This is a genomic window from Nonomuraea sp. K271 (genome assembly GCF_009908215.1).
Classification (GTDB): domain Bacteria; phylum Actinomycetota; class Actinomycetes; order Streptosporangiales; family Streptosporangiaceae; genus Nonomuraea; species Nonomuraea longispora.
Genome location: NZ_JAAAHR010000020.1, coordinates 1 through 57671 on the forward strand (window position 1 = coordinate 1; position 57671 = coordinate 57671).

General features: G+C 71.1%; 50 protein-coding genes (1 of these 50 running past the window's edge). 29 read left to right on the forward strand and 21 right to left on the reverse strand.

Annotation, left to right across the window (positions count from 1 at the left end; all coding sequences use genetic code 11):
- The 11 genes from mltG (GUY59_RS09640) to GUY59_RS09690 form a co-directional block, all read left to right on the forward strand.
- A partial coding sequence (mltG, locus tag GUY59_RS09640; RefSeq protein ID WP_161714471.1) for an endolytic transglycosylase MltG occupies positions 1-1048 on the forward strand: 1048 nt, incomplete at its 5' end.
- Between the two features lie 211 nt (positions 1049-1259).
- Positions 1260-2417, forward strand: a complete 1158-nt coding sequence (gene mltG, locus GUY59_RS09645; protein ID WP_138199614.1) for an endolytic transglycosylase MltG — start codon at positions 1260-1262, stop codon at positions 2415-2417.
- An 86-nt stretch (positions 2418-2503) separates the two neighbouring features.
- Positions 2504-3340 (forward strand): shikimate dehydrogenase, encoded by an 837-nt coding sequence (locus tag GUY59_RS09650; protein WP_138199613.1) that lies wholly within the window; start codon positions 2504-2506, stop codon positions 3338-3340.
- A gap of 433 nt (positions 3341-3773) precedes the next feature.
- On the forward strand, positions 3774-4343 hold the full coding sequence (infC, locus tag GUY59_RS09655; protein WP_330849152.1) for a translation initiation factor IF-3: 570 nt from the start codon (positions 3774-3776) through the stop codon (positions 4341-4343).
- Between the two features lie 125 nt (positions 4344-4468).
- Entirely contained in the window at positions 4469-4663 is a 195-nt protein-coding gene (rpmI, locus tag GUY59_RS09660) for a 50S ribosomal protein L35 (protein ID WP_132330209.1), read from the forward strand.
- Positions 4664-4687: 24 nt separating this feature from the next.
- Positions 4688-5071 (forward strand): 50S ribosomal protein L20, encoded by a 384-nt coding sequence (gene rplT / locus GUY59_RS09665; protein ID WP_132330207.1) that lies wholly within the window; start codon positions 4688-4690, stop codon positions 5069-5071.
- A gap of 132 nt (positions 5072-5203) precedes the next feature.
- Entirely contained in the window at positions 5204-6007 is an 804-nt protein-coding gene (locus GUY59_RS09670) for a TrmH family RNA methyltransferase (protein WP_138199612.1), read from the forward strand.
- Between the two features lie 50 nt (positions 6008-6057).
- Positions 6058-7149 (forward strand): sensor histidine kinase, encoded by a 1092-nt coding sequence (locus tag GUY59_RS09675; RefSeq protein ID WP_138199611.1) that lies wholly within the window; start codon positions 6058-6060, stop codon positions 7147-7149.
- A 130-nt stretch (positions 7150-7279) separates the two neighbouring features.
- Positions 7280-8320: a phenylalanine--tRNA ligase subunit alpha gene (pheS, locus tag GUY59_RS09680; RefSeq protein WP_236666993.1), complete on the forward strand. Its 1041-nt coding sequence runs from the start codon at positions 7280-7282 to the stop codon at positions 8318-8320.
- The gene (locus tag GUY59_RS09685) at positions 8320-10875 is read left to right on the forward strand and encodes a phenylalanine--tRNA ligase subunit beta (RefSeq protein ID WP_138199610.1); all 2556 of its coding nucleotides are present in this window, start codon (positions 8320-8322) and stop codon (positions 10873-10875) included. Before pheS ends, GUY59_RS09685 begins: the two co-directional genes overlap by 1 nt.
- Before the next feature lie 367 nt (positions 10876-11242).
- On the forward strand, positions 11243-11470 hold the full coding sequence (locus tag GUY59_RS09690) for a hypothetical protein (protein ID WP_138199609.1): 228 nt from the start codon (positions 11243-11245) through the stop codon (positions 11468-11470).
- Here GUY59_RS09690 and GUY59_RS09695 read toward each other — a convergent pair.
- From GUY59_RS09695 to GUY59_RS09710, 4 genes are all read right to left on the reverse strand, one after another.
- On the reverse strand, positions 11443-12756 hold the full coding sequence (locus GUY59_RS09695) for an MFS transporter (RefSeq protein WP_138199608.1): 1314 nt from the start codon (positions 12754-12756) through the stop codon (positions 11443-11445). The two genes, GUY59_RS09690 and GUY59_RS09695, sit on opposite strands and share 28 nt — an antisense overlap.
- A 120-nt stretch (positions 12757-12876) precedes the next feature.
- Positions 12877-13230 carry a nuclear transport factor 2 family protein gene (locus GUY59_RS09700; RefSeq protein WP_138199607.1) on the reverse strand — a complete coding sequence of 118 codons (354 nt, stop codon included), beginning with the start codon at positions 13228-13230 and terminating at the stop codon, positions 12877-12879.
- Positions 13231-13245: 15 nt separating this feature from the next.
- Complete coding sequence (locus GUY59_RS09705; RefSeq protein WP_201760672.1) at positions 13246-13464, reverse strand: hypothetical protein; 219 nt, start codon at positions 13462-13464, stop codon at positions 13246-13248.
- A 180-nt stretch (positions 13465-13644) separates the two neighbouring features.
- A complete protein-coding gene (locus GUY59_RS09710) occupies positions 13645-15306 on the reverse strand; it encodes a class I adenylate-forming enzyme family protein (protein ID WP_138199606.1) in 1662 nt (553 codons plus the stop codon).
- Positions 15307-15639: 333 nt separating this feature from the next.
- Between GUY59_RS09710 and GUY59_RS09715 the strand changes: the two genes are divergently transcribed.
- Positions 15640-17307, forward strand: coding sequence for an endo-1,4-beta-xylanase (locus GUY59_RS09715; protein WP_138199605.1), 1668 nt, complete (start codon positions 15640-15642; stop codon positions 17305-17307).
- A gap of 48 nt (positions 17308-17355) precedes the next feature.
- Here the strand turns inward: GUY59_RS09715 and GUY59_RS09720 are convergent, their stop codons facing one another.
- The 5 genes from GUY59_RS09720 to GUY59_RS09740 form a co-directional block, all read right to left on the reverse strand.
- Positions 17356-17961 (reverse strand): VOC family protein, encoded by a 606-nt coding sequence (locus tag GUY59_RS09720; RefSeq protein ID WP_138199604.1) that lies wholly within the window; start codon positions 17959-17961, stop codon positions 17356-17358.
- Positions 17962-18025: 64 nt separating this feature from the next.
- On the reverse strand, positions 18026-18364 hold the full coding sequence (locus GUY59_RS09725; RefSeq protein WP_138199603.1) for a hypothetical protein: 339 nt from the start codon (positions 18362-18364) through the stop codon (positions 18026-18028).
- Positions 18365-18557: 193 nt separating this feature from the next.
- A complete protein-coding gene (locus tag GUY59_RS09730; protein WP_138199602.1) occupies positions 18558-19379 on the reverse strand; it encodes a carbohydrate ABC transporter permease in 822 nt (273 codons plus the stop codon).
- Positions 19376-20290 carry a carbohydrate ABC transporter permease gene (locus GUY59_RS09735; RefSeq protein WP_138199601.1) on the reverse strand — a complete coding sequence of 305 codons (915 nt, stop codon included), beginning with the start codon at positions 20288-20290 and terminating at the stop codon, positions 19376-19378. Before GUY59_RS09735 ends, GUY59_RS09730 begins: the two co-directional genes overlap by 4 nt.
- Positions 20287-21642: an extracellular solute-binding protein gene (locus GUY59_RS09740; protein ID WP_138199600.1), complete on the reverse strand. Its 1356-nt coding sequence runs from the start codon at positions 21640-21642 to the stop codon at positions 20287-20289. Before GUY59_RS09740 ends, GUY59_RS09735 begins: the two co-directional genes overlap by 4 nt.
- A gap of 109 nt (positions 21643-21751) precedes the next feature.
- Between GUY59_RS09740 and GUY59_RS09745 the strand changes: the two genes are divergently transcribed.
- Positions 21752-22924 (forward strand): ROK family transcriptional regulator, encoded by a 1173-nt coding sequence (locus GUY59_RS09745; protein WP_138199599.1) that lies wholly within the window; start codon positions 21752-21754, stop codon positions 22922-22924.
- Between the two features lie 37 nt (positions 22925-22961).
- Here the strand turns inward: GUY59_RS09745 and GUY59_RS09750 are convergent, their stop codons facing one another.
- Genes GUY59_RS09750 through GUY59_RS09765 form a run of 4 tightly spaced genes read right to left on the reverse strand, consistent with a single transcriptional unit; the run spans position 22962 to position 28959 of the window.
- A complete protein-coding gene (locus tag GUY59_RS09750) occupies positions 22962-25955 on the reverse strand; it encodes an alpha-mannosidase (protein WP_138199598.1) in 2994 nt (997 codons plus the stop codon).
- Between the two features lie 25 nt (positions 25956-25980).
- The gene (locus GUY59_RS09755; RefSeq protein WP_252374842.1) at positions 25981-26772 is read right to left on the reverse strand and encodes a carbohydrate ABC transporter permease; all 792 of its coding nucleotides are present in this window, start codon (positions 26770-26772) and stop codon (positions 25981-25983) included.
- Positions 26773-26812: 40 nt separating this feature from the next.
- On the reverse strand, positions 26813-27685 hold the full coding sequence (locus tag GUY59_RS09760) for a carbohydrate ABC transporter permease (protein WP_138199596.1): 873 nt from the start codon (positions 27683-27685) through the stop codon (positions 26813-26815).
- Positions 27685-28959, reverse strand: a complete 1275-nt coding sequence (locus GUY59_RS09765; protein ID WP_138199595.1) for an ABC transporter substrate-binding protein — start codon at positions 28957-28959, stop codon at positions 27685-27687. Before GUY59_RS09765 ends, GUY59_RS09760 begins: the two co-directional genes overlap by 1 nt.
- 105 nt (positions 28960-29064) lie before the next feature.
- On the opposite strand from GUY59_RS09765, the gene GUY59_RS09770 reads away from it, so the two are divergent.
- From GUY59_RS09770 to GUY59_RS09785, 4 genes are all read left to right on the forward strand, one after another.
- The gene (locus GUY59_RS09770) at positions 29065-30105 is read left to right on the forward strand and encodes a LacI family DNA-binding transcriptional regulator (RefSeq protein ID WP_138199594.1); all 1041 of its coding nucleotides are present in this window, start codon (positions 29065-29067) and stop codon (positions 30103-30105) included.
- Positions 30106-30196: 91 nt separating this feature from the next.
- Entirely contained in the window at positions 30197-31426 is a 1230-nt protein-coding gene (locus GUY59_RS09775) for a glycoside hydrolase 5 family protein (protein WP_138199593.1), read from the forward strand.
- A 106-nt stretch (positions 31427-31532) separates the two neighbouring features.
- Positions 31533-33608, forward strand: a complete 2076-nt coding sequence (locus tag GUY59_RS09780; protein ID WP_138199592.1) for an endo-beta-N-acetylglucosaminidase — start codon at positions 31533-31535, stop codon at positions 33606-33608.
- Positions 33609-33721: 113 nt separating this feature from the next.
- Positions 33722-37429 carry a S8 family peptidase gene (locus tag GUY59_RS09785; RefSeq protein ID WP_236666992.1) on the forward strand — a complete coding sequence of 1236 codons (3708 nt, stop codon included), beginning with the start codon at positions 33722-33724 and terminating at the stop codon, positions 37427-37429.
- A 67-nt stretch (positions 37430-37496) separates the two neighbouring features.
- Here the strand turns inward: GUY59_RS09785 and GUY59_RS09790 are convergent, their stop codons facing one another.
- The gene (locus GUY59_RS09790; RefSeq protein WP_161714472.1) at positions 37497-39155 is read right to left on the reverse strand and encodes an arylsulfatase; all 1659 of its coding nucleotides are present in this window, start codon (positions 39153-39155) and stop codon (positions 37497-37499) included.
- A gap of 93 nt (positions 39156-39248) precedes the next feature.
- On the reverse strand, positions 39249-40136 hold the full coding sequence (locus GUY59_RS09795) for a sulfotransferase family protein (RefSeq protein WP_138199589.1): 888 nt from the start codon (positions 40134-40136) through the stop codon (positions 39249-39251).
- 182 nt (positions 40137-40318) lie between these two features.
- Here GUY59_RS09795 and GUY59_RS09800 point away from each other — a divergent pair, with 182 nt between their 5' ends.
- Entirely contained in the window at positions 40319-40738 is a 420-nt protein-coding gene (locus GUY59_RS09800; RefSeq protein WP_138199588.1) for a hypothetical protein, read from the forward strand.
- Here the strand turns inward: GUY59_RS09800 and GUY59_RS09805 are convergent.
- From GUY59_RS09805 to GUY59_RS09825, 5 genes are read right to left on the reverse strand one after another with little or no spacing between them, the layout of a single operon-like run.
- Positions 40648-41616, reverse strand: a complete 969-nt coding sequence (locus tag GUY59_RS09805) for an oligopeptide/dipeptide ABC transporter ATP-binding protein (RefSeq protein ID WP_171055324.1) — start codon at positions 41614-41616, stop codon at positions 40648-40650. The two genes, GUY59_RS09800 and GUY59_RS09805, sit on opposite strands and share 91 nt — an antisense overlap.
- Positions 41613-42623, reverse strand: coding sequence for an ABC transporter ATP-binding protein (locus GUY59_RS09810; RefSeq protein ID WP_201760673.1), 1011 nt, complete (start codon positions 42621-42623; stop codon positions 41613-41615). Before GUY59_RS09810 ends, GUY59_RS09805 begins: the two co-directional genes overlap by 4 nt.
- On the reverse strand, positions 42620-43459 hold the full coding sequence (locus GUY59_RS09815; RefSeq protein WP_132330154.1) for an ABC transporter permease: 840 nt from the start codon (positions 43457-43459) through the stop codon (positions 42620-42622). Before GUY59_RS09815 ends, GUY59_RS09810 begins: the two co-directional genes overlap by 4 nt.
- The gene (locus GUY59_RS09820; RefSeq protein WP_138199587.1) at positions 43452-44444 is read right to left on the reverse strand and encodes an ABC transporter permease; all 993 of its coding nucleotides are present in this window, start codon (positions 44442-44444) and stop codon (positions 43452-43454) included. The genes GUY59_RS09815 and GUY59_RS09820 overlap by 8 nt, the downstream gene beginning before the upstream one ends.
- Positions 44426-45907, reverse strand: coding sequence for an ABC transporter substrate-binding protein (locus GUY59_RS09825; RefSeq protein WP_161714473.1), 1482 nt, complete (start codon positions 45905-45907; stop codon positions 44426-44428). Before GUY59_RS09825 ends, GUY59_RS09820 begins: the two co-directional genes overlap by 19 nt.
- A gap of 215 nt (positions 45908-46122) precedes the next feature.
- On the opposite strand from GUY59_RS09825, the gene GUY59_RS09830 reads away from it, so the two are divergent.
- From GUY59_RS09830 to GUY59_RS09845, 4 genes are read left to right on the forward strand one after another with little or no spacing between them, the layout of a single operon-like run.
- The gene (locus GUY59_RS09830; protein WP_138199585.1) at positions 46123-46821 is read left to right on the forward strand and encodes a GntR family transcriptional regulator; all 699 of its coding nucleotides are present in this window, start codon (positions 46123-46125) and stop codon (positions 46819-46821) included.
- Between the two features lie 10 nt (positions 46822-46831).
- Positions 46832-47869, forward strand: coding sequence for a dipeptidase (locus GUY59_RS09835; protein WP_161714474.1), 1038 nt, complete (start codon positions 46832-46834; stop codon positions 47867-47869).
- Positions 47866-48765: a serine hydrolase gene (locus tag GUY59_RS09840; RefSeq protein WP_138199583.1), complete on the forward strand. Its 900-nt coding sequence runs from the start codon at positions 47866-47868 to the stop codon at positions 48763-48765. The genes GUY59_RS09835 and GUY59_RS09840 overlap by 4 nt, the downstream gene beginning before the upstream one ends.
- Positions 48762-49526, forward strand: a complete 765-nt coding sequence (locus GUY59_RS09845) for a creatininase family protein (RefSeq protein ID WP_201760674.1) — start codon at positions 48762-48764, stop codon at positions 49524-49526. The genes GUY59_RS09840 and GUY59_RS09845 overlap by 4 nt, the downstream gene beginning before the upstream one ends.
- Here GUY59_RS09845 and GUY59_RS09850 read toward each other — a convergent pair.
- Positions 49523-50407, reverse strand: a complete 885-nt coding sequence (locus GUY59_RS09850) for a MurR/RpiR family transcriptional regulator (RefSeq protein WP_132330144.1) — start codon at positions 50405-50407, stop codon at positions 49523-49525. The genes GUY59_RS09845 and GUY59_RS09850 overlap by 4 nt on opposite strands.
- An 80-nt stretch (positions 50408-50487) precedes the next feature.
- Between GUY59_RS09850 and GUY59_RS09855 the strand changes: the two genes are divergently transcribed.
- The 7 genes in view from GUY59_RS09855 to GUY59_RS09885 are tightly spaced (at most 35 nt apart) and all read left to right on the forward strand, a layout consistent with a single transcriptional unit that may run on beyond the window.
- On the forward strand, positions 50488-52026 hold the full coding sequence (locus tag GUY59_RS09855; protein ID WP_138199582.1) for an ABC transporter substrate-binding protein: 1539 nt from the start codon (positions 50488-50490) through the stop codon (positions 52024-52026).
- A gap of 35 nt (positions 52027-52061) precedes the next feature.
- Complete coding sequence (locus GUY59_RS09860; protein ID WP_330849151.1) at positions 52062-52994, forward strand: ABC transporter permease; 933 nt, start codon at positions 52062-52064, stop codon at positions 52992-52994.
- A complete protein-coding gene (locus GUY59_RS09865; protein WP_138199580.1) occupies positions 52991-53821 on the forward strand; it encodes an ABC transporter permease in 831 nt (276 codons plus the stop codon). The genes GUY59_RS09860 and GUY59_RS09865 overlap by 4 nt, the downstream gene beginning before the upstream one ends.
- The gene (murQ, locus tag GUY59_RS09870) at positions 53818-54717 is read left to right on the forward strand and encodes an N-acetylmuramic acid 6-phosphate etherase (protein WP_138199579.1); all 900 of its coding nucleotides are present in this window, start codon (positions 53818-53820) and stop codon (positions 54715-54717) included. The genes GUY59_RS09865 and murQ overlap by 4 nt, the downstream gene beginning before the upstream one ends.
- Positions 54714-55877, forward strand: coding sequence for an anhydro-N-acetylmuramic acid kinase (locus GUY59_RS09875; protein ID WP_138199578.1), 1164 nt, complete (start codon positions 54714-54716; stop codon positions 55875-55877). Before murQ ends, GUY59_RS09875 begins: the two co-directional genes overlap by 4 nt.
- Positions 55874-56908 (forward strand): serine hydrolase domain-containing protein, encoded by a 1035-nt coding sequence (locus tag GUY59_RS09880; protein WP_138199577.1) that lies wholly within the window; start codon positions 55874-55876, stop codon positions 56906-56908. The genes GUY59_RS09875 and GUY59_RS09880 overlap by 4 nt, the downstream gene beginning before the upstream one ends.
- Positions 56905-57671: the 5' portion of an ABC transporter ATP-binding protein gene (locus GUY59_RS09885; RefSeq protein ID WP_138199576.1), read on the forward strand. 826 nt of this gene lie beyond the right edge of the window; only the first 767 of its 1593 coding nucleotides appear in the window; the start codon lies at positions 56905-56907; its stop codon lies off the right edge, out of view. The genes GUY59_RS09880 and GUY59_RS09885 overlap by 4 nt, the downstream gene beginning before the upstream one ends.

Below are 57671 nucleotides of genomic sequence, written 5' to 3' on the forward strand. Positions count from 1 at the left end.
GCTGTCCCAGCGTCGCCACGGCGCACTGCGCCGGGCAGGGCTGCTGTCGACCGGTCTGCTCGTCTCGCTGGTGGCCGTGGGGGCCGGGGCTGTCGCGGTGCTCAAGCCGTACATCAGTCCAGACGACTTCGAGGGGCCGGGCAGCGGCTCGGTGACCGTGCGCATCGCGCCCGGGTCGAGCGCGGCGGCCATCGGCTCGACGCTGGCCGACGCCGGCGTGGTGGCCAGCGCGCGGTCGTTCGTGAAGGTGTCGGAGGATCGCGCGGTGACCGGGCGGCTCCGTCCAGGCCACTACCGCATGCGCAAGGGCATGGCGGCAGGCGCGGCGCTCGACCTGCTGCTCGCGCCCTCGTCCCGGATCGTCAAGCGGGTCACGGTGCCCGAGGGCCTGCGGGCGGCCGAGGTGCTGGCGCGGGTCGCCCGGCTGACCGGGCTGCCGCTCAAGGAACTCCAGGGCGTCGACAAGGCCCTTGTGGGGCTGCCGGACTACGCGCCGGGGATCGAGGGGTTCCTGTTCCCCGCGACGTACGAGGTGGAGCCGGGCGACACGGCGGTCGACGTGCTGGCGGCGATGGTCGATCGCTTCCGCGCCGCGGCCCGTCACGTGGGCCTGGCGGCCGAGGCTGCCAGGGTGAACCTGACGCCGCTGGAGGCGGTCACGGTGGCGAGCCTGATCCAGGCCGAGGGCGGCACCGACGCCGACTACCCCAAGATCGCCAGAGTGATCTACAACCGCCTGGCGAAGGGCACGCCGCTGGAGATCGACAGCACCGTTCTGTACGCCCAGAACCGCCGGACGCTGAAGGTTACAGAGAGCGACACCAAAGTCGCTTCTCCCTACAACACCTATCGCCACAAAGGGCTGCCGCCCGGTCCTATCGCCAATCCCGGGGAGAAGGCGCTGATGGCGGCGTTGCACCCGGCAGAGGGCGATTGGCACTGGTTTGTCACCACTGATCCGGCGCATAGAATCACCAAATTCACCAACAAAGAGAGCGAGTTCGTGAGATACCGGGAAGAGTTGAACAAGAACCTCGGGACGAGCTGATGTTCGGTGGACCCCCCGCTATCACTGCGCAAAAGCCCCAAAACAGGGCATGCGTCCTCTTCCCGTCCCTTAGCATGGCTACCCAGTGTGATCTCCGCTGGTCGTCGCAGCACGTCCGGCGGGCCCCCCAGTTCCGCCCGGTGACCCCAGCCGGTTGGGCAGTTCCGCTTGACGCCTGGCCGGGCGTACCGGGAGATTGGCCAGCGAACCCATGAGCGATCTCGATCTCAACTCCTTGCTCGGCGCCGAGGACGACGAAGGTCCTGCCCGGCGCCGCGGCCGCGGTGGCAGCAGGCGTGGCAGCGGCCGCAGACGGCGCAGGCGCCGCAACCGCGGCCGGTTCATCGCACCGCTGCTGGCCTTCGTGGTGCTGGCCGGCATCATCGGCGGTGGCGGCTACTACGGCTACATGTGGCTCAACGACGCGCTCGTGCCCGACGACTACACCGGCCAGGGAACCGGCGAGGTCGTCATCGAGATCCAGAGCGGTCAGAGCGCCTCCGACGTGGCGGTGGAGCTGGAGCGCAAGGGCGTCGTGGCCAGCGTCAGGGCTTTCACCAACGCGATCGCCAACGCCGGTGCGAGCGCCTCGCTGCAACCGGGGTCGTACAAACTGCGCAAGGGCATGTCGGCAGAGAACGCCGTGGCGCTGCTCGACCCGGACAAACGGCAGCGCGAAAGGGTGACGATCAAGGAAGGTCTGCGGCTGTCCGACACCCTTACCACGCTCGCCGAGGAGACCGGACTGCCGCTCAATGAGTTCAAGGCCGCGGCCAAGGACGTCGAGGGCCTGGACCTGCCTTCCTACGCCAAGGGCAAGCTGGAGGGCTACGCCTTCCCCGCCACGTTCGAGGTGCAGCCGAAGACCACGCCCCAGCAGATCCTCGCGGCCATGGTCGACCGCTACAAGAAGACCGCCAAGTCGGTCGAGCTCGAGGACGGAGCGAAGGACCTCGGGCACACGCCGCACGAGATCGTCATCATCGCGAGCATCATCCAGGCCGAGGCGGGCCGGTACGAGGACATGCCGAAGATCGCCCGCGTCATCTACAACCGGCTCGAACGCGAGCCGCCGATGAAGCTGGCGATGGACAGCACGGTGATGTACGCGCTCAACAAGTACCGCACCGCCGCCACCTTCGCCGAGACGAAGATCAAGAGCAAGTACAACACCTACCGGTACGAAGGCCTGCCGCCGGGCCCTATCGCCAATCCCGGCGACCACGCCATCGAGGCGGCACTCAACCCGGCGAAGGGCGACTGGCTCTATTTCGTCGCCACCGACCCGAAGAGCAAGGTCACCAAGTTCGCCACCACGGAGGCCGAGCGGCAGGCGCTGCTGGCCGAATACCGCGCCAACGGCGGCTGACCCGGCACGAGGGCCGTCCGTCCCCCGGCGCGGACGGGCGGCCCGCGAGGTGGCGATAGGGTCCTTACCTGTCTGAAGGAGTGTGGATGCGGGCTGCGGTGCTGGGGTCTCCCATCGGTCATTCGCTCTCGCCCTACCTGCACCGGGCGGCCTACCAGGCGATGGGGCTCGACGGGTGGAGTTATGAGGCGTTCGAGTGCGACGAGGCGCGGCTGCCGGGGCTGTTGGCGGAGCTGATGCCGGTGCGCGGCCGCGAGCCCGGTGACGCCTGGGCGGGGCTGTCGCTGACCATGCCGCTCAAGCGGGCCGTGCTGCCGCTGCTCGACACGGTGTCCGAGGTGGCCGTCGAGGTCGGGGGCGCCAACACCGTGGTGTTCCGCGACGGCCTCCGGCACGGCGACAACACCGACGTCCACGGCATCAAGCAGGCGCTGGCCGAGGCCGGGGTGCCCGCGCCCGGCTCGGCGACCGTGCTCGGCGGAGGGGCCACGGCGGCCTCCGCGCTGGCGGCGCTGCGCGACCTCGGGCTGTTCCAGGCGACGCTGCTGGTGCGCGACCCCGCGCGGGCGGGGGAGACGGCTCAGGTCGCCGAACGGCTGGGCGTGTCCTTGGCGGTGGAGACGTTCGACAAGCTTGAGGCGGCGACGCGGGTGGACCTGGTGGTGTCCACACTGCCCGGCGGCGCCGCCGACGCCTTCGCCGACCGGCTGGCGCGGGTGCCCGCGCTGTTCGACGTGGTCTACTCGCCCTGGCCGACGCGGGCTGCGGCCGCAGTCAAGGAGGCGGGCGGCACCGTGGTCGGCGGGTTCGCGATGCTGCTGCACCAGGCGGTGCGGCAGGTGGAGCTGATGACCGGCAGGACGGACGTGCCGGTGGAGGCGATGCGCGCGGCCGGGGAGGCCGAACTCCTCAGACGGTCGTAGCCGCCACGACAGGTGGGGCGCGGCATTGCCCGGAACCGGGGCACGGAGCCGGACCGGTCAGGCACCCGGTCACGAGGCGGTCGTGGTCGTATGGCCATTCCTGGGTAGATGTTTACCGGCAGGCGATGGCCGGCCGGGATGATTCTGGGAGCCGCCGTGGTTGTGGTAATGTAGCTCTCTGATCGGTCCGGCATGCCTTGCTGGACGCGCAAGCGGAGGTCTCCCTCCCACCTGAGTCACCGAAAGGTGGCCGGGTCCAGGATCACGCCGGACTACTCCGGGGAGCTCGCAGGCCACGACGCCACAGAGCTCAGTGGCCCCGCATGCGCGACGTGCGGGGCTTTTCGCGTTCGCCGCGAGCGCGAGGGGCTCCCGGCACGACGAGCACGTAGGGATCGCAAACCTAGGAGGCCCCATCAGCACTGAGCCCCGCATCAACGAGCGTATCCGAGTTCCCGAGGTGCGCCTCGTGGGCCCGAACGGCGAGCAGGTAGGCATCGTCTCGATTCACGATGCGCTGAAGCTCGCCCAGGAAGCCGACCTCGACCTCGTCGAGGTCGCGGCAACGGCTCGACCGCCCGTGTGCAAGCTCATGGACTACGGCAAGTTCAAGTACGAGTCCGCGATGAAGGCGCGCGAGGCGCGCAAGAATCAGGCGCACACGATCATCAAGGAGATCAAGCTCCGGCCGAAGATCGACCCGCACGACTACGAGACCAAGAAGGGTCACGTGGTGCGGTTCCTCAAGGCGGGAGACAAGGTCAAAGTCACGATCATGTTCCGGGGGCGCGAGCAGTCCCGGCCGGAGCTCGGCTTCCGGCTGCTGCAGCGGCTGGCGGACGACGTCCAGGAGCTCGGCTTCGTGGAGTCCCACGCCAAGCAGGACGGCCGTAACATGATCATGGTGATCGGTCCGCACAAGAAGAAGGCCGAGGCCAAGGCCGAAAAGGCCGCGGCCAAGGCACAGCGTGGCGGCGAGGAGCCTTCCATACAGGAAGCGTGACCCGCAGTTGGGGTTAGCCTTACAACGCGACCCCAGCCAAGCCACCGGCAGACGAAGACGCCGCGACCGGGTCGGCCAGCACCGGCCCGGCCAGCGGCACGACCGAAACGAGGAGAGACGGCGACATGCCGAAGATGAAGACGCACAGCGGTGCGAAGAAGCGGTTCCGGCTCACCGGCACCGGCAAGATCAAGCGTCGCCGTGCCAATCGCGCGCACTACAACGAGTGGAAGTCGTCCACGTTGACGCGCCGTCTCAAGAACGAGGTCGTCCTTTCCGACGCCGACAACAAGAAGATCAAGAAGCTGCTCGCCAAGTAGCGCGAACCCCCGGGGAGAAGAATCATGGCACGCGTGAAGCGGGCGCTCAACGCCAAGAAGAAGCGCAAGGTCGTCCTCGAGAGGGCGAGCGGTTACCGTGGCCAGCGGTCACGTCTCTACCGCAAGGCCAAGGAGCAGATGCTCCATTCGATGACGTACGCCTACCGGGACCGCAAGGACCGCAAGGGTGCGTTCCGCCGTCTGTGGATTCAGCGGATCAACGCCGCCGCCCGCCAGAACGGCCTGACCTACAACCGCCTCATCCAGGGTCTGCGCCTGGCCAACATCGAGGTCGACCGCAAGATCCTCGCCGACCTCGCGGTCAACGACAGCCAGACCTTCGCCACGCTCGTGGAGGCCGCCAAGAAGGCGCTCCCGGCCGACGTGAACGCTCCGGCCGCGGGCTGAGGCGGTTGCTTGAACGAGGGCCCACCGATGACGGTGGGCCCTTTGCTGTAGCCGGCCACATCGCGCATCGGCGTGACTGCGGCGCGCTGCGGCAGGCGGTCCATCGGATGCGGGCAAGGGGCGTGGGGAAGCATGGCGGGGTCCGAGCTGACCAACGTACGGTCGCCGAGGGTCAAAGCGGCCAGGCGGCTCACCAAACGGGCCTTCAGGGAGCAGGACCGTAGGTTCCTGGCCGAAGGGCCGCAGGCCGTACGCGAGGCGCTCAAGCTCGACGGCGTGCCCATCGAGCTGTTCAGCACGGCCGAGGCCGAGCTGCGCCACCCCGAACTGATCACCGAGGCCACCCTCAAGGGCGTCCCCGTGCACCGGGCCAGCGGTGAGGTCATGTCCGAGCTCTCCCAGACCGTGACCCCGCAGGGCCTCGTGGCGGTCTGCGGGCTGGTGCACGTCCCCCTGGAGCAGGCGCTGGAGGGTACGCCGCGCCTGGTCGCGCTGCTCGCGCACGTGCGCGACCCGGGCAACGCCGGCACCGTCATGCGCGCGGCCGACGCCGCGGGAGCCGACACGGTGATCTTCACCGACGCCTCCGTCGACCCGTACAACGGCAAGTGCGTACGCGCCAGCGCGGGCAGTCTTTTCCATCTTCCCGTCGTCATCGGTGCACCGGTCGGCGCCGCCGTGCGTCATCTCAAGGAGCGGGGGCTGCGCGTGCTGGCGGCCGACGGCACGGGCAAGCACACGCTCGACGACGTCGACCTGTCCGGCCCCACCGCGTGGATCTTCGGCAACGAGGCCTGGGGTCTGCCGGAGGACGTCCTCGCCGAGGCGGACGACGTGGTGCGCGTGCCCATCTACGGACAGGCTGAAAGTCTCAACCTGGCCACCGCGGCGGCGGTGTGCCTTTACTCTTCCGCCAGGGCTCAGCGAGTGCCCTAGGCGGCGGGAAACCCGCTATTGTCGGCGATGTAGGCGGAGGAGGCGAGGTCGTGCACGGCGCAGACACCGACGGGCGCGTTGTGGCCGCCGCGTGCACGATAGCCATCGACGATCTTCCTGACGGCCTCATCGTGACCGACCGACATGGCTGTGTGGTGGCCGTCAACCGGGCCGCCGCGAGGCTCACCGGCATCGCCGTGGAGCGCGCGGTCGGCCGGCACATGAGCGACGTGTTCCCCTTCCGCGACCATGACGGGCGTGACTGGTGGAAGGCCCTCGACCCCGAGGGCGGTCTGCGTACGCGAAGCAGGGTCCCGGAGCGGCCGCTGCACCTGCCGGGCGGCCAGGAGCTCTACGTCACGGCCCGGTTCGTCCGCGAGCCTGAGCGCGCCGGCGAGGTCGAGCGCGTCACGATCACCCTCAGGGACGGCGGCGCCCGGGCCCGGCTGGAGCGCAGCCGCGCCGACCTGGTCTCCACGGTGGCCCATGAGCTGCGCTCGCCGCTGACCAGCGTCAAGGGTTTCACCGCGACGCTGCTGGCCAAGTGGACGCGCTTCACCGACGAGCAGAAGCGCGTGATGCTGGAGACCGTCAACAACGACGCCGACCGTGTCACGCGGCTCATCACGGAGCTGCTCGACGTCTCGCGCATCGAGTCGGGGCGGCTGGAGGTGCGCAGGCAGGTCGTCGACCTTCCTGCCAGGGCGCGCCGGCTCATCGCGGGGCGGGTGGCGGCCGGCGAGGCCGAACACCGGTTCCGCCTGGTGGTCGGCGATCACCTGCCGGAAATGTGGCTTGACCAGGACAAGATCGACCAGATTCTGGGTAATCTGGTGGAGAATGCGCTGCGCCATGGGCGCGGCACTGTGACAATTGAGATCGAGTCCGTCGGATGGGGAGTCGCCGTGTCGGTGCGCGACGAGGGCGAGGGCATCGAGCCCGAGCTGGCTCCGCGCGTCTTCAGGCAGTTCTGGCGGGGCGGTAACAGCCGCAGGCGCGGCGGCACCGGGCTTGGCCTGTTCATTGTGAAAGGCCTGGTCGAGGCGCACGGCGGCACGATCGCCGTGCAGCGGGCCCCCGAGGGCGGGGCGGAGTTCCGATTTACCGTGCCCACCGGCACGCCTGACTTCGCGACCCCCTAGCGAGCGATTCGGGCCCGGTGGGCGGGTCCCACTAGACTCATTTCCGCTCAAGCCCTGGATACGGAGCTCACTCTTGTCTGACTACGACCCCGTCGAGGTGACACCGTTGCATGCCGACGAGGTGTCCCGCATGGAGGCCGACGCCGTCGCGGCGATCAAAGCGGCCGGCGACCTCGACGCACTCAAGCAGGCCAGGCTGGCGCACGCGGGTGACCGCTCGCCCATCGCCCTGGCCAACCGGGAGATCGGCGCGCTGCCGCCGGCCGCCCGCGCGGAGGCCGGCAAGCGTGTCGGCGCCACCCGTAAGGCGATCAACGAGGCGCTGGCCGCGCGCCAGGCCGAGCTCGAGGCCGAGCGCGACGCGCGCGTGCTCGTCGAGGAGACCGTCGACGTCACCCTGCCGTGGGACCGCCGGCCTCGCGGCGCCCGCCACCCGCTCACGACGCTGCAGGAGCGCATCGCCGACGCGTTCATCGCGATGGGCTACGAGATGGCGGAAGGGCCCGAGCTCGAAGGCGAGTGGTTCAACTTCGACGCCCTCAACATCGCCAAGGACCATCCGGCGCGCTCCGACCACGACACCTTCTTCGTCGGGTCCACGGAGTCGGGCATGGTGCTGCGCACGCAGACCTCGCCGGTGCAGGTCCGCGCGCTGCTCCAGCGCGAGCTGCCGGTCTACGTGATCTCACCGGGCAAGACGTTCCGCACCGACGAGCTCGACGCCACCCACACCCCCGTCTTCCACCAGACGGAGGGGCTGGCCGTCGACGAGGGCCTGACCATGGCCCACCTCAAGGGCACGCTCGACCGGTTCGCGGAGGTGATGTTCGGCAAGGGCATCTCGACCCGCTTCCGCCCCAACTACTTCCCGTTCACCGAGCCGTCCGCGGAGATGGACCTCAAGTGTTTCGTCTGCCGCGGCGCCTCGGCGACCCCCGGCAACCCGTCCTGCCGCACCTGCAAGTCGGAGGGCTGGATCGAGTGGGGCGGCTGCGGCATGGTCAACCCGCGCGTGCTCATCGCGTGCGGCGTCGATCCGTCGCGCTATTCCGGGTTCGCGTTCGGCATGGGCATCGAGCGCACCCTGATGTTCCGCCACAACGCCGAGGACATGCGTGACATGGTCGAGGGAGACGTGCGCTTCACGCTCCCGTTCGGAATGGAGATCTGATGAAGGTCCCGCTTTCCTGGCTGCGGGAGTATGCCGATCTCCCGGCGGTCACCGCCCACGAGGTGGCCGACAAGCTCACGGCCGCCGGGCTGAAGCTCGAGTCGATCACCTCGCACGGCCACGACGTCAAGAACGTCGTGGTCGGGGAGGTGCTCACGATCGAGGAGCTGACCGGTTTCAAGAAGCCGATCAGGCACTGCACGGTCGAGACGGGCGAGGCGACGCCGCGCGAGATCGTCTGCGGCGCCACCAACTTCGCCGCCGGTGACCGGGTGCCCGTCGTGCTGCCCGGAGGGGTGCTGCCGGGCGGGTTCGAGGTCGGGGCGCGCAAGACGTACGGGCGCATGTCCGAGGGCATGATCTGCTCCGAGCGCGAGCTCGGGCTCGGCGACGACCACCACGGCATCATGGTGCTGCCGGCCGACACCCCGATCGGCGGCGACGTGGTCGAGCTGCTCGGCCTGCGCGACGAGGTGATCGAGCTGGAGATCACGCCCGACATCGGCTACGCGCTGTCGATCCGCGGCGTGGCGCGCGAGGCGGCCACGGCGTTCGGGGTGGCCTTCCGCGACCCCGCGGACGTCGAGCCGCCCGCCGAGAGCGGGCCGTCGTGGTCGGCCTCCATCGCCGACCCGACGGCGTGCGACCGGTTCGTGCTGCGCGAGGTGCGCGGCTTCGACCCCGGCGCACAGACTCCGCTCTCGATGCGCGTACGCCTGGCGCGGGCCGGCATGCGTCCCGTGTCGCTGGCCGTCGACATCACCAACTATCTGATGCTGGAGCTCGGTCAGCCGTTGCACGCGTTCGACCGGGCCAAGCTCAGCGGCGAGATCGTGGTCCGCAGGGCACAGCCCGGTGAGCGGCTGGAGACGCTCGACCACGTGGTGCGCGAGCTCGACCCCGACGACATCCTCATCACCGACCAGTCGGGGCCGATCTCGATGGCGGGCACGATGGGCGGCCTGGAGACCGAGATCTCAGACGGCTCGACCGACATCGTCGTCGAGGCGGCCCACTTCTCCGCGACCGGCATCTCCCGCGAGTCCCGCAGGCACGGGCTCGTGTCGGAGGCGTCCAAACGGTTCGAGCGCGGCGTCGACCGGGAGCTGCCGCTCGTCGCCTCGTGGCGGGCCGTGCAATTGCTGGCCGAGCTGGGCGGCGCCACCGTCCAGCCGGGCGTGACGCACGCCGAGGTCGAGGTGTCGCCTGCCCGCGTCGCGATCCCGTCGGGCTACCCCGGGGCCGTGGCCGGCGCCACCTACTCCAAGGAGACCGTGGTCGCGCGGCTGCGGCAGATCGGCTGCGTCGTCGTCGACGGTGACGACGCGGCCGTGCGCCAGGGCGGCGTCGACCCGACCGGGGTCGTGACCGGCGGTGAGCTGGCGGCCAAGCTGGCCGTCACCGGCGACGACATGATCACGGTGACGCCGCCGTCGTGGCGGCCCGACCTCACCGACCCCAACGACCTTGCCGAAGAGGTCATCCGGTTGGAGGGCTATGAGAACCTGCCGTCGATGCTGCCCTCCGCCCCGGCCGGCGCCGGGCTCACCGAGGGGCAGCGGCTGCGCCGGCGGGTGGGCAGGGCGCTGGCCGACGGCGGCTACGCCGAGGTGCTCAACTACCCGTTCATCAGCGCCGCCGACTTCGACCACCTGCAGCTGCCTGCCGACGACGCCCGCCGCAACGCCATGCGGCTGGCCAACCCGCTGTCGGAAGACGAGCCGCTGATGCGCACGACGCTGCTGCCGGGCCTGCTCAAGACCCTGGCACGCAACGTGGGACGCGGGTTCGCCGACGTGGCCCTGTTCGAGAGCGGCCCGGTCTACCGGCGGCGCGAAGGCGCCCCCGAGGTGGCGCCGGTGCTCGGGGTGGAGCGCCGGCCGACGACTGAGGAGCTCGCCTCGATCGAGGCGGCGCTGCCCGACCAGCCACTGCGCGTCGCGGTCGTGCTGACCGGCGAGTTCGAGCGGTCCGGCTGGTGGGGCGCGGGCCGGCAGGCCTGCTGGGCCGACGTGGTGCAGGCCGCCCGGCTGGTGGCGGCCGAGGCGCGGGCGGAGCTGTCCATCAGCGCCGACCAGCACGAGCCGTGGCATCCCGGCCGGTGCGCGGCCCTCTACCTCGGCGACACGCTGGTGGGGCACGCCGGCGAGCTGCACCCGCGGGTCATCGAGGCCTACGGGCTGCCGGCCCGCACGTCGGCGATGGAGCTGGAGCTGTCGCGGCTCGAAGCGGCGATGCCGGGCCCGGTCGAGGCGCCTTTCGTCTCCGCCTATCCGGTGGCCACCCAGGACGTCGCGCTGATCGTGCCCGACTTCACGCCGGTGGCCGACGTCGAGGCGGCTCTGCGTGACGGCGCGGGTGAGCTGCTGGAGTCGATCCGGCTGTTCGACGTCTACGAAGGCTCGCAGGTGGGCGAGGGCAACAAGTCGCTCGCCTACTCGATGCGCTTCCGCGCCCCCGACCGTACGCTGACGGCCGAGGAGACGACCGCGGCCAGGGACGCGGCGGTGGCGCTGGCGGCCGACCGGGTGGGCGCCCAGCTCCGCAGCGGCTGAGTCTCCTCGCGAAGGGCCGGTACGGCGAGCGCCGTACCGGGCCTTTTCCGCTGCGGGAGCTGTGACCTGGCTACGGAGGTGCGCACTTCGCTTGCGAGAAGTGAGAGGACGCGCATGGGGAATGAGGCTCGGGGGCCTGCGACGACGAGCCGTCCGTCCACCAGCTCCGTGTGCGGGGGCAGATGGGAAGGCGATCGAGGTCCTCCGCGGCGAAGCCCTGTGGAGGCGGGATGATCCCCTCGGGGAACCAGGACGATCCACCACCTCGGTGACCGTGGTCTGCCACGGAGTGTCCGCACGCTCGGCGATCGGCCTCACGCGCTGGCGGATCGGCTCGCGGGGACGGCGGGTGCTGGAAAATTGCCGTATGAGTGTGCTTCTGGTGTTCGGTGAGCGTGACGACGCGGAGGAGGTCGCCGAGACGCTGGGGGAGTGGTTCCCCGCGCTCGGGGCGCCGCGGGTGGTGCGTGAGACGCTGGCCGGAGAGGACGACGCCGAGGACGCCCAGTGGCTGGTCGTGGTCGAAGGGCTGGACGGCGGCGCCAAGGTGGACGAGCTGGTCGAACGCTACGACGGGTGGCGGGAGGCGGGCTGAGCCGCCGACGCCTCCCTGCGGGCCTTTTCCGCGAGGGCGTGCTCGTCCGTACGGGCGTCGTACCCGCGGAACTTCGGGAGGGCGGCGGTCAGGCTCAGGACGGCGGCGACGCACAGCAGGCCGCCCGCCCCGAGGGAGAAGCGGGTGCCGCCGAGGTTGGCCATCAGGCCGGCCCGGGCGTTGCCGAGCATCGGCCCGCTGGCGTAGGAGAGCAGTTCGATGCCCGCCAGGCGGCCACGGAGTTCCTGTGGGATGGTCTGGTTCCACATGGTCATCCGGAAGATGCCGCTGATCATGTCGGCGGCGCCTGCCAGAGCGATGCACACGACGATGAGCCAGACGTTCGTGGCCAGGCCGGCCAGGGCCACGGCGGCGCCCCACAGCGCGGCGGCGACGATCACGCCCAGGCCGTGGCGGTGCACGCGCGTCGCCCAGCCGCCGGTGAGCGAGGCGACCAGCGCGCCCACCGCGCCCGCCGAGTACAGCAGCCCCAGCGCGTGGGGCGCGCCCAGTTCGTCGGCCAGGAACGGGAACAGCGCCGTCGCCATCGCGAAGACCATCGCGGCGATGTCGACGAGGTACGTGCCCATCAGGTCGCTGCGCCCGACCGCGTAACGCACGCCCTCGGCCAGCGACTTCAGCGACGCGGGCGCGGCGTGCCCGGCCGGCGGACGGGGGCGGATCCGCCACAGGAGCAGCAGCGACAGCACGAAGGTGAGCGTGTCCAGGCCGTACGCGGCAGCCGAGCCGTAGGTCGTCACGAGCAGGCCGCCGAGCGCCGGGGCGACGATGGCGCCGAAGTTCCAGCGCAGGCTCGTCAGCACCGCGGCGGCGCCCTGCCGCTCGTATGTGACCACCTGCTGGAACACGGCCTCCATGCTGGGCCGTTGCAGGCAGGCGACGCCTGTGGAGAGGGCGCCCACGACGTACAGGACCCACACCTGGGGGTCGGGCAGCAGCGCGTTGGCCATGAGCGCGCCGGAGGTGACGAGCAGGACGACCTCGCTCCACAGGATGACCGTGCGGCGGTCGTACGCGTCCGCGATGGCCCCGCCCCACAGACCGCACACCACCATCGGGACGAACTCGGCCAGGCTCACCAGCCCGACGGCGAGGTAGGAGCCGGTCAGTTCCTTCATCTGGTACGGGACCGCCACCATCGTGATGAACGTCCCGAACATCGTGATGACGCCGGAGACGAAGAGCAGGCGGTAGTCGTGCGAGTCGCGCAGCGGGCTCACGTCGATGGCGACGTGACGAAGCAGGCGTTTCACTCCAGCGGGCACGACAGGCAATTGTCCGGCGCGTGTCCCGGCCAGGGCAATCTGTTTTCGGGCCCGGCCCGCATGGGGCGCGCGGAAGGCCTCCGGCACGAGGCCGGGGGCCTTCCGGGTAAGGGGCGCGGGTCAGGCGGGCGCCTTGTCGAGGAAGCCGAGCACCTTGCGGATCCGGCCGTCCTCGGCCAGTTCCACCACGTCGTAGCCGGTCGCCACCGGCTCGCCGTCGTCCGCGGAGCCGAGGTGCCAGGTGAAGCGGGCGAGGTGGCGGTGGGCATCGTACAGTTCGCCGGGCCTGAACACCAGGCCGGGGAACATGCCCTGCGCGCCTTCGATCACGGCGGCGATCCCGGCGTGCCCGGCCACGTCGGCGAGCGGGTCGGTGTACGTGGCGTCCTCGGTCCACAGCTCGGCCACGGCCCTGGCGCGGGACTGCGGGTCGGTCTCGTTCCAGGCGGCGACGTAACGTTCCACGAGGGTCATCGTTCTCTCCTTGGGTCAGGTGGTGGTGCGGGGCAGCAGGCCGACGGCGGCGCCGTACACGAGGGAGAAGGCGCCGGCCCCGCGCAGCAGAGCCGCGCGCGGGCCGAGCAGCGCGCCCACAGGTGCGGCGGCGGCCAGGTGGACCAGCCCGTTGGCGCCGGTGACGACCGCGTCGGCGGCCAGTGCGCGGCGCGGGAACGTCGTCCGGTCGCCGGCGGTGGTCACAGCGGTCATCTCGGCTCCTCCGGTGGTCGGTGCGACACCTGAACGATGTCAGCCACGGGATAGGGCCCGCGATTACGCGCGAGGTAAGCGGGCCCGCCAGTGAGCCGGGTAAGGCGGCGCCACCTGCGTGAACGCCGGTTCTGTGACGACGGGCACATGCGCCCGGCCGCCTCCGGAGAGGACGGACGGTCAGGCGCCCAGGATCTCCTGGCGCAGGCGGGTCTTGAGGATCTTGCCGCCGGGGTTGCGGGGCAGCTCGCCCTCACGGAACCAGATGTGCGCCGGGATCTTGAAGGCGGCGATCCGGCCGTGTAGGAACGCCCGCAACTTGCCGGCCGTGACGGAGGCGCCGGGCGCCAGGCGGATGACCGCGCCGACCTCCTCGCCCAGCTCGTCGTGCGGCACGCCGATCACGGCGGCGTCGTCCACCGCCGGGTGCTCGAACATCGCCGCCTCCACCTCGGCGCAGTAGACGTTCTCGCCGCCTCTGATGACCATGTCCTTGGCCCGGTCGACGATGTAGACGAAGCCCTCCTCGTCGATCCTGGCCAGGTCGCCGGTGTGCAGCCAGCCGTCGATGAACGTCTGCGCCGTCGCCTCGGGCTTGTTCCAGTAGCCCAGAATGACGTTGGGACCGCGGAGGCAGAGCTCGCCCACCTCGCCCGGCGGCAGCTCACCGCCCGCCGGGTCGACCACGCGCACGTCGACCACGGGCAGCGGCCGGCCGATGCTGTCGGGCCTGGACTGGTAGTCGGCGCCGCCGTTGCCGATGGCCAGGGCCGAGGTCTCGGTCATGCCGTAGCCGTTGGACGGAGCGCGGTCGGGCAGCGTCTGGCTGATGCGCTCCAGCAGCTTGGGCGGGGCGGGGGCGCCGCCGTAGCCGAGGCTGGCGAGGGACGACAGGTCGTATGTGCCGAGGTCGGGGTGGGACATCAGCTGCCAGGCGTTGGTCGGCACCCCGATCACCCCGGTGATCCTCTCGCGCTCGATCAGGGCCAGCGCCTGCCCGGGGTCCCACTTGTACATGAGCACCAGGCCGCCGCCGCTGAACATGGCGGTGGTCAGGGCCGAGAAGGAGCCGGTGACGTGGAAAAGCGGCACGGTCAGCAGGGTGACCCGGCGGACGCCCGCCGAAGCCGCGGGGTCCTTGCCGGCCATCGCGAGCGCGCGCATGTGCCCGTAGCCGACGGTCATCGGTGACTGGCCGATGTTGCGGTGGCTGCCCAGGGCGCCCTTGGGGCTGCCCGTGGTGCCGGAGGTGTAGAAGATCGTCGCGGGGTCCTCGGGGGACAGCTCGACGTCGGGGAGCTCGACGCCGGCGGCGACCTCGCCGAGCACCTCCGCGTACGCGCGAGCGCCCGCCGGAGCCGCGCCCCTGGTGACGATCATCGGTACGCCGGTCGAGGCCAGCCTCTCGGCGCGCTCGCCGTCCGCGATCAGCACCTTGGCTCCGGAGTCGCGTACGCCGTAGGCCAGCTCGGCCTCCGTCCACCAGGCGTTCAGCGGCACGGCGATGGCCCCGGCCGCGAGCGCCGCGGAGAACGACACCACCCATTCCGGGTAGTTGCGCATGGCCATGGCCACGCGGTCGCCCTTGCGCACGCCGTACTCGTCGATGAGGCGGTGGGCGAGGGTGGCGGCGCGGCGGAAATGCTCCTCGAATGTGATGTGCTCGTCCTCGTAGACGAGGAAGTCCTTGTCGCCGTGGAGTCTGCTGGTCTCCAGCAGGGCGCGGAAGTGTCCTGGGGCGTGTTTCCAGGTGCGGATCCCGGTGTCGCCGATCTCCTCGATCTCGAACAGCTGGCCGGGGCCGGTGAGCTGGTCCTGGGCCTGGGCGTGCGAAAGAGACATGCGCAGAACTCCCGCAGTGGACGATTATTCCGGAAACACAGTACCGACCGGTAGGTACGTAAGGCTAGACCAGGAACAACAGGCGAATCAGGGGTTTCCCGCGCGGCCTGATCGGGGACGACTGCCTGATGCCGTGGCCGCCGGATCGGGCGGTCGGCAGCTCCGGAAGGATGAAAGTTTCACAGCATTCCCGATACTTTCCAGCTCCCAACTGCCTTTTTCAGAGCCCGTCCGGGCCCGGCGTTGACCGCATGGACCCATGTCAATACCGTCTCGGGTGCGATCCTGTCCGGGTCGAAACTTTCGGAACCGAGTGCCTGCCTCCGGAGGTAGATGTCCGTGCGTTCGTCCTCGCTCATCAGAGCCCTCACCCTGGTGGGGATGCTCCTGACCTTCCTCCTCCCCGTGACCTCGGCCGAAGCGTCCGCGCCCCTGCGGGCGCACGCGCAGAGCCGGGGCAAGTTCATCGGAGCGGCGCTCGCCACCAGCCCGCTGTCCAACGAGACCGCGTACCGCAACATCGCGGCCACCGAGTTCAACCAGATCACCGCCGAGAACGTGATGAAGTGGGACACCACCGAGCCCAGCCAGGGCCAGTTCAACTTCTCCGGCGCCGACGCCATCGTCAACTTCGCCACGCAGAACAACCAGCAGGTCCACGGCCACACGCTCGTGTGGCACAGCCAGACGCCCGGCTGGGTGCAGAACCTCGGCGCCGGCGCCATGCGCGACGCGATGGAGAACCACATCGTCGAGGTCGTCGGGCGCTACGCCGGAAACCCGGCCGTGGTCTCGTGGGACGTGGTGAACGAGATCTTCGACGAGAACGGCGGCTGGCGCTCGTCGTTCTGGTACAACACGCTCGGCCAGAGCTTCGTCGCCGACGCCTTCAGGGCCGCGCGTGAGGCCGACCCCGACGCTCGGCTGTGCATCAACGACTACAACGTCGAAGGCATCAACGCCAAGAGCACCGCGATGTACAACCTCGTCCGGTCGCTGCGCGAGCAGGGTGTGCCCGTCGACTGCGTCGGTTTCCAGGGCCACCTCGCCATCCAGTACGGCTTCCCGAACGACCTGCAGCAGAACATGGAGCGCTTCGCCGCCCTCGGCGTCCAGGTGCGCATCACCGAGCTGGACATCCGCATGCAGATGCCCAGGGACTCCTCCAAGGACGCCACGCAGGCGACCTACTACCGCAACGCGGTCAATGCCTGCCTGGCCGTCACCGCCTGTGCGGGCGTGACGATCTGGGGCTTCACCGACAAGTACTCGTGGGTGCCGGACACCTTCCAGGGGGAGGGCGCGGCGCTCATCTATGACGAGAACTACCAGACCAAGCCGGCCTACAACGCCGTGCACGACGCGCTCGACGACGGCTCAAGCAGCGACGACACCACGGCGCCGAGCACGCCCGGCACACCGTCGTCGGGCAACGTCACCGCGAACTCCGCCAGGCTGACGTGGACCGCCTCGACCGACAGCGGGGGCAGCGGGCTGGCCGGCTACAACGTCTACCGCGAGCAAGGGGCCAGCGACACGCAACTCGGCACGACCGCCACCAACTCCATCACCCTGACCGGGCTGAGCCCCGAGACCGAGTACGTGGTGTACGTGCGGGCACGTGACGGCGCCGGCAACCTGTCCGGCAACTCGCCCACGGTCACGTTCACCACGGCCGAGGGCGGCAGTGGAGGGGGCGGCTGCACTGCCACGGGCACCGTACAGACCCAGTGGGCCAACGGGTACGTGGTGCAGCCGGTCACCGTCACCAACAGCGGCACGTCGGGCATCACCGGCTGGACCGTCACCTTCACCCTCCCGTCCGGGCACACGCTGGCCGGTTCGTGGAACGCCGCCGTGTCCGTCAGCGGGCAGACCGTCACGGCCAGGAACGCCGGCTACAACGGCACTCTGGCGCCGAACGCCAGTACGGGCTTCGGCTTCCAGGTCACCCGGCCGAACGGGAACACCCAGACGCCGTCCGGCTACACCTGCGCCTGACGGCCGCCGCATCCCCCGGGGGGTGACCCTCCGGGGGATGCGGCGCGCTCACGGCTCCAGGGTGACGCCTTCGCGCCGGAGGTCCTCGATGATGCCGTCGACGAGCTTCGTCGCGGCCGTGTGACGCAGGCGGCCTTCGTCGCGCAGCTCGCGGACGGCGGGCACGGGGTCGGGGTCGGCGAACAGCCGCTCGTCGGCGTGGTCGACGGGGCGGCCGGTCGGGTCGAGCGTCCACCAGGAGGCCTCGAGGGCGATCCCGTTGGGGTCGCTGAAGTAGATCGAGCGCAGGAAACCGTGGTCGATGACGTCGGTGACCTCGCAGCCGTGCGCCTTGAGCCGGTCGCGCAGCCGGTTGAGTGCTTCCTCGTCCGGCAGGTGCAGGGACAGGTGGTCGAACTGCGCGGCCCTGGCGTACGGCACGCCGGCGGGCTTGGCGAAGCTGTCGATGGGCTGGTCGGTGTATTCGAAGAAGGCGATGGTGTTGCCCGGCCCCACCTCGAAGAAGTAGTGCCGGAACGCGGGGACGGCGAGGGTGGCCACCAGGCGGGCGTCGAGCACGCCGTGCCAGAACCGCACGGTGGCGTCCATGTCCGCGGTCACCAGGGCGAGGTGGTGCACGCCACGCCAGTGCACTGTGTCGGGGGTCGTAGCCATACGCCAACCGTACGCCTTTCAACTATCCCCGGTCAGCCAGAACTTCCTTCCGGTAGCGCGCCGGTCACGGGGCGGTGGCGCAGTGTTCGCCGCTGCCCCCGGCGTAGCTGAGACACGCCACATCCCCGCTGACGAGCGGGGTCACGGGCCGGAACTCCCCTTCGACGGCCTCGCCGGCGTCCTGCGTGGACACGGAGCCAGAGGCGGGGGAGCCGTTGACGGTGAAGGACAGGCCCACGGGCGCCGGCGCATTGTTGATCTTGAACCAGAGGCGGAAGTCGCCGGGCGCCCCGCGCACCTCCTGGCAGACGGGTGTGTCCGGCAGGCACACCAGCACCGACGAGGGCGTGGGCGGTGTGGCCAGCGCGGCCGCGGGGGAGAGCGCGGCGGTGAGGGCGAACATCCCGGCCGCCGTGACTCCCAGGGCCCGGAGGGTCCCGAGGGCGCGCGGAAGACGGGGACGCGGACGCGGACTGGCCTGCGAGGGCATGAGGGCTCCGATCTCTGCCGAGTGGTGACTCTCATGTCTAACGCCCGGTCAGGCTTTCGGCAAGGGGTCGAACGCCCGGAGCCGCCCCGGCACCGTGCGGAGCCCCTCAGCCCTTCACCGAGCCGGCGAAGCTGAACGAGCCGGCCAGATACTTGTTCACCGCCACGTACAGGATCACCGCCGGGGCCGTGTAGAGGATGGAGAACGCGGCCAGCTGGCCGTAGGCGACCTGCCCGTACTGGGAGAAGAAGGTGTAGATGGTCACCGCGGCCGGCTGCTTCTCCGGGGTGTCCATCAGCACGAACGGGGCGAAGAAGTTGCCCCACTGCCCGACGAAGACGAAGATCGCCACCACCGCGACGCCCGGCGCCATCAGCGGGCCCACCACGGTCGTCAGCGACCGCACCCAGCCGGCGCCGTCCACCCACGCCGCCTCCTCCAGGCTCACCGGCACCCCGTCCATGAAGTTCTTCATCATCCAGATCGAGAACGGCAGCGAACTGGCCGTCAGGAACAACACCATCGCCGGTACGGAGCCGTACAGGTTGAAGCGGAAGAACATCGCGTAGACCGGCACCAGGACCGCCGTCATCGGCAGGCCGGTGGTGAACAGCAGCGTCAGCATGAAGTGCCGGCGGTAGCGGAGCTGGTAGCGGGAGAGCGGGTAGGCGGCCAGGCCCGCCACGAACACCGTCAGGATCGCCGTGGACCCCGAGATGATGATCGAGTTGATCAGCGGGAGGATCAGCGTCTCCCACGTCAGCACCGCCGTGAAGTTGTCGAGCGAGAAGTTCAGGGTCGGCCGGGCGGCGAGCGTCGCCTCCGGCTGGACCGAGGAGATCACCACCCACAGGAACGGGCCCAGGAAGGCCAGGCAGATGATCAGGAGCGACAGTCCTGCCGCCCCGCGGGCCGCGAGCCTGGTCACGCGTCCTCCACTTTGATCAGGCGCAGGTAGATCAGCGAGAACAGGGCGCCGACCACCAGCATGACGAGGGCGATCGCGGAGCCGTAGCCGATCTCGAAGTAACGGAACGCCTGCTCGTACATGTAGAGCGGCGTGGTCTGGCTGGCCGTGCCGGGCCCGCCGCCCGTCAGGGCGTAGATGAGGCCGAAGCTCGCCAGGGTCTGCAGGGTGATGAGCATGAGATTGGCCATGATGGATCTGCGGATCAGGGGCAGGGTGATGTGCAGCAGGCGGCGGCCGGGGCCCGCTCCGTCCACGGCGGCGGCCTCCACCAGGTCCTTCGGCACCTCGGACAGCGCGGCCGAGTACACCAGCATGGAGAACGCGGTGCCACGCCAGACGTTGGCCAGGATCACCGCCAGCATCGGGGCCGTGTAGAGCCACTCCTGGGAGATGCCGAGCACCGCGTTGAGCGTGCCCTCCTCGGCCAGGAATGAGAACCAGCAGGCCGCCGCCACCACCTCGGGCACCACCCAGGCGGCGATGACGACGCCGTTGACGACGCTGCGCGTCGTCCGGCCGCGCCCGCGCTGCAGGAGGGCGATGATCAGGCCCAGGGTGTTCTGGCCGATGACCGCCGACCCGATCACGAAGACGAACGTGAGGACGAACGAGTTGATGAAGTTGGGGTCGTCGAAGAGCCTGGTGAAGTTGGCCAGGCCCACGAACTCGGAGTTGACCGAGGCCGAGCCGGTGAGCGTCTCGTTCGTGAAGGCGACGTAGACGCTCCACAGGATGGGGCCGGCGAGGAAGAGCGCCAGCAGGACGATGGCCGGCCCCAGGGGGAGCAGCCAGCGCAGCACCCCGCGCCGCGACGAACCGCTGGGCGGCGTGTTCGTCACGGGCGGGGCGGGCGCTGTGGCGACCGTCATTTGGCCAGCACCTTGTCGGGTCCGCCCACGGCGGTGGGCAGCGCCTTGGCGTAGTCGGCGGTCGCCTCCTCAGGGGTCTTCGAGCCCGTGGTCACCGCCTCCAGCGCCTCCTGGATCTGCGCCGACACCTTCGGGTACTCCTCGAACGCCGGCCGGTAGTGGGTCACAGAGGCCAGGTCGGTGAAGAACTTCACGCTCGGGTTGTCGGCGGTGTACTTCGGGTCGGCCGCGACGTCCTTGCGGGGGGCCAGGTCACCCGAGCCCAGCGAGTACGTCAGCGAGTTCTCCTTGTTGGTGGCCACCGCGATGAAGTCCCACGCCTCCTGCTTGTTCTTGGCATACGAGCTCATCGCCATGACCCAGCCGCCCGACATGCTGACCGCGCCCGGCTCCTCGCCGTTCTGCGTCGGCATGGCCGTCCAGCCCATCTTGTCCTTCCACTCCGCCCACGGCTTGGTGCTGGTCGGCTTCCACGCCGAGGCGGTCCACGCGCCGTCGAGCGCGATGCCCAGCTTGGCGTTGGGGAACCACTCGTAGTTCACCTTGTCGGCCAGCTTGGCGTTGTGCGCGTCGGCCTGCTTGGGCCCGAGTTCCTCGCGGTAGATGGTGTTGACGAACGTCAGCGCGTCGGTGAACTGCTTGCCGCCGGCCACCCACTTCTTCTGCGCGTCGTCGTAGAGGGTGCCCTCGGGGGTGCCGTACAGGAGCATCTCGAAGCCCTGCATGGTCGACGCCTCGCCGTGGATCTTCGTCGAGTACATGGTGAAGGGCAGAACGTCAGGCAGCTTCTGCTTGATCGTGCGGGCGGCCGTCAGGACGTCGTTCCAGGTCTTCGGCTCCCACGGGACGGGCAGGCCGGCCTTGGCGAAGACATCCTTCTGGTACCACAGGCCGCGCGTGTCGGTGCTGATCGGGACGCCGTAGATCTTGCCGTCGCCGCCCCTGGCGGCCTGCTTGACCGAGTCGGGGAACTGCTCCTTCCAGTCGGGCCACTTGGCCAGGTAGTCGTCCAGGGGAGCCAGCTTGCCCGCCGCGACGTCGGCGTTCACCTGGAACGTGTCGTGCAGATAGACGTCGGGAGCCGAGTCAGGGGACCGGTTGAGCAGGGCCAGCTTGGTGTAGTAGGCCTCGTTGTTGCCCTGGACGGGCGTGAGTTTGATGGTGACGCCGGAGTGAGCGGCTTCGTACTGCTTCTTGGCGTCCGTGAGCATCTTCTCCAGATGCGGCCACGTCGGCTCGACCTTGTACAGGACCTCGAGTTCCTTGCTGCCGGAGGCGTTCTGCTCAGTGTCGGCGCCACAGCCGGCCACGGCTGTCAACAGCAGGAGGGAACCGGCCAGCGTACGTCTCATCACGGGCTCCCGGTGGTTCTGGGGATGTGCCAGGGAAGTTTCCTTGGAGTTGCCGAGAAGCTAAATCCATTTGATTTACAAAGTCAACAGTTTGTGTGATATTGGCGACATGCAGCTGGGCACGAACCTGCCCAAGGTGGGGAGCTACAACCGCGCCGTGGTGCTGGAGGCGATCCAGGCCTCCGACGGGATCAGCAGGGTCCAGATCGCGGCCCGCACCAGGTTGACCGCGCAGACCGTGTCGGTGATCGTGCGCCGGTTGCTGGAGGAAGGGCTGGTCATCGAGGACGGCTCCGCACCGTCCAACGGGGGCAAGCCGCGTACGATCCTGCGGGTCGACGCCGGCGCCGGCTACGCCATCGGCGTGCACTTCGATCCCGGTGAGATCTCCTGTGTGCTCGCCGACCTGGCCGGGCGGCCCGTCGCGCGGCTGCGCCTGCCGGTGCGTCCCGGACACAAGGCGGACACCGTGGTGCGGCAGATGGCCAGGGCCGCCCGGCGCATCCTCAGGGAGGCGGGCGTCGCCGACGGCAAGGTGCTGGGGGTGGGTCTGGCCTGCCCAGGGCCGCTGGACGGCGACGGCGTGATGGTGTCGCCCCCGCGGCTGCCCGGCTGGAACCAGGTGCCGATCAAGAGCCTGCTGGAGGAGTACACCCGCTTCCCCGTCACCGTCGACAACGACGCGACCGCCGCGGCGATCGGGGAGCGGTGGGCCGGGACCGCACGCTCCACCCCGAGCTTCGCCTATCTCTACCTGGGCACGGGCATCGGTGGCGGGATCTTCCTCGACAACCAGGTCTACCGCGGGCGCTCGCTGAACGCCGCCGAGTTCGGGCACATCACGGTCGAACCCGACGGCCCCGAGTGCTACTGCGGCAACCGGGGATGCGTGGAGGCCGTCTGCTGCCCGAGTGCCATCGAGGCGGCGCTGGGCACCGGAGCCGACCACGCCGCCATCTGCGCGGCGGCCGCCCGCGGCGAGAGCGAGGCCCTCGCCGTGATCGAACACGTGGCCGGGCGGCTGGCCGACGCCGCCGTGAGCGTCGTGAACATGCTTGACATCGACCTGCTCGTGCTCGGCGGGCCCGCGCTGCGGGAGGTGGGCGGGCTCTACCGCCAGGTGATCGCGGCGGCCGTGTCGACCAGGTCGCTGGCCAGGCGGCTGCACGCGGTCAGGGTGGAGACCTCTCCGATCGCGGCGGACGCCGCCGCGATCGGCGCGGCCTCGCTGGTCTTCCACGCCACGTACGCGCCCCGCCTGGGAGCGCTGCTCAGCGGCTGAGCGGGCCGCCGGCCCTCGCCTGGCGGCCCTGACCGGGTCACGCGCGCTTGAACCGCAAGGTCGCCAGCTCGAACGGGCGCAGCGTCAGCGGCACCGGCCCGTCGTGGCGCCGCGGCTCGGCCGTGGGACGCTCCAGCAGGTCCGTCTCCACCACCTCCGCCACGGGGAAGCCCGGCGTCAGCGTGGCCCGCACCCGGCCGCCCCTCGACTCGTGGAAACGTACGACCACGTCGCCGCTCTCGTCGTCGGCCAGCTTGACGGCGGTCACCACCACCGCGTCGTCGTCCACCGTCACCAGCGGGGCGACCTCGGCGTCGCCGGGCACGCGGCGCTCGGGCAGGTTGACGACGTAGCCCTCCCGGACCGCGTCGCCGATCGTGGCGCCCGGCACGAGCGCGTGGCGGAAACGGTGCACGCCCTGGTCGGTCTCCGGGTCGGGGAAGCGGGGGGCGCGCAGCAGCGAGACCCGCACGGTCGTGGTCGTGCCCTCCTCGCCGGCGGTGCGGGTGACGTCGTGGCCGTAGGTCGAGTCGTTGACCAGGGCGACGCCCCAGCCCGGCTCCTCCACGTGCACGAAGCGGTGGTTGCAGGCCTCGAACTTGGCCGCCTCCCAGCTCGTGTTGGTGTGCGTGGCGCGGAAGACGTGGCCGTACTGGCTCTCGGAGGCGTACCGGTCGGCGTGCACGTCCAGAGGGAACGCCAGCTTCAGGAACTTCTCCGTCTCGTGCCAGTCAACGTCCGTATCGATGTCGAGCCGGCGGCCGGACAGCGTGAGCACCTGCGTCACGCTCGACGAGCCGAAGGAACGGCGGACGCGCACCGAGCCGTCCACCAGGCTCACCTCGTCGGCCTCCGTCAGGTCGGTGACCGAGTTGCGGTAGAACTCGTCGACGTCCCAGGCGTCCCACTTGTTGGGGAAGTCGGGGTGCAGCTGCAGCAGCCCCGCCGCCCTGCCGGGCGCGACCGTCTCCCGGCCGGCGGCCACGTCGTAGATGGACACGATCAGGCCGCGGGCGTCGACCTCCACCCTGAGCAGGCCGTTGTCCAGGACGTGGCCGCCGCCGTCACGCTCGCGCACGGAGGTCTGCACGCCGGGCTCCGGCCGGGCCGCGCCTCCGGCGGGGACGCCGCCGCGGGCGTGCGGGGCGCCGTTGAAGACGAGCGTGCCGCCGGAGGCGTCACCGGCCAGCGCGCGCTGCGCGGTGTCGATGACGGCGTTCAGCTCCTCCGCCACCAGCTCGTACGTCCTGCGCGCCTCCCGGTGCACCCACGCGATCGAAGAGCCGGGCAGGATGTCGTGGAACTGGTGCAGCAGCACCGTCTTCCAGATCCGGTCGAGCTGCGCGTACGGGTAGGGCGCCCCGGCGCGCACGGCCGCGGTCGCCGCCCACAGCTCGGCCTCCCGCAGCAGGTGCTCGCTGCGCCGGTTGCCCTGCTTGGTCTTGGCCTGGCTGGTCAGGGTGGCCCGGTGCAGCTCCAGGTAGAGCTCGCCGGCCCAGACCGGCGGGTGCGGATATTCCGCCTCGGCCTTGGCGAAGAAGTCGGCGGGCGTCTCCCAGGTGACCGCGGGGGAGCCTTCGAGGTCGCGCACCCTGGCGGCCTTGGCGATCATCTCGCGGGTCGTGCCGCCGCCCCCGTCGCCCCAGCCGGTCGGCGCGAGCGAGTGCCGGGCGACGCCCTTGTCCTTGAAGTTGCGGGCCGCGTGCGCCAGCTCGCCGCCCGTCATCGAGCAGTTGTAGGTGTCGACGGGCGGGAAGTGCGTGAAGATCCTGGTGCCGTCGAGGCCCTCCCACAGGAACGTGTGGTGCGGGAACGTGTTCGTCTGGCTCCACGAGATCTTCTGCGTGAGCAACCGCTTCGACCCGGCCGCCTTGATGATCTGCGGCAGCCCGGCCGCGAAGCCGAACGTGTCGGGCAGCCACACCTCCTCGTTGTCGACGCCGAACTCGTCGATGAAGAAGCGTTTGCCGTGCACGAACTGCCGGGCCATGGCCTCGGAGCCCGGCATGTTCGTGTCGGACTCCACCCACATGCCGCCCGCCGGGACGAACCGGCCGGCAGCCACCGCCTTGGTCACCTTCGCCCAGACCTCGGGCCGGTGCTCCTTGATCCACGCCCACTGCTGCGCCTGCGACATCGCGAACACGAAGTCCGGCTCGTCCTCCAGCAGCGCTGTCATGTTGGAGGCGGTGCGGGCCACCTTCCGCACGGTCTCGCGCAGCGGCCACAACCAGGCTGAGTCGATGTGCGCGTGGCCGACGGCGCTGACGCGGTGCGCCGACGGCACGGCGGGCGCCGACAGCACGCCGGTCAGCTCGGCCCTGGCGGCGGCGGCCGTGCCGTTGACATCCTGCAGGTCCACGACGTCCAGCGCGCGGTTGACGGCCCGCAGCAGCTCCCAGCGGCGGGCGCCGTCGACCGGCAACTGGTGCATCAGCTCGCCGAGCACTTCCAGATCCATCACGAGCTGCCATACGTTCTCGTCGAAGACGGCCAGGTCCATGCGGGTCAGCCGGTAGAGGGGGTCGCTCCCGGCCGTCTCCTTGTCGCCGAGCCGGGTCGGCTGGAACGGGTGACGGCCGAGGATGACGGGGTTGGAGGCGGCCTCGACGTGCAGGCGCACCTGCTCACCGCCCTTGACGGGGGCGCCGACGCGGACCCACTGGTTGCGCGGGTTGAGCCCCTTCACCGGGGTGCCGTCGGGGAGGTAGACCAGGCCCTCGCACTGGAAACCCGGCATGTCCTCGTCGAAGCCCAGGTCGAGCAGGGCTTCGACGGTCCGGCCCGCCCATTCGCGCGGCACCGTGCCGGTGACGGTGAACCAGCTCGTGCCCCACGGCACACCCCAGGCATCACCCGCAGCGATCGGCTCAGGCGTCGCGGCCAGCCCCTCGGCGACCGGCACCGGCTCGTCCGGCGCATGCCAGACGGCCACCTCAAGCGGCACCGACTCGGGATAAAGAGCGGGGCGGATCCGCTCGTTGAGCACACGCTTCAAGCGGGCTTCGACCAGGTCACGGTCGTCGTGCATCAGGGACTCCTAACAAAAGGGATGGTCAGCCTTTGATGGCGCCTTCCTCCACGCCCTTGAAGAAGAAACGCTGGAGGACCGCGAAAACGATCATGATCGGCAGGAACGAGATCATCGTGCCCGCCGCGATCAGCCGCGGGTTGGCGCTGAACGTGCCGTTCAAATACTGCAGGCCGACCGTGAGAGTGTAGTTGGCGGGGTCGGTCAGGACGATGAGCGGCCACAGGAAGTCGTCCCAGGCCCCGATGAACGCGAAGATCGTGACCACGCTGAGCATGCCGCGCACGTTCGGCAGGCCGATGTGGCGCAGCCGCTGCCACGCCGTCGCCCCGTCGATGATCGCGGCTTCGTCCATCTCCCGGGGGATCGCCTGAAACGCTGTACGCATCAACAGCACGTTAAGCATCCCGATCGCGCCCGGCAACGCCACCCCCAGCAAGGTGTCGGCCAGGCCGAGCGAGCGGACGGTGACGTACTGGGAGACGATCGTCACCTCGCCCGGCAGCACCAGCGTCGCCAGGAACAGCCCGAGCAGCAGCTTCGCGCCCCTGAAACGGAGCTTGGCCAGGGCGAACCCGGCGATCGTGGCGCCTGCGGCGTTGCCCGCGACCACGATGGCGGCCACGACCAGGGAGTTGGCCGCGTACGACCACACGGGGATGGTCTCGGCCACCTCGGCGTAGTTGGCTAGCGTCGGCTGCTGGGGCAGGAAGCTCGGCGTCCGGGTGTAGATGTCCTCCTGGAGGCTCTTCAGCGAGGTGGACAGCTGCCACAGGAACGGCGAGACGGTCAGGGCGAGCACGAGCAGGAGCAGCACGTAACGCAGCGCCTTCTCGCGGGCGGAGACGGTGTTGATGTCAGGCCGCCTTCCTGTTGAGCCGCAGCAGCAGGAGCATCGGCCCGATGGTGACGGCCAGCAGCACCAGACTGAGCGCGGAGGCGTAGCCGAGGTGGCCGGTGAAGCCGCGGCTGTAGAGCTGGATGAGCATCACGAGCGACATGTCCCTGCCGCCGGGGCCACCGGTGCCGTTCGACAGCACGTACAGCTCGGAGAAGACGCGCAGCGCCGAGACTGACACCAGCACGGAGATCAGCAGCATCGTGTTGCGCACGCCGGGCACCGTGACGCTCCAGAAGCGCCGCACCGGGCCCGCGCCGTCGACGGCCGCGGCCTCGTGCAGTTCGCGCCGGACGTTGCCGAGCGCCGACAGATAAATGATCATGTAGTAACCCAGCCCCTTCCAGACGGTCAGGCTGATCGCGCTGAACAGCAGCAGCCACCGGTCGGTCAGGAACGGCACCGGCGCCGCGATCACGCCCAGCCACTGCGCGAAGCCGTTCACCAGGCCGCGGTCGTCCAGCAGCCAGCCCCAGATCAGCGCGACCACCACGGCCGAGGCGACCACGGGGGTGTAGAAGGCGGTGCGGAAGAACATGATGCCCGGCAGCTTCTTCTCCACCAGGATCGCGATCAGCAGCGGCAGCAGCGTGAGCAGCGGAAGGCACACCAGCATGTAGACGATGCTGTTGACCAGCGCGTCGGCGAGCTGGTCGTCGTTCAGGGCGCGGCCGAAGTTGGCCAGGCCGGTGAAGTGCCCGCCGCCGAGCGGCTTGGCGTTGGTGAACGCCAGGACCAGTGTGTTGATCGACGGCCAGACGGAGAAGGCGAACAACCAGACCGCGGCCGGCGCGACCAGCAGCCACGGTGTGAACCAGCGGTGGTGGGTCATCAGCTCTTGAGCAGCTCGTCGCACTTGGCCACGGCGGCGTCCAGCGCCTCCTTGGAGGTCGCCTCACCGTTGATCGCCAGCGCGAACTGCTGCCGTACGAACTTCTTCATCGCCTCGGTGACCTGCACCGGCTCCAGCATCTTGGCTTCGGCCAGCGACGTGAACGCGATCACCTTGGCGTCGCCCGACCTGGTGCCGTCGCTCCTGCTGAAGAACGGGTCGTTCGCCGAGGCCTTGGTGCTGGGGAAGACGTTGACCAGGTGGGCGAAGGCGGCCTGGTTCTCGGCGTTGGTCACCCAGCGGGCCAGGGCGAGCGCGGCCGGCGCGTTCTTCGTGGCCTTGGAGATGGTCAGGCCCTGCACGTAGAGCGGCGGGGTGCCCATCGCGGGCGACGGCACGACCTTGGGCGCGAGCGTCGGGTTGTCGGTGGCCAGGCTCGTGATGAAGTTGCCGCCGGCGGTCGTCCAGGCGACCGCGCCCTCGGTGAACAGCTTGGCGTTGCCGGCGTAGGTGTCGGTCAGCACGCCGCGCGGCAGCAGCCCTTCCTTGTACGCCTCGCGGTACCTGTCCAGCAGCGCGACCGCCTCCGGGGTGTTGAAGACGAAGCGCGTCCCGTCGGGCGACATCACGGGCACGCCCGCGTTGACCAGGTCGCTCAGCTCCGGCTTGCGGCTCATCAGGTGAACCTTGCCGCCCGACTTCTCCTTCAGCGTCCTGGCCTGGGAGATGAGCTCGTCCAGGCTGGCGGGCGGCTTCTCGGGGTCCAGGCCGTTCTCGGTGAGCAGTTCGGAGTTCCAGTAGTTGACGTCGGTGTTGAGGTACCACGGGTAGCCGTACGTGCCCTGGGCGCCGGGATAGCGGTAGGCCTCCAGGCCGCCGGGGACGTAGACGTCGGCCAGCTGCCGGTCGGCCTGGCCGACGTCCAGCAGCATGCCCTGCTTGACCAGCGGGAAGGCGAAGTCGGGCGGCAGGTTGACGACGTCGGGCAGCGAGCCGCCGGCCGCCTGGGTGAGCACCTTCTCCGAGTAGCTCTCGGCGGGCTGGTCCAGCCACTCCACCTCGGCGCCCGGGTACTGCCTCTCGAAGCCGTCGATGACGCCCTGCACGTAGTCGGTGAACTTCGGTTTGAGCGCCCACGTCTGGAGGCTGACCTTGCCCTTCACCTCGCCGGTGACGTTCGTGACCGGCGCGGCCGAGTCCGGTTCCGCGCCACCCAGGCCGCATCCCGCGATCGCGACGGCCAGCACGGCCAGTCCTGCCCAGTACCTTCGCATGGCGCTCTCCTTCGGTACTAAACCGCTCTAGTTGCCGGACTATTCACCGGGCTAGACTCCGCTGTCAATAGGGTGTGGCCGGACTGTGAGGAAAGGAGCGGATGCGTGGGCCGACCGACGATCGCCGACATCGCGCAGCGGGTCGGGGTGTCCAAGGGCGCGGTGTCGTTCGCGCTGAACGGGCGTCCCGGCGTCAGCGAGGCGACCAGGGCCCGCATCCTGGAGGTGGCCAGGGAGATGAACTGGCGCCCGCACAGCGCCGCCAGGGCGCTCGGCGGCGCCAGGGCCGAGGCGGTGGGACTGGTGATCGCGAGGCCCGCGAGCACGCTGGGCGTCGAGCCGTTCTTCGCCCAGCTCCTGTCCGGTCTGCAGGCGAGGTTGTCACGCCAGCAGGTGGCGATGCACCTGCTGGTGGTCGAGGACTCCCAGGCCGAGATCGAGGTCTACAGGGAGTGGACCTCCGCGCACCGCGTGGACGGGTTCATCCTCGTCGACCCCAAGGTCCGCGACCCTCGTTTCGCCGCGCTGGAGGAGCTCGGCGTGCCCGCCGTCGTGCTGGGCGGTCCCGGCCGGCACGGCGCGCTGGCCAGCGTGTGGGCCGACGACCGGGAGGCGATGGTGTCGGTCGTCGACTACCTGGCGGCGCTCGGGCACCGCCGCGTCGCCCACGTCGCGGGGCTGCCGGGGCTGCGCCACACCCAGCGGCGCATGCGCGCGCTGCGCGACTCGGTCAAGCGGCTCGGCCTGGTGGACGCGGTCTCGCTGCCGACCGACTTCAGCGACGCCGAGGGGGCGGCGGCCACCAGGACGCTGCTGTCGCGCGGCACCCGCCCGACCGCCGTCGTCTACGACAGCGACGTGATGGCGCTGGCCGGGCTGGGCGTGGCGGGGGAGATGGGCGTGGCCGTGCCGGGTGAGCTGTCCATCGTGGCCTTCGACGACTCGGTGCTCACCAGGGTCACCCACCCGAGCATCACCTCGCTGTCGCGCGACACCGTCGCGCTCGGCGGCCAGGTGGCCGACGTGCTGCTCGAGGTCATCGCCGACCCGGGCGCCAGGCGCGTGGTCAAGACCGGCACCCCGCGGCTGGTCGTCCGGCAGAGCACCGCGCCCCCCGCTCTTGGCAAGGTGACTAAAGCGGTTTAGGGTCTCGGTGATCGGCTCGACCCCGGGACGGGGATGCGCCTCCGCCGGGGGAGCACCTTCGCGGGGACGGTTCACCCCATGGAGGACCCGCGTGCCCCTGCCGCACCCCAACCCCGGCCCGCTCCGCTTCGGCGCCAACTACGTGCCCTCGTCCGGCTGGTTCTACGGCTGGCTCGACCAGCCGGCCGACGCCGCCCGCCGCGACTTCGAGGACCTCGCGGGCATCGGGCTCGACCACGTCCGGGTGTTCCCGGTCTGGCCGTGGATCCAGCCCAACCGCACGCTCATCAGGCGGCGCGGGATCGACGACCTGCTCGCCGTGATCGACGCCGCCGCGGAGTTCGGGTTGTCCGTGGCCGTGGACCTGCTGCAGGGACACCTGTCCAGCTTCGACTTCCTGCCGTCATGGGTGCTCACCTGGCACCGGCGCGGCCTGTTCACCGACCCCGACGTCCGCGCCGGGCTGGTGACGTACGTCGACACGCTCACCAGGGAGATCGCCACCCGCGACAACGTCTTCGCGGTGACCCTCGGCAACGAGGTCAACAACCTCTACCCGGCCAACCCCACCACGTTCGGCGACTCCAGGAACTGGGCCGCCGAACTGCTCGGCACGGCCCGCGCCGCCGCCCCCGGCCTGCTCACCCTGCACTCGCTGTACGACGCCACCTGGTACGACCCGGAACACCCCTTCCACCCGGCCGACAACGTCGACCTCGGCGACCTGACGACCGTGCACTCGTGGGTGTTCAACGGCGTGTCCGCCATCGACGGCCCGCTCGGCCCGGCCACCGTCACCCACGCCGACTACCTGGTGGAGCTGGCCGCGGCCACCTCGCCCGACCCGTGCAGGCCGGTCTGGCTGCAGGAGGTCGGCGTGCCCAGGCCCGACGTGCCCGAGCCCGACGCGCCCGCGTTCGTGAGCCGGCTGCTGGAGGCCGTCACCCCCAACCCCGCCCTGTGGGGCGTCACCTGGTGGTGCTCCCACGACCTCGACCGCTCGCTCGCCGACTTCCCCGAGCGCGAGTACGACCTCGGCCTGTTCACCGTGGACCACCAGCCCAAACCGGCGGCCAGGGAGCTGGCCGCCGCCGTCAAGGAACGGCGTGACAGGGCCGCGCGCCGCCGGGCGCTGGTCTGCGACGTGGACCTCAGGGCCGAGCCGGAGCGCCGCGCGGAGGTCGCGCCGGGCAGCGCGTTCCACGCCGCGTGGGTGCGGCTGCGCCAGGACGGGCCGCTGGCGATCGTCACCGCCGCCCGCGCCGCCGACCCCGCCGACCTGGCGGCCAGAGGCATCGACACGGTGCTCGACCGGCACTGAGCCCCGGCACTGGACCGGCACGGGACCGGCACCGAGTCCGGCACTGAGACCGGCACTGAGACCGGCACTGAGACCGGCACTGAGACCGGCAACGAGAGGAGATCAGATGAGACGCAGGCTGTTACCGATGCTCTGCGCGGTCACGGTCGCGGCGGCCTTGCTCACCGCGCCCGCCCGCCCGGCACTGGCGGCGACGGGCGACCAGCCCTACGCCTCCTACTGGTTCCCGAAGACGATCCTGGACTGGGACCCGGCCACCGACCCCGACGCGAGGTTCAACCGTTCCCGCGTGCCGCTGCGGCCGCGCGCCCAGGACCCGGCGTTGAAGGCCAACCCTCACGCCCGCGCGGGCGAGGGCGGCGTCGTCTCGCTCGTGTCGTTCGCCCCCACCTCGGACAACCCGTCGCAGGGCTCGCTGGACGCCGACTACTACGCCTTCGGCCACTGGCAGTACGTCGACACGCTGGTCTTCTGGGGCGGCTCTTCGGCCGAGGGGCTGATCCTCGCGCCGAACCCCACCGTCATCGACGCGGCACACCGCAACGGCGTCAAGGTGTACGGCACCGTCTTCTTCCCGCCCGAGGTCTTCGGCGGGCAGCTCCAGTGGGTGCGCGACTTCGTCGAGAAGCGCGGCCACTCCTACCCGGTCGCCGACAAGCTGGTCCAGGTGGCCGAGCACCACGGGTTCGACGGCTGGTTCATCAACCAGGAGACGGAGGGCGGTGACGCCGCGCTGGCTGCCGAGCTGCGCTCGCTCATGAAGTACGCCCGCGCCAAGGGTCCGGTCGAGTTCATGTGGTACGACGCCATGACCGAGAGCGGCACGGTCGACTGGCAGGAGGCGCTCACCCCGGCCAACGACGCCTTCCTCAACGACCCCGGGCGGGTGGCGGATTCGATGTTCCTCGACTTCGGATGGGACGCCGCGAAGCTTCGGTCGTCACGCGCGCTGGCCAGAAGCCTCGGCAGGGACGAGCACGAGCTGTACGCCGGCATCGACACCGAGGCCGACGGCTACGTCACGGACGTGCCGTGGGACGCGCTGTTCCCCGCGGGACGGCCGCACGCCGCCTCGCTCGGCATATACCGCCCGGAGTGGACGTGGCGGTCGTCGTCGGGCCCTGCCGACTTCCGGGCCAGGGACTCCCGCTTCTGGGTCGGCGCCAACGGCGACCCGTCGGACACCTCCAGCCCACCGACCGGAAAGGGGCCGGCGCAGAAGGCGCCGGCGTGGAAGGGCCTGGCCCGTTACGTCGCCGAGTCGACGCCGGTCACCGGCAAACCGTTCGTGACGGGGTTCAACCTCGGGCACGGCGACTTCTACAACGTCGGCGGCGTCCGCGTGCGCGACGGCGGCTGGAACAACCTGTCCGTGCAGGACGTGCCGCCCACCTACCAGTGGCTCGTCAGCTCGCGCGGCACCGAGCTGACCCCGTCGATCGACTTCGGCGACGCCTACGAGGGCGGCTCGTCGCTGCGGCTCACCGGCCGCCTCGACGCCGTCAACACCGTACGGCTCTACCAGACGCGCCTGCCCGTGGCGGCGGACACGAAGATGTCGGTGGTGGTCAAAACGCCCGCGGCGGGCCCCACCCACCTGCGGGCTGCCGTCTCCTTCACCGACGCGCCCACCAGGTTCACCACGTTCGACCTGGGCTCCACCCGCGGAACAGGTTGGGAGCGCAGGACGATCGACCTGTCCGCCCACGCGGGCCGGACCATCGCCCAGATCGGGCTGCGGACGACGGGCGTCAACAAGGATTACGACATCCGTGTCGGGCAGCTGGCCGTGTACGACGGGGCCGTGGACCGGCCGTCCGCGCCTTCCGGGCTCACCGTGCTCGGCGTCACGGACGTGTCGGACGACCGCAAGTCGCTCCGGCTGGCCTGGGCCGGCTCGCGCGGCAAGGTGCACCACTACGACGTCTACCGGCGCGATCCGGGCGGCGGGCGTACGTACCTGGGGGCCACGCCCAACGACGCCTACTTCGTGCCCCGGCTCGACCGGGCCGGCGCCGAGACGAGCACGACGATCGAGGTGGAGGCGGTTTCCACGGAGTACGGCCGCTCACCCGCCGCCACGGTCGCCGTCCCCTGGGCCGGTGACCCGGGGCCGTCCGGTCGGCCGTCCACGAGTGGCGGATCCACGACAAGTCGGGATCTGGCCACGCCCACCTCATAGACAGCGCCAGCTCAGGGCGGCTAGGAAGTCGGGTATTCGTGCTTACCGACTTCTGGAGGTCGTTCATGCTGCATGGGTTAGGGCGCTTGAGACATGGGCGGCGGGGGACGGTCATGGCCGCCACGGCGGCCATGACCGCCTCGCTGTTGTCGGCCCCCGGCGCGTACGCGACCGCCGCGCCGCCCGTGGAGTTCACGAGTGATGCGGCGAGCGACGAGATCACGCTGGTCACCGGTGATCAGGTGCGCGTGCGTGCCGTGGACGGCGAGCACAGAACCGTGGCGGTCACCCCCGCGCCGCGGGCGGACGGCTCGGTGCCGACGTTCCAGGTGCTGGAGACCGGCGGGCAGCTGAGCGTCATCCCCGACGACGTCGCCTCGCTCGTGCCGGAGCGGCTCGACAGCGCGCTGTTCAACGTGACGGCGCTGGCCGAGCAGGGCTACGACGACGCCATCCCGCTGATCTTCACCTACGCGGGCAACGCCCCCAAGGCGGCGGTGCCGTCGGTGAAGCAGCTCCGCACGCTGGAGAGCATCGGCGGGACCGGCGTGTCGGTGGCCGAGCCGGACGCGGCGGCGTTCGGCGCCGAACTGGCCAAGCTGGCCGGCCCGGACGCCCGCGCCGCCGGGCCGCTGGCGGGCGTGTCGAAGATCTGGCTCGACCGCAGGGTGAAGCCGGTCCTGGAGCGCAGCGTGCCGCAGATCGGCGCGCCCGAGGCCTGGGCCGGCGGGTACGACGGCTCCGGCACCACCGTCGCCGTGCTCGACACCGGAGTCGACGCCGCGCACCCCGACCTCGCGGGCAAGGTCGCCGGCCGGCGCGACTTCACCGGAGAGGACGTCACGGGCGACCCGCACGGCCACGGCACCCACGTCGCGAGCACCATCGCGGGCGCCGGCACGGACGGCGGCGCCAAGGGCGTGGCGCCCGGCGCCACCCTGCTGAACGGCCGGGTCCTGGGCGGGGACGGCTTCGGGCAACTGTCGTGGATCATCGACGGCATGGAGTGGGCGGCCGGGGAGCAGCGCGCCGCGATCGTCAACATGAGCCTGGGCAGCTCCGAGGCGGGCGGCCCGCTGACCGCCGCGCTCTCCCGGCTGAGCGAGCAGTACGGGACGTTGTTCGTGGTGGCCGCGGGCAACGACGGTTGCGACTCGTGTGTGGGCGCCCCCGGCGACGCGCCCGAGGCGCTGACCGTGGGGGCCGTGGACCGTGAGGACCGGCTGGCCGGCTTCTCCAGCAGGGGCCCGATCGTCGCCGACCAGGCCGTCAAGCCCGACGTGACCGCGCCGGGCGTGGACATCTCCGCCGCCAGGCCCGGCGGCGGCCACGTCGCGATGTCCGGCACCTCCATGGCCACCCCGCACGTCGCGGGTGCGGCGGCGCTGCTGCGGCAGGCCCGCCCCGGCGTCACCGGAGGCGAGCTGAAGTCGCTGCTCATGGCCACCGCCGACCCCGGGCGGGACATCCCGGTCGACGCGCAGGGCGCGGGCAGGATCGACGTGGCCGCGGCGCTGAAGAACCCGGTCGCCGCCTCGGCGGGCTCGGTCGGCTTCGGCAGGCTCGCCCCCGGCGAGGAGAAGAGCCTCACCGTCACGTACCACAACCTCGGGCAGGAGCCCGCGGAGCTGGACCTGTCGAGCGGCGGCGCGTTCGCCGTCGAGCCGGCCCGCCTCACCGTGCCGGCGTCCGGGACGGCCGAGGCCAAGGTCACGCTCAAGGCGGACGAGCCGGGCCTCGTACGCGAGGAGCTGACGGCCGCGGTCGCGGGCGGTCCGCCCGTGCGCACGCTGCTGACCGCCGACGTCGAGAAGAAGCGCGTCGAGCTGCGCGTACGCGGCATCGCCCGCGACGGACGGCCGGGCCGCGGCGGCTTCACCGTGCTCAACCTGGACCAGGGCACCCTGGTCGGCCGCGTGCTCCCCGGCGAGCCCGCGCAGCCGTGCACCGACCAGAAGTACGGCAAGGGCACCTGCCTGCTCGTCGAACCCGGCACGTACTCGGTGCTCGGCCACATCTTCACCATGCCGGCCGGCCAGGACAGCACGGCCAAGGGCACGCCGCTCAACGAGAGCCTGCTCGGCGACCCCGAAATGACGATCAGCGAGGACACCGAGGTCGTGCTGGACGCCCGCAAGGCCGTCGAGGTCAAGGTCGAGACGCCCGACCACAGGACGAAGCGGAACACCGGCTCGGCCGCCGCGCTCATGTGGTATCGAGCGGGGGAGCAGGGCACCGCGCTGCGCGGCGGCACCACCATCTCGCCCGGAGGCCAGATCGAGGAGCGGCTGTTCGTCCAGCCCACGAAGAAGGTCACCAAAGGCACGTTCGTCGTCTCGACCCGGTGGCGGCTGACCGCCCCCGAGATCACCCTGACCACCCTCGGGCTCGAACTCGATCCCCAGTACGTGAACCCGGTCCAGTTCAGCGACTTCGCCACCGAGTACCCGCGCCTGGACGGCACCAGGCTGCTCATGGCGGTGGACGTGGGACGCGGCTCACCCGGCGAGATCAAGGCCCGCGACCTGCGCGGCAAGCTCGCCGTCATCCGCCGCACTCCCGGGGTGCCGGTATCCACGCAGTCCAACGCGGCCGCGGCCGCCGGGGCGAAGATGGTGGCCGTCTACAGCGACCAGCCGGGCCACGACGTCACCACCGGCGGCAACGGCGTCAAGCTCGCCGTCCCGACCGTGCGGCTGACGCAGGAGCAAGGGCTGAAGCTGGTCGAGCGGCTGCGCAGGCTGCCCGTGCCCATCGTGGCCAAGGGCGTCGTGGCCAGCCCGTACGCCTACCACCTGTTCTTGCGGGAGAAGGGTGGGGTGCGGGACAAGCTGCGCTACGTCGTCAGGGCGAGGTCGCTGGCCAGGATCGAGACGGACTTCCACACCCAGCTCGCCGACGACGTGATGGTCAACGAGGCCAGGTTCGTCTTCCAGCCCTGGGACACCTCGTCGATCAGCACGAACCATCCCATGGCCAGGGCGCCGCGCACCCGGACCGAGTACGTCACCCCGGGGCCCGACCTGCGCTGGTCCACGTCGGCCGGGGTTCCCGAGCGGCACTACAACACCATGTGGCCGCACCCGGACACGCCGCGCATCAGCCTGTCGTCGCCGGACCTGCGGCCGTACGAGGCGGGCGAGCGGGTCGGCCGCTCGGTGTTCAAGCAGCCGCTGCTGCCGGGCGTCAACCCGCGCAATCCGGTGCGCCGGGAGGGCGACAAGCTGCTGGTGTCCATGCAGGGCTTCGTGGACGCCGCCGGCAACTACGGCGACACGTACACCAGCAAGTTCGAGCACGGCATGAAGACCGACTTCAGGCTCTACCAGGGCGACACGCTCCTGTGGCAGACGAATTACCTGCCCTCGGGGTCGGGCACGCTCTCCCCGGAGAAGTCGGAGTACCGCATCGAGTACGACCTCGCCAACGAGGCGGGCTGGGCGAAGTTGTCCACCCGTACCAAGGGGATGTGGACCTTCGGCTCCGAGCGGGCCGCGGAGGCGACGGTGATCCCGCTGCTGCTGGCCACGTTCGACGCGCCGGTCGACCTGAAGAACCGGGCCAGGTCGCGGAAGCTGGAGCTGTCCCTCCGCCACCAGGAGGGCGCGGAGCAGAGCGCGATCAAGGACGTGTCGCTGGAGGTGTCGTACGACGACGGCGCCACCTGGAAGCCCGCCCGGCTGCGGGACAAGGGCAGGGGCAGGTACGAGACGACCCTCGGCCGTTCGCCGTCCGGGTTCGTCTCGCTGCGGCTGAACGCCTCCGACGTCAACGGCAACACCCTGGCGCAGGAGGTGATCCGCGCCTACGCCACGCGCTGACCGTCCCGGCGCGGGGAAGGGGGAGGGCCTCGCACGGTCCTCCCCCCGTCGCGTCAGGGCGTTGCGCTCACCGGACGTGCTGGAGCGCGGCCGCGTCCGTGCGCCTGACGTGCCTGGCGCGGAAGACGTGCCGCCGGCCGCCGTGGGTGAAGGCGGCGCGCGCCACGATGCGGCCGCGCCTGGCGGGCAGCGGGAAGCCGACCGTGATCGCCGCGCCCGGCTCCAGCCGCGGCACCCGGCGCGCCCGCCGTTTGCGCGGCCCGTCGAGGCCCAGCTCGACCCCGCGCCAGGCGCGGGACGAGCCGTTGTGCAGGGTGACGATGACCTGATCGTCCGTGAGCTCCGTGCGCAGTCCGTACGGCGTGCGCGGGTCCGGCCCGATCGACGCGTCGAGCGTGGCCAGCAGCTCGGCGGCCAGCTCGGGACGGTCGGCCGCCAGGTCGAGCTTCTCGCCGGGGTCGGCGGACAGGTCGTAGAGCTCGACCCGGCCCTCGGGGCCGGCCCCCGCGATGTTCGGGGCGAACCGGACCGCCTTCCACCGGCCGCGCCGGATGGCCTGGGCCTTGCGCGGCCGGTTCCACACCAGGTGGTGGTGCTTGGGCGCGCTCCCGCCGGTGAGCAGGCCGCGGAAGGACCGCCCGTCGAGGTGGGCGGGCACCGGCACCTCGGCCAGGTCCGCGAAGGTCGGCAGCACGTCCCAGAAGGCGACCGGCTGCCGCTCGACGCGGTGGCGTAACCCGGGCGACCAGGCGATCAGCGGCACCCGGATGCCGCCCTCGTACACGTCGCGCTTGTCGGCGCGGTACGGGCCGTTGGAGTTGAACAGCCTGGGCGTCACGCCCTTCTCCCGGTGGGGGCCGTTGTCGCTGGTGAACAGCACGAGCGTGCGTTCGGCGACGCCCGCGTCCCGCAGCGCCCGCAGCAGGGCGGCGACGTCGGTGTCGAGCCGTGTCACCTGGGCGGCGTGGCGGCGGTTCGGATCGCTCCACGGCTCCTTCTCGTAGACGCCCGCGTCGCCGGGGATCGCGCTGGGCGAGTGCGGCAGGTTGCTGGCGTAGTAGAGCAGGAACGGGTCGTCGCCGCCCTGGGCGATGAACTCGGTGGCCCTCTCCCGGAACAGGTGCGGCGCGTACGACCCGCCGGGGATGGACACCTTCTTGTCGTTGTGCCACAGGTACGACGGGAAGTAGTGGTGGGCGTGCCGGTGGGTGATGTAGCCGAAGAACTCGTCGAACCCGCGCACGTTCGGATGGGAGGCCTGATGGGGTGCCTCCGGGCCGAACCCCCACTTGCCGATGCAGGCCGTCCGGTAGCCGGACAGCCGCAGCAGTTCGGCGAAGGTCAGGTCGGCGTCGGTCAGCGAAAGTTGTGGCCCGCCCTCGGGGTTGTCGCGTACGGTTCCGTGGCCCGCGTGCAGCCCCGTCAGCAGTGCGCAGCGTGACGGCGCGCACAGCGGCGCCCCCGAGTACGCGGTCGCGAAGCGCACGCCTTCGCCGGCCATCCGGTCCAGGTTCGGAGTGTGGATCTTGCGCTGCCCCTGGCTGCCGATCTCACCCCATCCGAGGTCGTCGGCCAGGATGAGCACGATGTTGGGCCGCGAGGGAAGGCGGCCGCGGACGGCGGTGGCGCCGGCCGCTGAGGGGGCCGCTAGGGAGGCCGCTGAGGGAGCGGCGAGGCCGCCGAGAGTTCCGGCGACCAGGGTGCGGCGGGAAAGCCCGTTGATCACGAAGGGCAACATATCGGAGGTTGCGGGGAACGGCGGGCAAATCACCGGCGAACTCTGTCACAGCATGGCATCCGCGACGGTGAGAATGGTCACTCACCGGAGATAGTCCCACTGGCGGCAGATCTCGTGCAGGGCCTCCGGGATCTCCCCGGCCTCGGGCAGGGGCCGGGCGGCGACGACCGTGCCGGCCCGGATCTTGTCGCGCCAGTCGCCGATGCCCTTGACGAAGGCGCCGTGGTCCTTGTCGCCGTAGGAGAGCATGGCGGGCTCGTACGCGACGTCCAGGAACGCGCAGAGCCGGCGCAGCTCCGCCTCGGGGTCGGCGACCAGGTTCTCGTAGCGCAGCGTCAGTCCCTCCAGATGGGTACGGGCCTCCTGCAGGTAGGTCATGTAACTCAGCGTGCGAGGCACGGCCTCCTCCATGGGCCGCTTGGGAGGGTCCGCCTCGTGCCAGGACTGCACGATCGACATCGGGTGACGCAGCAGGAACACGAAACGCGCGTCCGGCCAGCAGGTCGAGATCCGCCGCCAGGCGAAGACGTTGCTCGGCGTCTTCTCCGCCAGGACCTGCTTGCCGCTGCGGCTGAGCTCCCTGTGCAGCAGCCGGTCCCAGACGATGTGCTCGATGTCGCTGTGGGTGTGGCCGAGCAGATCCATGGCCTGCCGTACGGGATCGGTGCCGAGGCCGACGGTCACCCGCCTGAAGTGCGTCTCGATCGGCGAGTGGATGCGCGAGTGGCTGTTCAGCATGACGCGCAGCAGCGTGGAGCCCGACCGTACGGACGACAGCAGGAAGACCGGCGCGCGCAGCAACCGGTCATGAGCGCCGTCGACGGGCGGGCGTACGGCGTCGCCCGGCAGCCGCTGCGACTCCAGCGGCGGCTTGGGCGGCGGTTTCGGCGCCTCCTTGCGCATGCGGCGCGTCAACGTGTATCCCGTCAGGCCTTCGAGCGTGGCGTTGGCGCGGTACCTCCAGTTCATGGGGCTACAAGCTAGGGGGACGCAGTGAACCCCAGGTGAATCACGCCTGTGAACCCTGTGCTGAAGAGCACACGCCGTCCATGGACCTCTGCGGGGAGCAGAACAACGTTCCGGCCGACGATGGGTCCCGTCAGCACACGACCCCCAAGGAGGGAACCACACGTACGCTCAAGCACCGGGCTGTGCGCCTGTCACTACTGGCCGGCGTGGTCGCCGGAACGTTCGCCGCGCTCCCCGGCCCGGGTCACGCCGCGGCGGGCACGTCCAGCGCCTCGGTGCAGGTGACCGGCGGCCGGTTACAACCGCGGTACACCGGCTCGGCCGACGCCAACAACGTGCTGGTCACGCTCGAGTCGCAGACCAACGCGCTGCGGGTGAGCGACTCGGTCACCATCACCCCGGGGGCCGGCTGCGTGCACGCCCCTGGCGACACCACGACCGTGCGCTGCTCGGCCGGCATAGCGGCCGGTGTCCCGGCCGGGACACCGGCCGCTATACCGGCCTGGGCGGGTCAGGCCCGCAGGTGGCAGCGGGTGAGGCCGGTCGCGGTCGGCAGGAGCTCCGGCGCCGTCTCGTCGCAGATCGGGCCGATCCGGCGGTGACAGCGCGTGTGGAAGGCGCAGCCCGGCGGCGGCTGCTCGGGTCGCGGCGGTTCCCCGTTCAGGACGATGCGCCGCGGCCGGTCCGCCCCCGAGCCGTCTGGCACGTCCGAGACGTCCGGGACCGCCGAGGCCAGAGCCTCGGTGTACGGGTGCCGCGGGTCGGCGAAGACGCTCTCCGCGTCGCCGCGCTCGACGATCTGGCCCAGGTACAGCACGTTGACCTCGTCGCAGAAGAAGCGCACGACGCCGAGGTCGTGACTGATGAAGAGGAAGGACGTGCCGGACTCCTCCTGGATGTCCTTGAGCAGGTTGAGCACCTGGGCCTGCACGGAGACGTCGAGCGCCGAGACCGGTTCGTCGGCGACGATGAGCGCGGGCCGCCCCGCGACGGCCCGCGCGATGGCCACCCGCTGGCACTGCCCGCCGGACAGCTCGTGCGCGTGCAGGTCCGCGACCCGGGCGGGCAGGCCCACCCGGTCGAGCAGGCCGTGGACCTCCTGCCTGGCCGGGCGCACGCCCTGAGCCAGGAGCGGTTCGGCGACGCATCGGTGCACGGGCAGCCGCGGGTTGAGAGAGGCCCGCGGATTCTGGAAGATCATCTGGATCGGGGCGGCGAGCCTGCGCCTGCGCCGTTCCGGCAGGCCGGCGACGCCCGTGCCCATCAGCTCCAGCTCGCCGGAGCTCGGCTGCAGCAGGCCGGCGACGATCCTGGCGAACGTCGACTTGCCGCTGCCGCTCTCGCCGACCAGCCCGACGGCCGACCCCGCCGGAACCGTCAGATCCACCCCACGCAGGGCCCGCACCTCCTGCCCGGTGCCCCGCACCCGGAACGACCGGGACAGGTTCGCGGCACGCAGGACCGGTGACGTGGCGGTCACGACTCCTCCTCGCTGGCCCGCAGGCACGCGGCGCTGACGTTCCCGCCGACGGCGCGCAACTCCGGATCGGCGGTACGGCACTGCTCGACGGCGATCGGGCACCGCGGCGCGAACCGGCACCCGGACGGCATGGACCCGATCGGCGGCACTGTGCCGGGGATGCTGGGCAGCCGCGCGAGCCGCCGGTCCGCGGTGGGACGGCAGCCGACCAGCGCCTTGGTGTAGGGATGCCGGGGCCGCCGCAGCACGTCCGCCACCGGGCCGCTCTCCACGACGCGGCCGGCGTACATCACGTACATGCGCCGGCAGGACCCGGCGACGAGGCCGAGGTCGTGGGAGATGAACAACATGGCCATCCCCCTGTCGCGCACGAGAGTCATCAGCAGGTCCATGATCTGTGCCTGGACGGTCGTGTCCAGGGCGGTGGTGGGCTCGTCGGCGATGAGCAGCCGGGGCTCGCACGACAGGGCCATGGCGATGAGCACCCGCTGGCGCATGCCGCCGGAGAGCTCGAAGGGGTAGGCCCGCGCCACCCGGTCGGGCGCGGCGACGCCGACCTCGGCCAGCAGGTCCACCACGCGGCGCCACCGCTCGCGGCGCGGCGGGCCGCCGTGCCGCCGCAGGACGTCCTCGAGCTGCCGTCCGACGGTCATGACCGGGTTCAGCGAGGTGCCGGGGTCCTGGAAGATCATGCTGATCTCGCCGCCGCGCAGCGGCCTGAGCGCTTCGGGATCGCCGAGGTCGTAGGAGCTTGCGCCGAGCCGCAGCGTGCCGGACGCGCGCAGCGCGGGCGCCAGCCGGCCCAGGGCGGCGTAGGCGGTGACGGATTTGCCCGAGCCGCTCTCCCCGACCAGGGCGACCGCCTCGCCAAGAGCGACGCGCAGGTCGAGCCCGTCGACGGCGCGGACCTGCGGATCGGCGGCCAGGCCGATCTCGACGCGGTCGAGGGCCAGCAAGGGGTCGGCCGGCGGCGTCTCGGTCATCGGGGTCATCGGGGTTTCGGTCATCGGCGTCTCCGGGGGTCGAGCGCGTCGCGGACGCCGTCGCCGGCGAAGAGCAGGGTGATGACGAGGACGGCGATCACCAGGCCGGGCGCCACGGTCAGGATCGGCAGGTCGAGGCTGTGGGCGGAGCCGTCGGCCAGCAGGTTGCCCAGCGACGCCGTGGGCGGTTGCACGCCCAGCCCGACGAAGCTCAGGCCCGCCTCCCCGATGACGGCGAAGGCGAAGATCAGCGTCAGCTGGACGGAGGTCACGCCGAGCGTGTTCGGGACGACGTGCCTGACGGCGATCCGCCACGGCGGCACGTTGCTGACGCGGGCGCTCTCGACGTACTCCTCCTGCCGGACCCGCAGCACGACGCCGCGTACGACGCGCGCGAGGTAGGGGGTGTAGCCGACCGCGAGGGCGATGACGGTGCTGCGCATCCCGGCGCCGAGCGCGGCGATCAGGCCGAGGGCGAGCACCAGCGAGGGCAGCGCCAGCCCCACGTCGATGGCGCGGGCGATCACCACGTTGGCGAACCCCCTGGCGTACCCGGCGAGCAGCCCGAGCGGGATGCCCGCCGCCGCCACCGCCGCGGTCGTCGCCAGGCTGATGAGCAGGGACGAGCGCACCGCGTGGAACAGCCGGCTTAGCTGGTCGCGGCCGAACTCGTCGGTGCCCAGCAGGTGCCCGGGCCCTGGCGGCATCAGCGTGTTGCGCAGATCCTGTGCGGCCGGGTCGTACGGAGCGAGCAGGGGAGCGGCGGCGGCCACGAGCACGAACACCGCCAGCACGGACCAGGTGATCTTCTGGGTCAGCGGCCGCAGCAGGGCGGCCACCGGGGTCGTACGCTCAGCCACGCGATCGCCTCACTCTCGGATCGACCACGGCGTAGAGGAGGTCCATCAGCAGGTTGACGGCGACGAAGACGACCACGATCACGAGGATGCACGCCTGCACCACGGGATAGTCCCGCGACAGCACCCCCTGCACGATGAGCCGGCCCATGCCGGGGAGCGCGAACGCGTTCTCCACCAGGAGCGCGCCGGCCATCAGGGCGCCGGCCTCCAGACCGAAGATCGTGAGCGTGGGCAGGAAGGCGTTGCGCAGGGCGTACCGGCCGTAGATGCGGCGCTCCGGAATCTGGAACGCGCGGGCGGTGCGCACGTAGTCGGAGGACAGCGTGTCGATCAGCCCCGCTCTGGTCGTCTCGAACACCAGGGTCGCGAACCCGGCCCCGAGGGCCAGCGCGGGCAGCAGCATGTGGCCGAGGTGCGCGCCGAGCCCTTCCGAGAGCGGCGCGTAGCCGAATGTCGGCAGCACCCCCTGGGCGACGATGATCAGCAGCAGCGCGAGCCAGAAGCTCGGCACCGCGACTCCGGTCGCGCCGGCCAGCCGGGAGAGCTTGTCGGCGATGGCGCCCTGCCGGCGGGCGGCGACCAGGCTCAGCGGGATCGCCAGCACGACCGCCAGGGTGAACGCGTACACCGACAGTTGCAACGTGATGACCAGCCGGTCGGCGAGGAGTTCGGCGACGGTGTCGTTGAGGACCAGCGAGTTGCCGAAGTCGCCGCGCACGGCGTCCGTGATCCAGTTCCAGTACTGGAGCGCGATCGGGTCGTCGAGCCCGAGCTCCCGGCGGGTGCGTTCGACCTGTTCCGGGGTGACCGAGCCGCCCGGTCCCGCGAGGATCCTGGCCGGGTCGCCGGGGATCAGCCGCATCAGCAGGAACACCACGAAGGTGGCGGCGGCGGCCACCACCGCGGCCTGCAGGACGCTGCCCGCCAGCGGCAGCACCACGCGGGGACCGAGCCGGCGTGCGCGGCTCAAGCGGACAGCCAGCATTGCGCCGCTCCGTGGGTTCCGCCGGGCGAGAAGGTGTAGCCGCCCACCTTGGGGTTCATGGCGGTCAGCGTCGAGGGCCACACGGTGAAGGCGGCGTAGGCGTTGTCGGCGACCAGGCGGGCGACGTCGTGGTACATCTCCGCCCGCAGGCCGGGGTCGTCCTCGGCGCGCGCCTTCTCCAGCAGGTCGTCGAGTTCGGGATCGTCGACTCCGGAGACGTTGAGGTCGCCCTTGCTGTGCACCAGCGGGTAGATGACCTCATCGGGGTCGACGGTGCGGGTCGTCTGGCCGCTGTTGGTCAGCGCGAAGTCGCGGCTGGTGTAGATGCGGTCGGCCCACGAGCCGAAGTCCTCCTTGTTGAGCCGCACCTTGACGCCGACCTGCTCCAGCTGCGCCGCCATCGCGTCGGCCTCCTGCGCCCACGGCGACTGCGTGAAGGCGTTGAAGGCGACCTCCGCGCCGAAGTCGTACCCGGCCCTGGCAAGGAACTTCCTGGCCTCGTCGACCGAGTACGCCTGTGCGGCGCCGCCCGACAGGTCCTCGAAGGCGGGGCCGATGGCGGGGGAGAACGGCCCGTGGGCGGCCTTGGCGTGCCCGCCGTAGATCCCCGCGGCGATCCCCTCCCTGTCGAGCGCGGCCGAGAAGCCGCGGCGCACGTCGGCGTTGTCGAACGGCTTCACCGCCTGGTTGAAGGTGAGGTAGTTGAAGGTGTTGCCGGTGTTCTCGCGCCACACGGCGTCCCTGCGCCGCTTGACCTGGCTCGCCTTGCCCGGCAGCACGTCGATCATGTCGAACTCGTCGTTGAGGAACGCCATGATCTGGGTGTTGGTGTCCGGGATGATGGTGAACGTGATGGCGTCCAGGTAGTTGTCGTCGCCCCAGTAGTCGTCGTTGCGCTCCAGGCGGATCACGTTGCCTGCCCGATATTCCTTGAACACGTACGGCCCGGTGCCGACCGAGGCGCGGAACGGATCGGACTTCGCGAACTTCGCCACGGCGACCGGTGACATCATCATCACCCGTCCTCTGCGCAGCGAGGGCAGGAACGACGCGGCCGGGCGGGACAGCCGCATCTCCACCTGGTGCCTGCCGAGGACCTTCACCGACTCCAGGAACGGCGGCAGGTTGACCCCGTCTCCCTCGGGGTCGAGCAGCCGGTCGAAGTTGGCCTTGACGGCCGCGGCGTCGAAGGGCGTGCCGTCGTGGAAGACGACGTCCCGCCGGAGGTCGAAGACGTAGCGCGTGGGGGAGACCCGGTCCCAGGCCTCGGCGAGTTGCGGGACGACCTTGCCGTCGCTCACCTCGACCAGGCCGTTGTAGGCGAGGGTGGCGATGGCCGCGGTGCCGACCGAGCCCGCCGCACTGGTGCCCATGTCGAACGCCGGCGCGATCGGCTCGGCCGTCAGCGGCAGCCGCAGGGTGCCGCCTCTGCGCGGCGGCCCGGTGGGCCCGGCGGTGTTCATGGGCGCCGAGGAGCGGCCGCCGCCGCACGCGCTCACCGCTAGCGTCGCTGCCCCGGCGAACAGCCCGCGTCTCGTCAAGGGGACCCGCGTTTCGGGGGGTGCTTTATCGCCCATTCACGTACTCCTTAACCCCCGGTTGCCTGTAAGGCTTAATGGGTAATACCTTACATACGACATGTCAATGGGAATCGAGGGCCGGATGCAAGGAGCGCCCTATGACGAGGTCGGAGCCCCTGTTCGAGTCGCTGCCCCGCCGCAACCTGCGCGACGAGGCCGCGGCGCAGCTGAGGGGCCAGATCATCGCCGGCTCTCTCACGCCCGGCGTGATCTACTCGATGTCCGCCATCGCGGCGCAGCTGGGCGTCTCGGCGACGCCCGTCCGGGAGGCCGTGCTCGAACTGGCCAAGGAAGAGCTCGTCGAGATGGTCCAGAACCGCGGCTTTCGCGTACGCGTGGCCACCGGCAAGGAGCTCGACGACATCGTCGAGATCCGGCTGACCCTGGAGGTGCCCGCGATGGGCCGGCTGGCCGACCTGCGGCCGGTGCCCGAGCTGGAGAAGCTGCGCCCGATGGCCGAAGAGCTCGTCCAGCACGCGGCGAACGGCGACATGGTGGCGTTCGTCGTGCGCGACAGCGAGTTCCACCTGTCGCTGACCGCGCTGCTCGGCAACCCGCGCTACGTCGAGCTCGTCCGGATCCTGCGCTACCAGACCCGGCTGTCGGCGCTGCCGAAGCTGCGGGGAGCCGCCTCGCTCGTGGAGTCCGCCCGCGAGCACGTACACCTGCTCGACCTGCTCGCCGCCGGCGACAGGCCGGGCGCGGAGGCACTGATGACCACGCACGTCAACCACGCCCGCGGCCTCTGGGCGGGGCGGCCGGAGGACGACGGGCGGACCGCGCCCGGCGTCCGGTAAGGAGATCTCCGTGTCGACGCAGAAGCCTGGGCCGACCACGACCGTCACCCGACCCGCACGTGCCGTCCACGACTCGGCGATCGTCGTGGACGGCACCTGTCCGGGCTACCACTGGAGGGAGCGGCTGCAGACCTGGATCGACGGGGGCGCCACCTGCTGCGTGGTCAGCTTCGTGGCGTTCGAGGACTGCCGCAGGGCGGTCTCCCTCCTCGCCGAGGCCTTCCGCTACCTGCGTGAACGCCCGGACCGGCTGGTGCTCGCGACCTCGGCCGAGCAGATCCGCCAGGCGAAGAGGGACGGCAGGCTCGCGGTGGTCCTGCACTTCCAGGGCACCCACGCGCTCGAGTACGAAGCCGACCTCGTCGAGTTGTTCTGGCGGCTCGGCGTACGGGTCGTGCAGCTCGCCTACAACCAGCGCAGTCCCGTCGGCGACGGCTGCGAGGAGCCGTCGGACGCCGGTCTCAGCTCGCTCGGCCGCACGGTCGTCGCCGAGCTCAACCGGCTGGGCATCGTCATCGACGTCTCGCACACCGGCGCCCGCACCAGCCACGAGGCCGTCGCGCTGTCCACGGCGCCGGTCGTCGCCTCCCACTCCAACCCCGCCGGGCTGCATCCCAGCTCGCGCAACATCTCCGACGCCCTGATCAGGGACCTCGCCGCGACCGGCGGGCTGGTCGGGATCAACGGCTTCCCCGGCTTCCTGTCCGCGCAGTCGCCGCCGACGCTCGACCGCTTCGTCGACGCCATCACCTACGTCGCCGACCTGGTCGGGGTCGCCCACGTCGGCATCGGGCTCGACTACACGATCCGCAACCCGCCCATGGAGCTCTACGAGCAGTACGTACGCGACGGCATCTGGTCGGCGGCCACCTACCCGCCACCCCCGTGGCACTTCCCGGCCGGGCTGGACGACGCGTCCGGCCTGCCCAACCTGACGCAGCGGCTGCTCGACCGCGGCTACACCGAGGACGAGACCCGGGCCGTTCTCGGCGGCAACTGGCTGCGCGTCTTCGACCAGGTCTGGCACGACGCAGGGAGCACGACATGACCATCGCCACCGGCGCCCTGGCCACCATCGAGCAGGCGCGCGAGACCCTGGCCGCGGCGGGCACGACCGGCGCCTTCCACGCCCGGCCCGTGGGCGGCGGCGCCGAACTCGCCCTCGACGCCGACGCCGCCCAGGTCGCCGCGTCCACGTACAAGATCGCGGTGCTGCTGGAGGTGGCCTGCCAGGCCGCGGACGGCGAGCTGTCGCTCACCCGGCGGGTGCGGGTGCCGGGCGACGTCCGCAGCCCCGGGCCGAGCGGCATCTCCACGATGCTCGACGAGGTCGAGCTGTCGGTCCGCGACCTGGCCCTGCTGATGATGCAGGTCAGCGACAACACCGCCACCGACGTGCTGCAGGAGATCGTCGGCACCGCCCGCCTCGCGGCCAGGCTCGACGCCCTCGGCGTCCGCGACACCACCGTACGCCTCGACTGCGCTGGGCTGATCGCCGAGGTCATCGACGACCTGGGCGGCGACCCGCTGAACGAGGACCGTGACGCCCTCAGGGCGGCGGTCGCCACCAGCCCCGCGCTGGCCTGTGCCACCGGCAACACCACCACGGCCCGCGACATGACGACCCTGCTGAGCCTCATCTGGCGGGACGAGGCCGGGCCGCCCGAGGCCTGCGAGGAGGTGCGGCGCGTCATGCTCCAGCAGTTCGCCCCGCACCGGCTCTCCACCGCCTACCGCGACGGCCCGAAGATCGCCGGCAAGACCGGCACCTTCTACGGCGGCGTGCGCAACGAGGTCGGCGTCGTCGACTTCGGCGGCGGCGAGGAGTACGCCGTTGCGATCTTCCTGCGCCAGCACGACTTCGACCTGCGCGACGCGAGGGCGGACGCCGCGATCGGGGCGGTCGCGCGGCTGCTCGTCGACCACCTGAGGAGCACCCGATGAACCGCACGCCGGCCCCGCGCCTGGCCGAGATGACCTGGCGGCAGGTCGAGGAGCGGATGGCCGCGGGCGCGCGGACCGCCCTGTTCGCGGCCGGTTCCACCGAGCAGCACGGCCCTCACCTGCCGCTGCTGACCGACACCATGCTCGGGGACGCCCTCGCGGCCAGGGTGGCGGAACGGCTGCCCGGCGTCGTCCTCGCCCCGACCGTCCCGTTCGGGGTTTCGACCCACCACATGGCCTTCCCCGGCACCGTCACCCTCGACGAGGCGACGTTCAAGGCCGTGATTCTGCGCTGTTGCGAGAGCCTGGCCGCCCACGGGTTCGAGACCGTACTGGTCCTGCCCAGCCACGGCGGCAACTTCGCCCCGCTGGCCGCGCTGCACGCGGAGACGCGGGGCCGGGTGGGCGGCGCGCGGCTCGTCCCGTACACCGACCTGCAGGAGTTCGTGGGGGCGCTGGCGGAGGCCGGGCGGGAGCGCGGGTTCCCGCCCGAGGTCAGCGGCTCGCACGCGGGTGAGGCCGAGACGTCGATCGTGCTCGCGCTCCGGCCCGACCTGGTCGACATGGACCGGGCCGAGGCCGGCTTCGGCGGCCGTTTCGACGAGCCGACCGCGCGCAGATTGTTCGAGCACGGCACCAGGGCGCTGTCGGAGATCGGCGTGCTGGGCGACCCCCGGCCGGCGACCGCACGGGCGGGCGAGGAGTATCTCGACCGTCTGACCGGCCTGCTGACCCGCTTCTTCCAGCCGTACGTGTCCTAGCCGGGTCTGTGGGCGGCTCGGTCGTGCACCACCGCGTACGTGTTGCGCAGCGCCTCCATCGAGGCGTCGTAGGAGGCCTGCGCGACGCCCGTGAACAGGCAGTCGACCACCATGAGCTGGGCGATGCGGCTGCCCAGCGCGCCCGAGCGGAACCTGGTCTCCCGAGCGGCCGTCGTCAGTGTCACGTCGGCCGTGCCGGCCAGCGGCGACTCGCGGAAGTTCGTGATGGCCACGGTGGAGGCGCCCGACGCGCGGGCGATCGCGAGGAACTCGATCGTGTCGGTGGTGGCGCCGGTGTGCGAGACGGCCACCGCGACGCAGGCGCCGTCCAGCGTGGCCGCCGAGGTCCAAGCCGAGTGGGCGTCGTGCCAGTTGATCGCCGTACGCCCGATGCGCGACAGCTTCTGCTGCAGGTCGAGCCCCACGAGGGCGCTGGCGCCGACGCCGAAGGTGTCGATCCTGCGGGCCCCCAGCAGCAGCGTCACCGCGTCGCCGAGCGCCTCCATGTCCATCGCGCGGGCCGTGTCGGCGATGGACAACGTCTCGTTCATCGCCACCTTGGAGACGATGCCCTCCAGGCTGTCGTGCCGGTCGATGTCGCCGGACACCTCGGGCAGGCTGGAGGTGGTCAGCTCCTCCCTGGCCACCGCCCTGGTCAGGTCGAACCTGAAGTCCTTGTAGTGCGCGTACCCCATGCGCTGGTAGAAGCGCACCACCGAGGTCGTGGAGGTCTCGCAGCGGGCGGCCAGCTCGGCGATGGACAGGTTGGCGGCGGCGGCCGGGTCGCCGGTGAACTCCTCCGCGATGCGCCGCTCCGACGGTCGCAGCGTGGGCATGGCCGCACGGATGCGGATCAGTACGGTCTCGGCGTCCTCGCCCATTGTTCCCCCCGCGAAGGAAAATTAATACCCTAATGGTAGGGTCTGCGTAATTTTATGACCTACTCCTCCGAGGAGACCACATGCCCCGTGGCGCGCTCTCCGCGGTCGGCATCGCCGCGGCGCTGTCCATCGCCCTCACCAGCTGTTCGTCCCCCTCCGCCCCCGCGGCCGGCGGCGACGCGGCCGCCAAGGGACTCGTGGTCGGCGTGACCTCCGACCCGGACACGCTCTTCCCCTGGAAGGCCACCCAGTTCCAGGCCGTCAACGTGCTGCAGAACCTGTACGGCACGCTCACGGAGTTCGACAAGGACCTCAACGTGGTGCCGGGGCTGGCCCAGTCGTGGGAGGCCTCGAAGGACGGCGAGAAGCTCACCCTCGAGCTGCGCCAGGGCGTGACCTTCGCCGACGGCAGCACGTTCGACTCCAAGGACGTCAAGGCGTCGCTGGAGAGGCTCATGGACGAGAAGACGGCGGCCGTGGCCAGGGCGTCGTTGGCGTCGGTGAAGTCCGTCGAGGCGCCCGACGCGAACACCGTGGTGCTGGAGCTGACCGGCCCCGACGCGGCGCTGCCCGCCAACCTCGCCACCGTCAACATGGCCATGCTCTCTTCCGACGACACCGAGCAGGAGCTCACCATCACCCCCAACGGCACGGGTCCGTTCAGGCTGAGCAAGCGGGTGGCCAGCCAGTCGCTGACGCTTGCCAGGAACGACACGTACTGGGGCCCCGAGAAGCCGCAGGTCCCGACGGTCGAGTTCCGGGTGATCCCCGACGAGTCGTCCATCGTGTCGGCGATGCAGTCGGGCAACGTGCAGCTCGCGGTCTTCGACGACCCGCTCGTCGCCCAGACCGCCGAGAGCGGCGGCACCATCACGGTCGCCAAGACGCCGCAGCTCAACTACCACGTCCTCCAGCTCAACGGCCGCCACGGCGAGCTCAAGGACGTCAACGTGCGGCTGGCGATCCAGTGCGCCATCGACCGCAAGCAGGTGCTCGACACGGCCGCGCTCGGCGAGGGCGAGGTGACCGGCCCGATCACCGCGCCGGCCTACAGGTCGGACCCGTCCAAGCGCCCCTGCCCCACCCGCGACCTGGCCAAGGCGGCCGGCTATCTCGCCAAGGCCGGCAAGTCCGGCGGGGTGACCGTCAAGACCATCGTCTCCCAGGGCGAGTACGCCACCTCCGTCAACGAGGCCCAGAACCTCAAGGCGCAGCTCGCCGAGGCCAAGATCAACCTGGAGCTGGAGGTGCTGGAGTCGGGCGCGTTCGTGGACCGATGGGTGGCGGCCGACTTCGACGCCGCCGTCGCGCTCAACGGCGGCCGCCCCGACCCCGACGGCTCCTACGGCCGCTACTTCACCAGCGACGGCAACCTCAACAAGGTCGCCGGCTACAGCTCGCCCGAACTGGACAAGCTGTTCGCCGAGGGCAAGGCCACCACCGACCAGGCCGCCCGCAAGCCGATCTACGACCAGGTCGCCGCCCACCTGGAGGACAACGCCGCCTGGATCTGGTTGTTCGCCGGCTACACCTACACCGCGACCACGGCGAACGTGCAGGGCTTCGTACCCATGGCCAGCGGCTCGCTGCAGTACCTGCGCACCACGTCCGTCAGCTGATGCGCCGGATCGCAGGCAACCGCGCCGTCCGGCGCGTGGCGAGCACACTGGGCACCCTGTTCGGGGTGGCCGTGTTCGTGTTCGTCATGCTCCGGGCGATCCCCGGCAACCAGATCACGGCAGGGCTCGGCACCGAGGCCGCGGCGCTCACCCCGGCGCAGAAGCAGGCGCTCGAACAGTACTACGGCCTCGACCAGCCGCTGGTCACGCAGTTCTTCGCCTGGCTCGGCAACATGGTCACCGGGAACTTCGGCTACTCGGCGCGCTCCCAGCAGAGCGTGCTCGACCTGACCCTGCACGCGCTGCCGGTGACGTTCGAGCTGGCGGTGTTCTCGATCGTGCTGGCCCTGCTGATCGGGGTGCCGCTCGGCATGCTCTCGGCGTCGAGGGCCAACGCGCCCAGGGACGCCTTCGGCCAGGTCGTGAGCCTGGCCGGGCTGTCGATCCCCGCGTTCCTGCTGGCCACCACGCTGCTGTCGATCTTCGCGGCGTCGTTCGGGTTCAACCCCAACGGGCAGGGCTTCGCCACGCTCGTCGAGGACCCGCTGCTCAACCTGCAGCAGATGTTCCTGCCCGCGCTCGTCCTCGGCTTCGGCATCGCGGCGCCGATCCTGCGCACCACCCGCACGGCGGTGCTCGAGGTGCGCTCGCACGACTTCGTGCGCACCGCCCGCGCCAAGGGCGTGCCGGAGCGGCGGCTGCAGGTCAGGCACGTGCTCGGCAACGCGCTCGTGCCCATCGTGACCATGACGGGCCTGCAGTTCGGCTACCTGCTCGGCGGCGCGGTGGTGGTCGAGCAGATCTTCTCCGTGCCGGGCATCGGCAGGCAGGTGCTGCTGGGCATCCAGCAGAAGGAGTACGCGGTCGTGCAGAGCACCGTGCTCGTGATCGCGCTGGCGTTCGTCGTCGTCAACCTGCTGACCGACGCCCTCTACCGGATCATCGACCCCCGGGTGAGGGCGTCATGACCGCGCTGCTGCGGCGCAGCCCCGCCGGGCTCGCGGGCGTCGCCATCCTCGTGCTGCTGGCCGCCGTGGCGGTGCTGTCGTACGCCGGGCTGCTGCCGTACGACCCGATCGCCCAGCACCCGCCCTCGCGCTTCCGCGCGCCGTCGGGCGAGCACCTGTTCGGCACCGACCAGTTCGGCAGGGACGTCTTCTCCCGCGTGGCGGCCGGCGTGGGCAACTCCGCGTTCGTCGCGGTCGTGGCGGTGGCGTTCGCGACCGTGGTGGGCACGCTGGGCGGGCTCGTGTCCGGCTTCTACAGGGGCGTCGCCGACGGCGCGATCGGCGGCGTCACGAACGTGTTGTTCGCGTTCCCGCCGCTGCTGCTGGCGCTGTCGCTGGCCTCGGTGCTGGACCGCAACCGGTTCACCATCGCCGTGGCCATCGCCATCGTGTACGTGCCCATCTTCATCCGCGTCACCCGCGGCCCCGTGTTGTCGCTGAGGGAGATCGAGTACGTCAAGGCGGCCGTCTCGACCGGCCTGAGCCGCTGGCAGATCATGCTGCGCCACGTGCTGCCCAACATCACCTCGATCGTCGTCGTCCAGGTCGCGCTCTCCCTGTCGTGGGCCGTGCTCACCGAGGCGTCGCTGAGCTTCCTCGGCCTGGGCACGCCGCCGCCGGCGCCGTCGCTCGGGTCCATGATCTACGAGGCGCGCAGCCTGGTGTTCATCGCTCCCTGGACCCTGATCGCGCCGGGCGCGGTCGTGGTCCTGCTCGTGGTGGGGCTGAACCTGCTCGGCGACGGCCTGCGTGACACTCTCGACCCGCGAAACCGAGGCAAGCGGTGAACTTCTCACACCTGACGACGGAAACGGCCGACCCCCGGTTCGCCGGCATCGACACGATGAGCGTGGGCGAACTGGCCGCGACCATGAACGCGGCCGACGCCGCCGTCCCCGCAGCGGTCGCCGGGGCGCTGCCGCAGATCACGGAGGCGATCGAGGCCACCTCCGAACGGGTGCGGGCGGGTGGCCGGCTCGTGTACGTCGGCGCGGGCACCCCCGGGCGGCTCGGCGTGCTGGACGCGTCCGAGTGCCCGCCCACGTTCGGCACGCCGCCCGAGCAGGTCTTCGCGATCATCGCCGGCGGTGAGAGCGCGATCGTGTCGCCCCGCGAAGGGGCCGAGGACGACGAGAGGGCCGGGGCGGCGGCCGTCGACGCGGCCGGCGTCGGGCCGCTCGACACCGTGGTGGGCATCGCGTCCAGCGGGCGCACCCCGTACGTGCTGGCCGCCGTGCGGCGGGCCCGCGAACTCGGCGCGCTGACCGTGGGGCTGTCGTGCAACGCGGGCACGCCCCTGAGCGCGGCCGCCGCCCACGCCGTCGAGGTGCTCGTCGGGCCCGAGGTGGTCAGCGGGTCGACCAGGCTCAAGGCGGGCACGGCGCAGAAGCTCGTGCTCAACATGTTCTCGACGATCGTCATGGTGCGGCTCGGCAAGACGTACGGCAACCTGATGGTCGACGTGAAGGCGACCAACGGCAAGCTGCGTGAGCGGGCCGTGCGCATCGTGCGCGCGATCACGGGCGCCGGGCGTGAGGAGGCGCTGGCCGTGCTGGACGCCAACGGCTTCAATGTGAAACAGGCGGTCGTCGCCGCCCGCTTCGGCCTGGCACCGTGCGACGCGGCGGCCCGGCTGGCCGGAGCCGGCGGCAGGCTGCGCGAGGCGCTGGAGGAGCGGGCATGAAGGTTCTCGGGATGATCTCCGGCACGTCTCACGACGGGATCGACGTGGCCGTGGTCGACTTCGCCCTGGCGGACGGCGTGCTCCGCGGCCGGGTCGGGCACACGGCGAGCACGCCGTACCCGGAGGAGCTGCGCGCCCGGCTGATCGCGGCGCTGCCGCCCGCGCCCACCACCCTGGCCGAGATGTGCGAGCTCGACACCCATATCGGGCAGTGCTTCGCCGAGGCCGCCGCCGCGGCGATCGCCGAGGGCGGCCCCGCCGACCTGATCGTGTCGCACGGGCAGACCGTCTTCCACTGGGTCGAGAGGACGCACGCGCGCGGCACGCTGCAGATCGGCCAGCCGGCCTGGATCGCCGAGCGCACGGGCACACCCGTGCTGTCCGACGTGCGCGTCAGGGACATCACCGCCGGCGGGCACGGCGCCCCGCTCGTGTCGGTGCTGGACGGGCTGCTGCTCGGCGCGTACGAAGGCGGCGCGGGCGCGCTCAACCTCGGCGGCATCGCCAACATGACCGTGGTACGCGGGAACGAGCTGTACGCCTACGACATCGGCCCGGCCAACGCGCTCATCGACGCCGTGGTGACGGGCCGGGCGCTGAACGCCCGCGGCTTCGACGAGGACGGCCGGATCGCGGCCTCGGGGCGGGTGTCGCCGCCGCTGCTGGAGGCGCTGCTCGACGAGCCTTACTACCGGCTGGCACCGCCCAAGAGCACCGGCAAGGAGCTGTTCCACCCCGGCTACGTCGACGAGGCGCTGGCCAGGGCGGGCGGCGAGGTGGGCGACGCCGACCTGGTCGCCACGCTCACCGAGCTGACCGTGCGCACGGTCGCCGGCGACGTGCGGAAGGCCGGGGTGCGCACGCTGGTCGTCTCCGGCGGTGGCTGCCGCAACCCGGTGATCATGGACGGGCTGCGTTCGGCGCTGCCCGCCGTGGACGTACGCCCCTCCGACGACCTCGGCGCGCCCGCCGACGACAAGGAGGCCATCGCGTTCGCCCTCATCGGCTGGCTGAGCGCGCACGGACTGCCGGGCACCGTGCCCGGCGGGACCGGCGCGCGGGCCGCCCGCGTCCTCGGCACGTTGACTCCGGGCGCGGGCCCGCTCGTGCTGCCCGCGCCGCTCGCGGGAGCGCCCACGTCGCTGGTGCTGACGCGATGAAGGCCCCGCCCGGCATGGTCAAGGCCGCGCGCACGCCCTGGTTCGACCTGACCGAGTGCACCGGCCACCGCACCGTGCGCTGGATCGACGGCGAGCGCGAGGGCGTCGCGGCGATGACCCTGGACACCTACCACGACCTCGCCTCCGTCACCAAGGTCGTGGCGACGACGACGGCGCTCATCCGCCTGGTGTCCGATCGGCTCGTGGACCTCGACGCGCCGCTCAGCGCGTACCTGCCGCGGTCGTACGAGGCGATCACCGTACGCGACCTGCTGCTGCACCGGGGCGGCCTGTGGGAGTGGTGGCCGCTCTACATCCAGCCGCAGCTGCCGCCCCCGCGCTACCGGCCCGGCCGCGCACGGCACTACTCCGACCTCGGCTTCGTCCTGCTCGGCCGGATCATCTCCGCCGTCACGGGGCTGCGCCTGGAACGGGCCGTGGCCGAGCTGGTCACCAGGCCGCTCGGTCTCACCAAGACCACGTACGCCCGCCCGGCCGGCGCCGAGGCCGCCATGAGCGCCCTGGACGACCGGGTCGAGATGCGCATGCTGGACACGGGCGAGCCGTACCCCGTGCCGTACCGCAGCGGCGACTTCGCCCGCTGGCGCCGCGAGCCCGTGCTCGGGCAGGTCGCCGACGGCAACGCCTACCACGCCTTCGACGGGGTCTCCGGGCACGCCGGGCTCTTCTCGACCGTGCCCGACCTGCTGAGGTACGCCACCGCGATGTCCCGCTACGAGGAGCACGACCGGCTGTGGCGGCCCGAGGCGGCCCGGGAGTTCTTCGCCGCCGGACCCGACCCGGCCCAGGCCCTGGGCTTTCGCAGGTACGACCTGGCGCTCGCCGGCGAGACGGTCACCGTGCTCGGCCATCCCGGCTACGTGGGCTGCGCCGTCGGCTTCGTACCGGGCCGCGACATCGCCCTCGTGCTGGCGAGCAACCGTCTGCTCGTCGAGGGCACGCCGGCGCCGACCGAGGCGCTATGGGCCGACCTGCTGCAGGCCACCACCGAACGATCGAGGACCGTATGAGCCCGCTCCTGGAGATCCGCGACCTCTCGGTCGCCTTCCGCACCCGGCGGCAGGACGTCACCGTCGTCAAGAACGTCTCGATGGAGATCCTGCCCGGCCAGACCGTGGCGGTCGTCGGCGAGTCGGGCTCGGGCAAGTCCACCACGGCGGCCGCGGTCAACAGGCTGCTGCCCGGCAACGGTCGCATCACCGGCGGCCAGGTGCTCTTCGAGGGCCGTGACCTGGCCACGGCGAGCGAGCGCGAGATGACGGCGATCCGCGGGGCGGGCATCGGCCTGGTCCCGCAGGACCCGATGTCGAACCTCAACCCGCTCATGCGCATCGGCGACCAGATCGCCGAGGCCCTGGAGGTGCACGGCGTCGCCACGGGAAAGGCGGCCCGCGCCCGTGTGGTCGAGCTGCTGGACATGGCCGGCATCACCGACCCGGAGCGGCGGATCGGGCAGTATCCGCACGAGTTCTCCGGCGGCATGCGGCAGCGCGCGCTGATCGCCATGGGGCTGGCCTGCCGGCCCAGGCTGCTCATCGCCGACGAACCGACCTCCGCGCTCGACGTCACCGTACAGCGGCGCATCCTCGACCAGCTCGCGCGGCTCACCGCCGACATGGGCACGGCGGTCTTCCTCATCACCCACGACCTGGCGCTGGCCGCCGAGCGGGCCGACGTGGTGGCCGTCATGTACCAGGGCGAGATCGTCGAGACCGGGCCCGCCGCCGCCATCCTCGCCGAGCCCGGTCACGAGTACACCAGGCGCCTGCTGAA

Excerpts from the sequence above, each read along its gene's own strand:
- mltG (WP_138199614.1), top strand. The coding sequence starts at position 1,260 with ATGAGCGATCTCGATCTCAACTCCTTGCTCGGCGCCGAGGACGACGAA.
- GUY59_RS09650 (WP_138199613.1), top strand. The coding sequence starts at position 2,504 with ATGCGGGCTGCGGTGCTGGGGTCTCCCATCGGTCATTCGCTCTCGCCC.
- rpmI (WP_132330209.1), top strand. The coding sequence starts at position 4,469 with ATGCCGAAGATGAAGACGCACAGCGGTGCGAAGAAGCGGTTCCGGCTC.
- rplT (WP_132330207.1), top strand. The coding sequence starts at position 4,688 with ATGGCACGCGTGAAGCGGGCGCTCAACGCCAAGAAGAAGCGCAAGGTC.
- GUY59_RS09670 (WP_138199612.1), top strand. The coding sequence starts at position 5,204 with ATGGCGGGGTCCGAGCTGACCAACGTACGGTCGCCGAGGGTCAAAGCG.
- pheS (WP_236666993.1), top strand. The coding sequence starts at position 7,280 with ATGGAGGCCGACGCCGTCGCGGCGATCAAAGCGGCCGGCGACCTCGAC.
- GUY59_RS09685 (WP_138199610.1), top strand. The coding sequence starts at position 8,320 with ATGAAGGTCCCGCTTTCCTGGCTGCGGGAGTATGCCGATCTCCCGGCG.
- GUY59_RS09690 (WP_138199609.1), top strand. The coding sequence starts at position 11,243 with ATGAGTGTGCTTCTGGTGTTCGGTGAGCGTGACGACGCGGAGGAGGTC.
- GUY59_RS09700 (WP_138199607.1), bottom strand. The coding sequence starts at position 13,230 with ATGACCCTCGTGGAACGTTACGTCGCCGCCTGGAACGAGACCGACCCG.
- GUY59_RS09705 (WP_201760672.1), bottom strand. The coding sequence starts at position 13,464 with ATGACCGCTGTGACCACCGCCGGCGACCGGACGACGTTCCCGCGCCGC.
- GUY59_RS09710 (WP_138199606.1), bottom strand. The coding sequence starts at position 15,306 with ATGTCTCTTTCGCACGCCCAGGCCCAGGACCAGCTCACCGGCCCCGGC.
- GUY59_RS09715 (WP_138199605.1), top strand. The coding sequence starts at position 15,640 with ATGTCCGTGCGTTCGTCCTCGCTCATCAGAGCCCTCACCCTGGTGGGG.
- GUY59_RS09720 (WP_138199604.1), bottom strand. The coding sequence starts at position 17,961 with ATGGCTACGACCCCCGACACAGTGCACTGGCGTGGCGTGCACCACCTC.
- GUY59_RS09725 (WP_138199603.1), bottom strand. The coding sequence starts at position 18,364 with ATGTTCGCCCTCACCGCCGCGCTCTCCCCCGCGGCCGCGCTGGCCACA.
- GUY59_RS09735 (WP_138199601.1), bottom strand. The coding sequence starts at position 20,290 with ATGACGGTCGCCACAGCGCCCGCCCCGCCCGTGACGAACACGCCGCCC.
- GUY59_RS09740 (WP_138199600.1), bottom strand. The coding sequence starts at position 21,642 with ATGAGACGTACGCTGGCCGGTTCCCTCCTGCTGTTGACAGCCGTGGCC.
- GUY59_RS09745 (WP_138199599.1), top strand. The coding sequence starts at position 21,752 with ATGCAGCTGGGCACGAACCTGCCCAAGGTGGGGAGCTACAACCGCGCC.
- GUY59_RS09750 (WP_138199598.1), bottom strand. The coding sequence starts at position 25,955 with ATGCACGACGACCGTGACCTGGTCGAAGCCCGCTTGAAGCGTGTGCTC.
- GUY59_RS09760 (WP_138199596.1), bottom strand. The coding sequence starts at position 27,685 with ATGACCCACCACCGCTGGTTCACACCGTGGCTGCTGGTCGCGCCGGCC.
- GUY59_RS09765 (WP_138199595.1), bottom strand. The coding sequence starts at position 28,959 with ATGCGAAGGTACTGGGCAGGACTGGCCGTGCTGGCCGTCGCGATCGCG.
- GUY59_RS09780 (WP_138199592.1), top strand. The coding sequence starts at position 31,533 with ATGAGACGCAGGCTGTTACCGATGCTCTGCGCGGTCACGGTCGCGGCG.
- GUY59_RS09785 (WP_236666992.1), top strand. The coding sequence starts at position 33,722 with ATGGCCGCCACGGCGGCCATGACCGCCTCGCTGTTGTCGGCCCCCGGC.
- GUY59_RS09795 (WP_138199589.1), bottom strand. The coding sequence starts at position 40,136 with ATGAACTGGAGGTACCGCGCCAACGCCACGCTCGAAGGCCTGACGGGA.
- GUY59_RS09810 (WP_201760673.1), bottom strand. The coding sequence starts at position 42,623 with ATGACCGAAACCCCGATGACCCCGATGACCGAGACGCCGCCGGCCGAC.
- GUY59_RS09820 (WP_138199587.1), bottom strand. The coding sequence starts at position 44,444 with ATGCTGGCTGTCCGCTTGAGCCGCGCACGCCGGCTCGGTCCCCGCGTG.
- GUY59_RS09825 (WP_161714473.1), bottom strand. The coding sequence starts at position 45,907 with ATGAACACCGCCGGGCCCACCGGGCCGCCGCGCAGAGGCGGCACCCTG.
- GUY59_RS09830 (WP_138199585.1), top strand. The coding sequence starts at position 46,123 with ATGACGAGGTCGGAGCCCCTGTTCGAGTCGCTGCCCCGCCGCAACCTG.
- GUY59_RS09840 (WP_138199583.1), top strand. The coding sequence starts at position 47,866 with ATGACCATCGCCACCGGCGCCCTGGCCACCATCGAGCAGGCGCGCGAG.
- GUY59_RS09845 (WP_201760674.1), top strand. The coding sequence starts at position 48,762 with ATGAACCGCACGCCGGCCCCGCGCCTGGCCGAGATGACCTGGCGGCAG.
- GUY59_RS09850 (WP_132330144.1), bottom strand. The coding sequence starts at position 50,407 with ATGGGCGAGGACGCCGAGACCGTACTGATCCGCATCCGTGCGGCCATG.
- GUY59_RS09855 (WP_138199582.1), top strand. The coding sequence starts at position 50,488 with ATGCCCCGTGGCGCGCTCTCCGCGGTCGGCATCGCCGCGGCGCTGTCC.
- GUY59_RS09865 (WP_138199580.1), top strand. The coding sequence starts at position 52,991 with ATGACCGCGCTGCTGCGGCGCAGCCCCGCCGGGCTCGCGGGCGTCGCC.
- GUY59_RS09875 (WP_138199578.1), top strand. The coding sequence starts at position 54,714 with ATGAAGGTTCTCGGGATGATCTCCGGCACGTCTCACGACGGGATCGAC.
- GUY59_RS09880 (WP_138199577.1), top strand. The coding sequence starts at position 55,874 with ATGAAGGCCCCGCCCGGCATGGTCAAGGCCGCGCGCACGCCCTGGTTC.